At 31.5% G+C, this 57,671-nt stretch carries 47 protein-coding genes, 1 other RNA gene, 1 riboswitch and 1 other annotated feature (2 of these 50 cut by a window edge); of the genes, 31 read left to right on the plus strand and 17 right to left on the minus strand.

From position 1 onward, the window contains the following. A protein-coding gene (locus tag CKL_RS04790; protein ID WP_012101346.1) for an aconitate hydratase crosses the window boundary here: on the plus strand, nt 1–443 show its 3' end. It extends 1,483 nt beyond the left edge of the window; only the last 443 of its 1,926 coding nucleotides appear in the window; its start codon lies beyond the left edge, outside the window; it ends in the stop codon at nt 441–443. Nucleotides 444–727: 284 nt separating this feature from the next. Here the strand turns inward: CKL_RS04790 and CKL_RS04795 are convergent, their stop codons facing one another. After that, entirely contained in the window at nt 728–2,008 is a 1,281-nt protein-coding gene (locus CKL_RS04795; RefSeq protein ID WP_012101347.1) for an O-acetylhomoserine aminocarboxypropyltransferase/cysteine synthase family protein, read from the minus strand. A 156-nt stretch (nt 2,009–2,164) separates the two neighbouring features. Beyond that, nucleotides 2,165–2,275: riboswitch (SAM riboswitch) on the minus strand. A gap of 257 nt (nt 2,276–2,532) precedes the next feature. Here CKL_RS04795 and CKL_RS04800 point away from each other — a divergent pair. From CKL_RS04800 to argH, 7 genes are all read left to right on the plus strand, one after another. After that, the gene (locus CKL_RS04800; protein WP_012101348.1) at nt 2,533–4,938 is read left to right on the plus strand and encodes a homocysteine S-methyltransferase family protein; all 2,406 of its coding nucleotides are present in this window, start codon (nt 2,533–2,535) and stop codon (nt 4,936–4,938) included. Nucleotides 4,939–5,062: 124 nt separating this feature from the next. After that, nucleotides 5,063–5,752: a beta/alpha barrel domain-containing protein gene (locus CKL_RS04805; RefSeq protein WP_012101349.1), complete on the plus strand. Its 690-nt coding sequence runs from the start codon at nt 5,063–5,065 to the stop codon at nt 5,750–5,752. Between the two features lie 175 nt (nt 5,753–5,927). Next, nucleotides 5,928–6,737, plus strand: a complete 810-nt coding sequence (locus tag CKL_RS04810; protein ID WP_012101350.1) for an ABC transporter substrate-binding protein — start codon at nt 5,928–5,930, stop codon at nt 6,735–6,737. A gap of 29 nt (nt 6,738–6,766) precedes the next feature. After that, a complete protein-coding gene (ehuC, locus tag CKL_RS04815) occupies nt 6,767–7,417 on the plus strand; it encodes an ectoine/hydroxyectoine ABC transporter permease subunit EhuC (RefSeq protein ID WP_012101351.1) in 651 nt (216 codons plus the stop codon). A 29-nt stretch (nt 7,418–7,446) separates the two neighbouring features. Further along, nucleotides 7,447–8,226, plus strand: a complete 780-nt coding sequence (locus CKL_RS04820) for an amino acid ABC transporter ATP-binding protein (RefSeq protein WP_012101352.1) — start codon at nt 7,447–7,449, stop codon at nt 8,224–8,226. 141 nt (nt 8,227–8,367) lie between these two features. Beyond that, a complete protein-coding gene (locus CKL_RS04825; protein ID WP_012101353.1) occupies nt 8,368–9,573 on the plus strand; it encodes an argininosuccinate synthase in 1,206 nt (401 codons plus the stop codon). Between the two features lie 3 nt (nt 9,574–9,576). Further along, nucleotides 9,577–10,893, plus strand: coding sequence for an argininosuccinate lyase (gene argH, locus CKL_RS04830; protein ID WP_012101354.1), 1,317 nt, complete (start codon nt 9,577–9,579; stop codon nt 10,891–10,893). A 73-nt stretch (nt 10,894–10,966) separates the two neighbouring features. On the opposite strand, the gene CKL_RS04835 is transcribed toward argH, so the two are convergent. Continuing rightward, nucleotides 10,967–11,194 (minus strand): DUF378 domain-containing protein, encoded by a 228-nt coding sequence (locus CKL_RS04835; protein ID WP_012101355.1) that lies wholly within the window; start codon nt 11,192–11,194, stop codon nt 10,967–10,969. Between the two features lie 99 nt (nt 11,195–11,293). Then, entirely contained in the window at nt 11,294–11,779 is a 486-nt protein-coding gene (locus CKL_RS04840) for an Lrp/AsnC ligand binding domain-containing protein (RefSeq protein ID WP_012101356.1), read from the minus strand. Between the two features lie 329 nt (nt 11,780–12,108). Between CKL_RS04840 and CKL_RS04845 the strand changes: the two genes are divergently transcribed. From CKL_RS04845 to CKL_RS04860, 4 genes are all read left to right on the plus strand, one after another. After that, on the plus strand, nt 12,109–13,083 hold the full coding sequence (locus CKL_RS04845) for an asparagine synthetase A (protein ID WP_012101357.1): 975 nt from the start codon (nt 12,109–12,111) through the stop codon (nt 13,081–13,083). A 128-nt stretch (nt 13,084–13,211) separates the two neighbouring features. Further along, nucleotides 13,212–13,568 carry a hypothetical protein gene (locus CKL_RS04850; RefSeq protein WP_012101358.1) on the plus strand — a complete coding sequence of 119 codons (357 nt, stop codon included), beginning with the start codon at nt 13,212–13,214 and terminating at the stop codon, nt 13,566–13,568. 99 nt (nt 13,569–13,667) lie between these two features. Continuing rightward, nucleotides 13,668–14,186, plus strand: coding sequence for a gamma carbonic anhydrase family protein (locus CKL_RS04855; RefSeq protein WP_012101359.1), 519 nt, complete (start codon nt 13,668–13,670; stop codon nt 14,184–14,186). 93 nt (nt 14,187–14,279) lie between these two features. Further along, a complete protein-coding gene (locus tag CKL_RS04860; protein ID WP_012101360.1) occupies nt 14,280–15,551 on the plus strand; it encodes a M14 family metallopeptidase in 1,272 nt (423 codons plus the stop codon). A 150-nt stretch (nt 15,552–15,701) separates the two neighbouring features. Here the strand turns inward: CKL_RS04860 and CKL_RS04865 are convergent, their stop codons facing one another. Next, nucleotides 15,702–16,124 carry a YaaR family protein gene (locus tag CKL_RS04865; protein ID WP_012101361.1) on the minus strand — a complete coding sequence of 141 codons (423 nt, stop codon included), beginning with the start codon at nt 16,122–16,124 and terminating at the stop codon, nt 15,702–15,704. A 180-nt stretch (nt 16,125–16,304) separates the two neighbouring features. Between CKL_RS04865 and CKL_RS04870 the strand changes: the two genes are divergently transcribed. Continuing rightward, the gene (locus tag CKL_RS04870) at nt 16,305–18,926 is read left to right on the plus strand and encodes a calcium-translocating P-type ATPase, PMCA-type (RefSeq protein ID WP_012101362.1); all 2,622 of its coding nucleotides are present in this window, start codon (nt 16,305–16,307) and stop codon (nt 18,924–18,926) included. Between the two features lie 61 nt (nt 18,927–18,987). Here CKL_RS04870 and CKL_RS04875 read toward each other — a convergent pair whose 3' ends face one another. Continuing rightward, nucleotides 18,988–19,860: a CvfB family protein gene (locus CKL_RS04875; RefSeq protein ID WP_012101363.1), complete on the minus strand. Its 873-nt coding sequence runs from the start codon at nt 19,858–19,860 to the stop codon at nt 18,988–18,990. Between the two features lie 210 nt (nt 19,861–20,070). On the opposite strand from CKL_RS04875, the gene CKL_RS04880 reads away from it, so the two are divergent. The 8 genes from CKL_RS04880 (at nt 20,071) to ssrS (ending at nt 31,519) form a co-directional block, all read left to right on the plus strand. After that, on the plus strand, nt 20,071–21,987 hold the full coding sequence (locus CKL_RS04880; protein ID WP_012101364.1) for an NAD(+) synthase: 1,917 nt from the start codon (nt 20,071–20,073) through the stop codon (nt 21,985–21,987). A 29-nt stretch (nt 21,988–22,016) separates the two neighbouring features. Then, nucleotides 22,017–22,442, plus strand: a complete 426-nt coding sequence (locus CKL_RS04885; protein WP_012101365.1) for an NfeD family protein — start codon at nt 22,017–22,019, stop codon at nt 22,440–22,442. 55 nt (nt 22,443–22,497) lie between these two features. Further along, on the plus strand, nt 22,498–23,433 hold the full coding sequence (locus CKL_RS04890; protein ID WP_012101366.1) for an SPFH domain-containing protein: 936 nt from the start codon (nt 22,498–22,500) through the stop codon (nt 23,431–23,433). Between the two features lie 231 nt (nt 23,434–23,664). Further along, nucleotides 23,665–26,109 carry a mannose-1-phosphate guanyltransferase gene (locus CKL_RS04895; protein ID WP_012101367.1) on the plus strand — a complete coding sequence of 815 codons (2,445 nt, stop codon included), beginning with the start codon at nt 23,665–23,667 and terminating at the stop codon, nt 26,107–26,109. A 117-nt stretch (nt 26,110–26,226) separates the two neighbouring features. Then, on the plus strand, nt 26,227–29,679 hold the full coding sequence (gene addB, locus CKL_RS04900; RefSeq protein WP_012101368.1) for a helicase-exonuclease AddAB subunit AddB: 3,453 nt from the start codon (nt 26,227–26,229) through the stop codon (nt 29,677–29,679). A gap of 56 nt (nt 29,680–29,735) precedes the next feature. Beyond that, nucleotides 29,736–30,473, plus strand: coding sequence for a 5'/3'-nucleotidase SurE (gene surE, locus CKL_RS04905; protein ID WP_012101369.1), 738 nt, complete (start codon nt 29,736–29,738; stop codon nt 30,471–30,473). A gap of 77 nt (nt 30,474–30,550) precedes the next feature. Continuing rightward, complete coding sequence (gene fsa, locus CKL_RS04910) at nt 30,551–31,198, plus strand: fructose-6-phosphate aldolase (RefSeq protein ID WP_012101370.1); 648 nt, start codon at nt 30,551–30,553, stop codon at nt 31,196–31,198. Between the two features lie 135 nt (nt 31,199–31,333). Then, nucleotides 31,334–31,519: non-coding RNA, 6S RNA (ssrS, locus tag CKL_RS19715), on the plus strand. A 98-nt stretch (nt 31,520–31,617) separates the two neighbouring features. On the opposite strand, the gene CKL_RS04915 is transcribed toward ssrS, so the two are convergent. After that, complete coding sequence (locus CKL_RS04915; RefSeq protein WP_012101371.1) at nt 31,618–32,601, minus strand: DUF4367 domain-containing protein; 984 nt, start codon at nt 32,599–32,601, stop codon at nt 31,618–31,620. Next, the gene (locus CKL_RS04920) at nt 32,591–33,112 is read right to left on the minus strand and encodes a sigma-70 family RNA polymerase sigma factor (protein ID WP_012101372.1); all 522 of its coding nucleotides are present in this window, start codon (nt 33,110–33,112) and stop codon (nt 32,591–32,593) included. Before CKL_RS04920 ends, CKL_RS04915 begins: the two co-directional genes overlap by 11 nt. Nucleotides 33,113–33,601: 489 nt before the next feature. Next, nucleotides 33,602–33,872 (plus strand) — a binding site (T-box leader). 100 nt (nt 33,873–33,972) lie between these two features. Between CKL_RS04920 and CKL_RS04925 the strand changes: the two genes are divergently transcribed. From CKL_RS04925 to CKL_RS04940, 4 genes are all read left to right on the plus strand, one after another. Continuing rightward, a complete protein-coding gene (locus CKL_RS04925; protein WP_012101374.1) occupies nt 33,973–34,605 on the plus strand; it encodes a class I SAM-dependent methyltransferase in 633 nt (210 codons plus the stop codon). A 3-nt stretch (nt 34,606–34,608) separates the two neighbouring features. Next, entirely contained in the window at nt 34,609–35,757 is a 1,149-nt protein-coding gene (locus CKL_RS04930; RefSeq protein WP_012101375.1) for a trans-sulfuration enzyme family protein, read from the plus strand. Between the two features lie 41 nt (nt 35,758–35,798). Continuing rightward, the gene (cysK, locus tag CKL_RS04935) at nt 35,799–36,710 is read left to right on the plus strand and encodes a cysteine synthase A (RefSeq protein WP_012101376.1); all 912 of its coding nucleotides are present in this window, start codon (nt 35,799–35,801) and stop codon (nt 36,708–36,710) included. A 67-nt stretch (nt 36,711–36,777) separates the two neighbouring features. Further along, nucleotides 36,778–38,076: a glycoside hydrolase family 18 protein gene (locus CKL_RS04940; RefSeq protein WP_012101377.1), complete on the plus strand. Its 1,299-nt coding sequence runs from the start codon at nt 36,778–36,780 to the stop codon at nt 38,074–38,076. Between the two features lie 218 nt (nt 38,077–38,294). On the opposite strand, the gene CKL_RS04945 is transcribed toward CKL_RS04940, so the two are convergent. After that, entirely contained in the window at nt 38,295–39,107 is an 813-nt protein-coding gene (locus tag CKL_RS04945; RefSeq protein ID WP_012101379.1) for a glycosyltransferase family 8 protein, read from the minus strand. 178 nt (nt 39,108–39,285) lie between these two features. Beyond that, nucleotides 39,286–40,191 (minus strand): LysR family transcriptional regulator, encoded by a 906-nt coding sequence (locus CKL_RS04950; protein ID WP_012101380.1) that lies wholly within the window; start codon nt 40,189–40,191, stop codon nt 39,286–39,288. A gap of 293 nt (nt 40,192–40,484) precedes the next feature. Here CKL_RS04950 and aroD point away from each other — a divergent pair, with 293 nt between their 5' ends. From aroD to CKL_RS04975, 5 genes are all read left to right on the plus strand, one after another. Beyond that, on the plus strand, nt 40,485–41,252 hold the full coding sequence (gene aroD, locus CKL_RS04955; RefSeq protein WP_012101381.1) for a type I 3-dehydroquinate dehydratase: 768 nt from the start codon (nt 40,485–40,487) through the stop codon (nt 41,250–41,252). Nucleotides 41,253–41,418: 166 nt separating this feature from the next. Continuing rightward, nucleotides 41,419–42,291, plus strand: coding sequence for a shikimate dehydrogenase (locus CKL_RS04960; RefSeq protein WP_012101382.1), 873 nt, complete (start codon nt 41,419–41,421; stop codon nt 42,289–42,291). Nucleotides 42,292–42,403: 112 nt separating this feature from the next. Beyond that, nucleotides 42,404–44,404, plus strand: a complete 2,001-nt coding sequence (locus CKL_RS04965) for an oxidoreductase (protein ID WP_012101383.1) — start codon at nt 42,404–42,406, stop codon at nt 44,402–44,404. Between the two features lie 241 nt (nt 44,405–44,645). Continuing rightward, nucleotides 44,646–45,764, plus strand: coding sequence for a D-glucuronyl C5-epimerase family protein (locus CKL_RS04970; protein WP_012101384.1), 1,119 nt, complete (start codon nt 44,646–44,648; stop codon nt 45,762–45,764). A gap of 209 nt (nt 45,765–45,973) precedes the next feature. Beyond that, on the plus strand, nt 45,974–46,744 hold the full coding sequence (locus tag CKL_RS04975; protein WP_012101385.1) for an alpha/beta hydrolase family protein: 771 nt from the start codon (nt 45,974–45,976) through the stop codon (nt 46,742–46,744). A gap of 162 nt (nt 46,745–46,906) precedes the next feature. Here the strand turns inward: CKL_RS04975 and CKL_RS04980 are convergent, their stop codons facing one another. The 5 genes from CKL_RS04980 to CKL_RS05000 all read right to left on the minus strand — a co-directional run bounded on the left by CKL_RS04980 (nt 46,907) and on the right by CKL_RS05000 (nt 53,405). Then, complete coding sequence (locus tag CKL_RS04980; protein WP_012101386.1) at nt 46,907–48,211, minus strand: MFS transporter; 1,305 nt, start codon at nt 48,209–48,211, stop codon at nt 46,907–46,909. Between the two features lie 136 nt (nt 48,212–48,347). Further along, nucleotides 48,348–49,556, minus strand: coding sequence for an MFS transporter (locus CKL_RS04985; protein ID WP_012101387.1), 1,209 nt, complete (start codon nt 49,554–49,556; stop codon nt 48,348–48,350). A 100-nt stretch (nt 49,557–49,656) separates the two neighbouring features. Further along, nucleotides 49,657–50,526, minus strand: a complete 870-nt coding sequence (aroE, locus tag CKL_RS04990) for a shikimate dehydrogenase (RefSeq protein ID WP_012101388.1) — start codon at nt 50,524–50,526, stop codon at nt 49,657–49,659. A 41-nt stretch (nt 50,527–50,567) separates the two neighbouring features. Further along, the gene (locus CKL_RS04995) at nt 50,568–52,490 is read right to left on the minus strand and encodes an oxidoreductase (protein WP_012101389.1); all 1,923 of its coding nucleotides are present in this window, start codon (nt 52,488–52,490) and stop codon (nt 50,568–50,570) included. A gap of 48 nt (nt 52,491–52,538) precedes the next feature. Continuing rightward, nucleotides 52,539–53,405: a sugar phosphate isomerase/epimerase family protein gene (locus CKL_RS05000; RefSeq protein WP_012101390.1), complete on the minus strand. Its 867-nt coding sequence runs from the start codon at nt 53,403–53,405 to the stop codon at nt 52,539–52,541. A 359-nt stretch (nt 53,406–53,764) separates the two neighbouring features. On the opposite strand from CKL_RS05000, the gene CKL_RS05005 reads away from it, so the two are divergent. Further along, nucleotides 53,765–54,643: a LysR family transcriptional regulator gene (locus CKL_RS05005; RefSeq protein ID WP_012101391.1), complete on the plus strand. Its 879-nt coding sequence runs from the start codon at nt 53,765–53,767 to the stop codon at nt 54,641–54,643. Nucleotides 54,644–54,704: 61 nt separating this feature from the next. Here CKL_RS05005 and CKL_RS05010 read toward each other — a convergent pair whose 3' ends face one another. The 3 genes from CKL_RS05010 to CKL_RS05020 all read right to left on the minus strand — a co-directional run. Further along, on the minus strand, nt 54,705–55,829 hold the full coding sequence (locus tag CKL_RS05010; RefSeq protein ID WP_012101392.1) for a DegT/DnrJ/EryC1/StrS family aminotransferase: 1,125 nt from the start codon (nt 55,827–55,829) through the stop codon (nt 54,705–54,707). A 3-nt stretch (nt 55,830–55,832) separates the two neighbouring features. Then, on the minus strand, nt 55,833–57,008 hold the full coding sequence (locus CKL_RS05015; RefSeq protein WP_012101393.1) for a DegT/DnrJ/EryC1/StrS family aminotransferase: 1,176 nt from the start codon (nt 57,006–57,008) through the stop codon (nt 55,833–55,835). A 73-nt stretch (nt 57,009–57,081) separates the two neighbouring features. Further along, nucleotides 57,082–57,671: the 3' portion of a MerR family transcriptional regulator gene (locus tag CKL_RS05020; RefSeq protein WP_012101394.1), read on the minus strand. The gene runs 613 nt beyond the window's last position; 590 of the gene's 1,203 nt are visible here — the last part of the coding sequence; the start codon falls outside the window, past its right edge; the stop codon is at nt 57,082–57,084.

The following is a 57,671-nucleotide window of genomic DNA, read 5'->3' on the forward strand; positions in this document are numbered from 1 at the left end:
ATATACCTTACTTGGCTGAATATTGTCTAACTCCCTGTGATGAGGATTTTCCTAGAAAAGCAAAGGAAAATCAAGGAGGATTTATAGTAGGAGGGAGTAATTATGGTCAGGGTTCAAGTAGGGAACATGCAGCTTTAGCACCACTTTATTTGGGGGTGAAAGCAGTATTTGCTAAATCTTTTGCAAGAATCCACAAAGCCAATCTTATAAATAATGGGATAATTACTTTGGTATTTGAAAATTTAGAGGACTATGACAAAATAAATGTTATGGATGAATTAGAAATTAAGGATGCATTGACACAAATTGATAATAATATTGTTATAGTGTCTAACAAAACTAAAGATGAAGAATATAGGATGATATTTGATGCCACAGATAGGCAGAGAAATATGATAAGGTACGGAGGATTATTGAATTTAGTAAAGAGAATCAATAACTAAAATTTTAACAGCTTGAAATAAATTTGATGAAACATCAAGTCGTTTTTATTCCAGGAAATGTAGAAGTTCAAAAAATAGTTAATATAGAGTCCCTGGATTTTTCCGAAAGCATCCAGGGACTATTTAAATAAATTTAGGAGGTGATGTAATATATAATTACTATTTTTGTTACAAGAATTAGTAATAATTGTGGTGCTTATTTAAAATATAGTTTTTTAAATAAGTGGATATTAATTATTTAATTTGTAGGAGGAGTTTTAAATAATTAATCACAGTGCATGTTATTAAACTTGGGCAAGAGCTTGTTCCAAATCATCTATAAGGTCTTCAACACCTTCAACTCCAATGGAAAGTCTTACAAGATCCGGAGTAACTCCTGCTGATCTTTGCTGCTCTTCATTAAGTTCTGAGTGGGTAGTGCTTGATGGATGAATTACAAGGGATTTAGCATCTGCTACATTTGCAAGTAGTGAAAATAAATTAAGGCTATTTATAAATTTCTTTCCTGCTTCAAGACCACCTTTTATTCCAAAGGTAAATATAGAACCTGCTCCTTTTGGAAAATATTTTTTTGATAATTCTCTATATGGACTACTTTCTAGCTCAGGATAATTTATCCAAGAAACTTTTGGATGATTATTTAAAAATTCTACTATTTTTCGTGTGTTTGATACATGTCTTTCAACTCTTAAGGATAAAGATTCTAGGCCTAATAGAAAATAGAAGGCATTCTGAGGACTAATTGTAGCACCTGTATTTCTCAAAAGTTGAACTCTTGCTTTTGTTGCAAAAGCTACAGCACCTAAGTCAGAATATATAAGTCCACCATAACTTTCATCAGGTGTGGTGAAATCAGGAAATTTGCCACTTGCTGCCCAGTCAAATTTACCACCATCAACTATAACTCCACCAACTGCAGCTCCATGTCCTCCAATAAATTTGGTCGCAGAATGAATAACTACATCTGCACCGTATTCTATTGGTCTTACGAGGTATGGTGTTCCAAATGTATTATCTAAAATAAGAGGTATCTTATTCTCATGAGCAATATTTGCTACAGCCTCTATATCTAAAATATTAATTCTTGGATTGCCTATTGTCTCTCCATAAACTGCTTTAGTTTTAGGAGTAATAGCTTTTCTAATATTTTCAGGGTCATCTGGATCTACAAATATTACATTAATTCCAAGTTTCTTTAAGGTCACCTTAAATAATTCATAAGTTCCGCCGTACAGTGTGCTGACTGATACTATTTCATCTCCAGAATTGGCTACATTAAGTATGGAGTATAAAATTGCCGCCATTCCAGATGATGTAGCAAGGGCCGCAGAGCCTCCTTCAAGGGCTGCTATTCTCTGTTCAAATACATCTTCAGTAGGGTTCATTATTCTAGCATATACGTTTCCTGGTTTCTTCAATTGGAAAAAGTCTGCAGCTTCATCTGCATCTTTAAAAACAAAGGATGTAGTCTGATAGATCGGAACTGCTCTGGCACCAGTAGTTGGATCTGGCACCTGACCTGCATGTACCTGTAATGTTTCAAATGATAATTTTTTTTCACTCATTATATATTCCTCCTTCATATTTTTGCATCAGATATTCTTTATTTATTATTTTTGAAGTTTTTAATATCTTGCACGAAACTTCTTGTTTACAATCTAAAGAAAAGTAAAAATAAAAATCTTCTTGTAAGATAAGTTACAAGAAGATTTTCTTCATGCTTCTCATCTTCCAGGTTTCACACCTGCTGGAATTAGCACCGTTGAACAATAAAAAATCATTCAGGTTGCCGGGCATCATAGGGCCAGTCCCTCTGCCTCTCTGGATAAGAAGTTCCGTATTCGATTGAAAAAATGATAACAGATATATATAATACTTGTCAATAGAAAAATCAAAAAAAATAATTATTTTTTATTTTTGGGGAGTGGAACATTGTAAAAATGTTGACAAGCAATATTAAAATATTTATTATGAAAAAAGAATGAAGACATAATTTAGAGTTATATGGATAAATAATTAATGTTTTATTGCATAAATATAAGGTTATAGTTTAATCAGGTATAGAGTACTTGGGAAAAGAGGAGACATAATGAATTTTAAAAATTTAGTAGATAAATTCAATAATAGATTTATTTTTTTTGATGGAGCTATGGGAACAATGCTTCAAAAAGCAGGACTTAAATTAGGAGAATTACCAGAGGTACTTAATATTACAAATCCTGAAATAATAAGTGGGATACATAGAAAGTACTTAGATGCAGGAGCAGATATCATAACAACTAACACTTTTGGAGCTAATGAATTAAAATATGATTCTTCTGATTACACCATAGAAGATGTGATTTCAGCTGGAGTAAAACTTGCAAAACAAGAAGCAGGAGATAAATTGGTGGCTCTTGATATAGGGCCTATTGGAAAGATTATGGAACCTACAGGAAATTTAAGCTTTGAAAGTGCATATAAATTATTTAAGAATCAAATCGTTATAGGTGAAAAGTCTGGTGCGGATGTGGTTCTAATAGAAACTATGACTGACTTGTATGAGGCAAAAGCAGCTGTCCTTGCAGCAAAGGAAAATAGTAATATCCCTATATTTTGTACAATGACATTTCAGGAAGATGGAAGAACTCTTATGGGTACAGATGCTAAAACTATGGTATTTGTACTTGAAGCTTTAGGGGTTGATGTTCTTGGGGTTAACTGTTCTTTAGGGCCTAAAGAGCTTCAAGGGATTGTGGAAGAAATTTTGAAATATTCTTCTATACCGGTTATGGTGCAGCCTAACGCAGGACTTCCAAGGTATGATGGGGAAAATACAATTTATGATATATCCCCTGAAGATTTTGCAGAGAATGTATTAACCATGGCTCAAAAAGGGATCAGAGTCTTAGGAGGATGCTGTGGTACTACTCCAGAATTTATAAGAATGTGTAGAAAGGATTTAGAAGGGTTAACACCTTTGAATATAGAAGAAAAGCATTATACAGCAGTGTGTTCTGCCACAGATACGGTTATAGTAGGTGAAAAAATAAAGATTATTGGAGAAAGAATTAATCCTACAGGAAGAAGTATTTATAAAAAGGAATTAAAAGAAGGAAGTATCAATTATATACAAAAAGAGGCTATTATGCAAAAGGAAGAAGGAGCAAATATACTTGGAGTAAATGTGGGACTTCCAGAAATTAATGAAGTTGAAATTATGAAAAAGGCAATTAGGGCGGTACAGAAAGTAGTTCAATTGCCTCTTAGTATAGATAGTCCTGATCCACAAGTTTTAGAAACTGGAATAAGAATGTATAATGGAAAACCTGTGATAAACTCTGTAAATGGAAGTAAAAAATCTATGGAAGAAGTATTTCCCATAGTAAAAAAATATGGAGGATGTGTTATAGCACTTACCATAGATGAAAAGGGAATACCTCATACAGCAGAAGGAAGAGTAAAAATTGCAGAAAAAATAATTAAAACTGCAAGTATTTATGGTATTAATAAAAAGAATATAATAATAGATTGTCTAACTTTAACTGTATCTGCCCAACAAAAAGAAGTATTAGAGACAATAAAAGCTATAAAAATGGTAACAGAAAAATTTGGAGTAAAAACTGTTTTGGGAGTAAGTAATATATCCTTTGGGCTTCCAAACAGAAGTATACTAAATAGAACTTTTCTTGCTATGGCACTGCAGGCAGGATTGAATTTACCAATAATGAATCCCGCAGATGAGTCTATGAAAGAGGTTATAGCTGCTTTTCAAGTGCTTACCAACATAGATAAAGAAGGAAAAGAATATGTAATTAAATATGGAAATAAATCTAAAGATGAAAAGCCAAAAGGAGAAGGTAATAGTCCGCTTAAAAATGCGGATAATAATTTAAAAGATCTTAAACAATTGATTATTGATGGAATTGAAGATGAGGCTGAAGCTATGACAACAGAGCTTTTAAAGAATAAAAAGGCCCTTGAAATAGTAAATTCTTATATAATTCCTGCATTAGATGAAGTGGGAAAACAGTATGAATTGCAGGATATATTTTTGCCTCAACTTATACAGTCGGCGGAAACTGTAAAAAAATCTTTTGAAATAATAAAAGATAATATGTTGAGCAGCGGACAGAAAAGTTTAGAAAAGGGTACAATAGTACTAGCTACAGTAAAAGGTGATATACATGATATAGGGAAAAATATAGTTAAAGTGCTGCTTGAAAATTATGGTTTTGAAGTTATAGACCTAGGAAGGGATGTAGATATAGATAATATAGTAAATACCATACGAGATAATAATATAAAACTAGTTGGATTAAGTGCACTTATGACCACTACTGTAGCTAGTATGAAAAAAACTATAGAAGCTATAAGAGAAAATAACCTTAACTGTAAGATCGTAGTAGGGGGAGCGGTATTGAATCAAAATTATGCAGATATGATAGGAGCGGACTATTATGCCAAAGATGCCAGAGAAGCTGTTAAAATAGCAGAAGAGGTATTTTTAATTTAAAATTTATCTAAGGATATGGTTAAAATTATATTAAATTAAATCTTTTTATAGAATATTTTTTCAGATTAATATAAAATAGTTATGAAAGTAAAATCATATAAAAGCCGATTTGGAGAGATAAGAAATGAGTCAAAGAGCTAATCAAAAAAGTGTAAAATATGTACCTGAAATAAGAGGGACACTTAGAGATCATATGATAAATCTGCCTCTTGTAATTAGAGAAGCTAGTGGAATAAATATTTTTGGAAAGAGAATAAAATCCCTTGCATTTACTACAGATATAGCAGTTATAAAAAATATAAATGCAGATGCAATTTTAGCAGTTTATCCTTTTACTCCACAGATAGTTATAAGTGAAGCCTTAGTTGCAGTCTCTGATGTGCCAATATTTTGTGGCGTAGGAGGAGGACTTACTATGGGAAAAAGGGTTGTAAATTTGGCATTAAATGCTGAGTTTACAGGAGCTATGGGAGTAGTGGTGAATAGTCCAACATCTAATGAGGTTATAAGGGCAGTTAGGGACTCTATTGACATTCCTATTGTAGTTACAGTAGTATCTGAGCGGGATGATATTGAGATGAGAATAAAATCAGGAGCTTCCATATTAAATGTATCTGCTGGTAAGAATAGTGCAGAGCTCGTGAAAAAGATAAGAGAAAATTATAAAGAGTTCCCCATAATAGCTACGGGCGGAAAGACCGAAGATAGCATTAGGGAAACAATACAGGCAGGTGCAAATGCTATTTCTTATACTCCACCTTCAACAGCAGAATTATTTAAGGAAAGTATGGAAAGGTATAGAAATGCTTATTAAAAGTTGCACTTATATTAAATAATATTGTTTAATATAAGTGCAGTTTTTATTTAAGTGTAAAATATATTTAAAAAAATGAAGAAGGTATTGCATAATTATAATAATATATGTATAATTATTTATGTACTTAACCTAAGGAGTTAAAGTTTAATTATTTTAGAAAAGGGGAGAAATAATGAGAAATTTTAAAAAGGCAATAGTTTCATTAGTAATGATCATTTTTACAGTTGCCTTATTCACAGGCTGTGGTAATAATAGCGGTAATGAGACACAAAATTCTCTTGAAAAAGTGAAAAAGGCAGGGGTTTTAAAAATAGGATTAGAAGATTCTTTTCCACCAATGGAATTTAGGGATAGTAAAAATGTTCTTCAAGGATTTGATGTGGATATGGCTAATGCCATAGGGGAAAAACTTGGAGTGAAAACTGAATTTGTAGGTACTGAATTTAATGGTATAGTTTTGGCTCTTAAATCGGGTAAATTTGATGTAATAATTTCAGGACTTAGTATTGATGAAGATAGGAAGAAAGAAATAGATTTTTCAGAACCTTATATAGAAAATTCACAGATTATAATTACTAAAGTTGAAAATGATACAATTAAGACTTCAAAAGATCTTGAGGGAAAAATAGTAGGAGTAGGACTTGGTACAACCAGTGAAAAGGTTGCTAAAGAATTAACAGGTTTAAAAGAAGTTAAAAAATATGATAAAACTACAGAGGAACTTCAAGATCTATTAATAGGAAGAATTGATGCAGTTATAGTAGATGAACCTGTTGGAAAGTATTATATATCAGCTGATGATAAAAAAGGAAAGTATACTGTATTAAATGAAAAGCTTACTAGTGAACCAATGGGCATAGGATTTAGAAAAGGTGATAAGGAACTAGAAGAAGCAGTACAAAGGGCAGTAAATGAGTTAAAAGAAGATGGAACAATGTCTAAAATCTCAGCTAAATGGTTTGGGGAAGACATATATAAATAAATATATGCAAAAGGAAGTGTATGAAAGCAGTGGACGTGGGATTTATTAAGGACATATTACCTATCCTATTAAAGGGCAGTGTAATGACCATAGAACTTACAGTTATTACTTTGATACTTGGGACTATTCTTGGAATATTTTTAGCACTTTTAAAATTATCTAAAAATATGGTACTAAGAATTATATCAAGTATTTATACCTGGGTATTTAGAGGTACTCCATTACTACTTCAATTATTTTTCTTTTACTATGGGTTACCTTTTGTGGGTATAGAACTTAAACCTTTTTCGGCGGCTGTATTGGGTCTTGCATTAAATTGTGGTGCCTATATGGCAGAGATAATAAGAGGTGGAATACAATCTATACACAAAGGGCAGTTTGAAGCAGCCAAAGCTTTAGGCTTCAGTTATGGAGAGACCATGAGAAGGATAATATTACCTCAAACCTGGAAAGTTATAATACCTCCAGTGGGAAATGAATTTATAGCTATATTGAAAGATACTTCATTGGTATCTACTATAGCAATGGTTGAACTTATGAGATCAGCTCAGCAGATATATGCAAGCAGTTTTGATCCCATATCTGTATTTTTTACAGCAGCGGTTTTATATCTTATAATGACAACTATGTTTACAACTGTATTTTCAGCATTTGAAAAAAAATTAGCTGTTTATAGTTAATAGTAAAATATAATTGGAGGTATAATTATATGGAAAATATAATTTTGAATAATTATGAAGATTCAGATAAATTAGAATATATGATAGAAGGAATAAACTTAACTAAAAGTTTTAATAATTTAACAGTTTTTAAGGATTTGAATATAAAGGTAAAAAAAGGAGAAGTTCTGGTAGTGATAGGGGCATCAGGATCAGGTAAAAGTACTCTTTTAAGATGCTTGAATCACCTAGAGGATTTAGACAGTGGAACCATAATTATAGAAGGGGAAGAATTAAATCCAAAGGATAAAAAAATACTTAGAAAAATAACTACCAAGATGGGCATGGTATTTCAAAGCTTTAATCTGTTTCCTCATATGACTGCTATTGAAAATGTTATGGAAGCACCTTTGATAGTTAAAAAGGAAAAGAAAGCAGTGGTACTTGAAAGAGCCAAAAAACTTTTAAATAAAGTTGGACTTGGAGATAAAATGGATTATTATCCATCTAAACTTTCAGGAGGACAGCAGCAAAGAGTTGCTATAGCAAGGGCTCTTGCTATGAATCCAGATATAATGTTGTTTGACGAGCCTACATCAGCACTTGATCCGGAACTTGTTGGAGAAGTTTTGAATGTAATGAAGGACTTGGCAAAGGATGGAATGACCATGGTGGTTGTGAGTCATGAAATGGGCTTTGCAAAAGAAGTTGCAGATAGAGTTATATTTATGGATGGTGGGAAAATAGTTGAGCAGGGTACTCCTGAAGAAATATTTTCCAATCCTAAAGAAACCAGAACAAAAGCTTTCTTGGATAAGGTTATTAAATAGTTATTTGAATAACCACTAAGAGGTTCATAAATTATAGTTTTTAGAGAAAATAGTATTAATTAAAGAAAGAGTAGTTATTGAGTTTAACTAGCTATTGGTATAGTATATAAAAAATTTTGATATAATTTGGAGGTCTGATTTATGAAAGATAAAGTTGTATTGGCATATTCAGGAGGACTTGATACCTCAATTATTATTCCTTGGCTTAAGGAAAATTATGATTTGGATGTTATTGCTGCTTGTATAGATGTGGGACAAGATGATGACATGGAGGCAGTAAGAAATAAGGCAATAAAAACCGGGGCAGTTAAAGTATATATTGAAGATGTAAAGGAAGAGTTTGTAAGGGATTATTTATTTAGTGCGGTAAAAGCTCATATATTGTATGAAGATGCATATTTACTTGGAACTTCTCTTGCAAGGCCCCTTATGGCAAAAAGATTAGTAGAAATAGCCCATGCAGAAGGAGCTAAATATATAGCTCATGGATGTACTGGGAAAGGCAATGATCAGGTACGTTTTGAAGTAGGAGTAGCAAGTTTTGATCCTAAATTGGGTATAATAGCACCATGGAGAATATGGGATATAAAATCCAGAGAAGATGCCATAGATTATGCAAACTCTAAAGGAGTAGAAGTACCTGTAACTAAAGAAAAAATATATTCAAATGATAAAAATATATGGCATGTAAGCCATGAAGGAGGGGACTTGGAGGATCCTAAAAATGAACATAAAAGCAGCATGTACTTTATGACAACTCCTCCGGAAAAAGCAAAAGATGAGGTTTCTTATGTAGAACTGTATTTTGAACAGGGTATTCCTAAAAAATTGGATGGAAAAGAATTGCCTCCTGTAGAAATGATGCAAACTCTTAATAAATTAGGTGGAGAAAATGGAATTGGAATAGTAGATATGGTAGAAAATAGATTGGTTGGCATGAAATCAAGAGGGGTCTATGAAACACCAGGGGGAACAATATTATATGCTGCCCATGCTGCTCTTGAAAGATTGACCATAGATAAGAATACAGCACATTATAAGCAAATGATATCTCAAAAATATGGAGAACTTGTATATGATGGGTTATGGTTCAGCCCTTTAAAAGAAGCACTAGACGCTTTTGTAGAAGTTACTCAAAAGAATGTAACGGGAAGTGTAAAATTAAAGCTTTATAAGGGAAATGTTATGGTGGCTGGAGTGGATGCTCCATATGCACTATATGATGAGGACATTTCATCTTTTGGTGCAAGTGAATTATATGATCATAAAGATGCTGAAGGATTTATTAAAATATTTAGTCTTCCATATAAAATTAAAGCTATGATAGAAAAGGAGAAGGGAAATTAAATTATGAAGCTTTGGGGCGGGAGATTTAAAAAATCTGAAAGTAAACTTATGGAGGATTTTAATAGTTCTCTAAGTTTTGATAGACAACTTTACAAGGAAGACATAGAAGGAAGTATGGTTCATGTTAAAATGCTTGCTAAATGTAATATCTTATCTAGTGAAGAAAGTAAAGCTATATTAAGTGGACTAGAATCTATATTAAAAGATATAGAGGAAGGTAAACTTGAGGTAGAAGGAGATTATGAGGATATACATAGCTTTGTGGAAATTAATTTAATAGAAAGAATAGGACAGGTAGCAAAAAAATTACATACTGCCAGAAGTAGAAACGACCAAGTAGCATTGGACTTTAGATTATATGCTAAGAGAAAAGCCCTAGAGGTAGTTGAAAATATAGAGTATCTTCAGGATGTAATAGAAAATCTTGGCGATAAAAATAATGTAATAATGCCGGGATATACTCACCTTCAAAGGGCACAGGTAGTAACTTTTAAACATCATATAATGGCATATTATCACATGTTTAAAAGAGATAGGGAAAGAATATTAAATGCCATTTGTATCATGGATGAGAGTCCTCTGGGATGTTGTGCATTAGCAGGAACTACTTATAACATAGATAGAAATTTTACTGCTCAAGAATTGGGATTTAAAAAACCTGTAGATAATTTTTTAGATGGTGTAAGTGACAGGGATTATGTTATAGAGTTGATATCAGATTTTTCTATAATAATGATGCATTTAAGTCGTTTAAGTGAAGAACTTATATTATGGAGCAGTAAAGAATTTGATTTTATACGAATAGATGATGAATTTTCCACAGGAAGCAGCATAATGCCTCAAAAGAAGAATCCTGATGCTGCAGAACTTATAAGAGGCAAAACTGGGAGAGTATACGGGTCACTCGTGTCACTGCTAACTACTATGAAAGGCATTCCTCTTGCCTATAATAAAGATATGCAGGAAGATAAAGAACAGCTTTTTAACTCCTTAGATACTGTATTAAGTTGTTTGAAGATTATGAGTGGTATGCTCTCCACATTAAAAGTCAATGAAAAAAACACTTTTAATGCAGTTAAAAAGGGATTTTTAAATGCCACAGAAGCAGCAGATTATTTAGTTAATAAAGGTATGGCATTTAGGGATGCACATAAGGTGATTGGTGAAATTGTGCTGTATTGTGAAGATAAGAATAGAGCCATAGAAGATATTTCTTTAGATGAGCTAAAAAAATTCAGTTCTCTTTTTGAAGAGGATGTATATGATTTTATAGATTATGAGAATACGATAAATAGAGGAATAAAAAGAAATTTGAAATAATAGCACCTTAAAAAAGTGGAAAACTTGATTGAAAAGTTTTCCACTTTTTTAGAGCAAATAATTTCTTTAACAACTACTTAACTTCACCTGCATCTCTTGTATCTCTGGAAGTTCTTTCTTTTCCGAAAAATGAAAGAGCATATAATCCTCCAAGACCTACAAGAGCATATAGTACCCTGGTGAAAGTAGACATTGTTCCAAATAGTGCTGCTATAAGATCAAATCTAAAAAATCCAATTAGTCCCCAATTTAGAGCACCTATTACAACTAATACTAGTGCAATAATATCTAGTGTTCTCATATTTACATCTCCTTTTTATTTTATATAAAATATTGTGCCCGTATTTATTATTTCCATATTCTTAAAATTTATAAGTTAAAATAAAAAGAAGATAAAAAACTAGTGTTCGCTATTTAAGATATCTATATTTAAACTTCTATCTACAGGCTGGAAAAGAGATATAATGGTATCTGTTCTCTGTACTCCTTCTACAGATTGTATTTTATTCATAAGTAAATTTTGCAGGTCAGTTATATTTTTACAAATAACCTTTATAAATATTGAATATTCTCCAGTAGTATAATGAATCTCTACAATTTCTTTTATGTTCTCCAATTGTTCCAGGGTCTCTTTGAAAGATTTAGCCTTGTCAAGATATATGCCGATAAAACCACATACATCATATCCTATTTTAGAGTTGTCAATTATAAGTTTGGTACCTTTAATTATGTGCATATCCTGCATTTTTTTCATTCTAACATGTATGGTTCCGCCGCTTACATGACATTTTCTAGCTATTTCTAGAAAAGGAGTTCTTGAGTCCTTTAAAAGAATGTCAAGAATTTGAAGGTCTAAATCATCTAACCCGTTAATTTTTAAGCTCAATTTATATTTCCTCCTTTTTAAAATCTATTAAAATCAATTTAATTTTTTAATAAAATTTACATTAATATAATTTACTATAGTTTAAATGTATAACAATCCTATAATAACATTATATCAGAAACTTTATCAAATTAATAATTTTAAACGTTATCATTGGCAAATAATTTCTAATTGTTTAATGGTAACTAGCTATATTTGATAAATAAGTAAATTATTATAATATTAATTAGTAATATTGTAATTTATACAAAAAAGTATTATTATATTGTTAAAGAAATTAAAAGCAAAAAATAAATAGTTTATCCGAATATTGAAGGGAGCTTTTATATATGAAAACGTATGTATTAAAAGATGAGAATGAAAGAGAATTAAAACTTTTAGATGAAACAATTGAAAAAATCAAAAGGGAAAAATTACCTAGTATACTTAAAATACAACAAGCAATATTAAGGTCAGTAGATGATTATATGTATAAAAATGGAGTAGTAAGGCTTCTGCCTAACATGATATCTCCCATAACAGATCCTCTCTGTCATAGTGTAGAAGATTGTGATTTTACTTATGGAGGTCAAAAATTCAATGTTACAAAATCTATGATATTCCATAAACAACTGGCTTTATCAAATCCGTACTTACAGAAGATATACATTGTATCCCCTAATGTAAGGCTTGAACTTCCAGAAAGAGGAGACGTAAGGCATTTATTTGAATTTACCCAAGTGGACTTTGAGTTTAAAGATGCAACTATGGATACCGTATTTGGATTCATGGAAGGATTAATAGAACAAGCATTTTGCTATATAAAAGAAGAGTGTAAAGAAGAATTTAAAAAATTGGGAGTAGGAACTTCTCATTTAGATGTATCAGGTCCTTTTGAAAGGCATACTACTCAAGAGTTAAAGGCTAAGTATGGAGAAGACTTTGAAGCTCTTGCTTCAAAGGAAGCAACTAGACCTTTCTGGCTGATAAATCACAAGAGAGAGTTTTATGATGCTGAAGACCTAGAAAACAAGGGAACATATAAAAATTACGATTTAATATGGCCTATGGGTTATGTAGAAGGATTAAGCGGAGGAGAAAGAGAATATAACTATGATAGAATTATAACAAGAATGAGAGAAGCAGGTATGGATGAACAGTCTATGAAAGATTATATTGAACTGGCTAAAAGAGGAGAAATTCCCAAAACAGCTGGGGCCGGATTTGGAGTTGAAAGAATGACTAGATTTGTTTGCCAGCAGGATGATATTGATGAAGTTACTGTATTTAGTAGAAAGCCAGGAAAAGGTAAATATATATTTTAAACAAAAAGCTGTCTTCAAATAAAGATTTGGGACAGCCTTTTTAATGTATAAAAAGCTGCTGTTATTTATTTTTTTACGTTTAAAGTATATAATAATATAAGAATATATAAATTAAAGGAGGAAATAAAATGCCTTCATGGTTAAATATAGCTTTACAAGTACTGGTTATGACGGTACTTGTGATAATTTTTTATAAATTATTAAAATCCCATGTACTACATAAATTTTATCCTAACAAATGGCTGATTCTTATACTGGCTATAGGAGCATTTTTTTTGCCGCCTGTGATCTCAGCTTATTTTAAGTATAATCTAAATGGTACCATATGGCAGTATATTTCTTCTGCAGTGTTTTTAATCTTGTTTTTATGGTTTGTAGATTTGAAAAATGGGGGTATATATAAAAATGGAGGAAAATCTTCCAAGGGTAAAGATATAAAGATAAGGCCCAAAGCTAAACCCAATAGAGCAAATAGGGGAAAATAATAAGTTTATGATACTTTTATACCAGGAGCAAATTAGCTATAATTTAAGCAGGTGTGATTTACTTTAATAAAATACTAATTTTCAAGGGAGTGAGGGTTTATGATAAGAAAATTCAAATACTATATGCCAGAATTGGATGAAAGTTGTTTTATAGCAGACAATGCAGAGGTTATAGGGAAAGTTAAACTTTGTGAAGATGTAAGTATATGGTTTGGTGCTGTGCTTAGAGGAGATTTAAATCATATATATGTGGGGAAAGGAAGTAACGTACAGGACAATTGTACTATACATACAAGTGTAGATAAAAATCCCACGGAGATAGGGGAGTATGTTACCATAGGTCATAATGCCATAGTACATGGAGGAAAGATTGGAAATTATTCTTTAATAGGCATGGGTTCCATAATTTTAGATAATGCAGAAATTGGAGAAGAGACTATTATAGGAGCAGGGAGCCTTGTGACTCAAAATAAAAAAATACCTTCAGGAGTACTGTGTATGGGTTCTCCAGCAAAAGTCATAAGGAAACTTACTATAGAGGAAAAAAAATTTCTGAGACATTCTGCAGAGGAGTATATTAGACAATCTAAAAGTTATAAACAATATATAATAGTATAAATTGAATGCAGAGGATTTTAAATATAATTTAGTCACCTATTTTATTACAAAAGTATAGATATATATTAACATAAATAATTTAGGAGATTAAATATGCCCATTTTCAAATTAGGATCTAGAGGCACTGAAGTTATGCATATACAGGCAACTCTAAAAAAAATAGGATATAATCCCGGAGTAATAGATGGAATATATGGTACAGATACTAAAAAAGCAGTGGAAATTTTTCAGAGAAATCATGGCTTAATTGTAGATGGAATAATAGGACCTAATACTTATAGAATTTTAAGAAGTTTTATGTTAGGATATGATATGTATACCATTAGAACAGGGGATACTCTGTACAGCATAGCTAAAAAATATGGAACTGACGTGTATGACATAATAGTAGCAAATCCCGGAATAGAACCTTTTCAATTGATTCCGGGTGTACAAGTCAAGGTACCTTATAATATAGATGTGGTAGATACAAATATAGATTACACCTACAATATATTGGAAACGGATCTTATGGGATTAGAAGCTAGGTACCCCTTTATAACCGTTGGCAGTATAGGAGAAAGTGTACTTGGAAAACAGCTTTATTATGTGAAACTTGGTGTAGGCTCAAATGAAATATCATATAATGGAGTTCATCATTCACTGGAATGGATAACGGCTCCACTTCTAATGAAATTTATAGAGAATTTTTCTAGAGCTTACAGCCGGGGAGAAAATATAAGAGGATATAATATAGGGGATATATGGAGAAATAGTAGCATATATATAGTTCCCATGGTAAATCCTGATGGGGTAGAACTTGTTTTGAATGGATTAAGTAGGAATAATCCTTTTTACTATGATTTGAAAAGATGGAATAATGGCAGTGAAGATTTCTCTAAAGATTGGCAGGCCAATAATAGAGGGGTGGATATTAATCATAATTATGATGCAGGGTGGGAGCTTTCAAAAGAAGCGGAAGCTTTCTATGGGGTATATGGACCTGGACCTACCAGATACTCAGGACCTTATCCTGTATCGGAACCTGAGACAAAGGCTATGGTAAGATTCACAAATGGTCATAATTTTAGACTGGTATTAGCATATCATAGTCAAGGAGAAGTTATTTACTGGCAGTATGGTGAAGTAACTCCTTCAGAGTCAAGAAGAATAGGAGAGTTGTTTGCTAAGGCCAGTGGTTATTCTTTAGAAGAAACTACGGGAATAGCATCCTATGCGGGATATAAAGACTGGTTTATACAAGATCATAGGAGACCTGGATTCACTATAGAAGTAGGAAAAGGGAAAAACCCTCTTCCTATAAGTCAATTTGATAAAATATATGAGGATAATGAGGAAATACTTTTACTGGCATCTGTAATATGATGTATTCCACCTCTTCAGGTGGAATACATAGGGATTTAAATACAATTATCAAGTGGTTCAGAGGTTTTAGGTGGAGGTTGCTATAAAGAAATGAGTATCTCCCACTTTAAAGAAGATAGGAGTATTAACTACTGCCACCTTGGGAAATTTTTATTTATATATATCCACTAAAAGGCCACTTATATCATCAATAGTAGCGGCTATATTTAAATTTTCCTTCTGTTCGTTCATTAATAGTTCAGTAAGTTCTTCCAGTTTTCTGTCTATGGTATCTACGGTTATAAAATATTGTGTTTGCCAAAAGCTTATGTCTTTTTTTACATTATACATATACTTTAATACTGACTCCAGATATTCTTGTATCATCTTTTTGTAACTTCTAACGTCTGCATAACATTTTGTTATGGATAGTCTATTCCCCTTTTTCTTAATATTATCAAACATGTTTTTTAGTTCTTGTTCTGACTTTTTTTCCATCTGAGAATTAAAGCTCTGAGAAAAATCCTTTTTTATTTTTATGCTTTTATTCTTAGAAGAAGGGGCAGAAGATCTACCGATTCTAGAAACTTCCATAATTTACCTCCGTGCTTTTATTAGAATATACTTATAAATTATTATATATAATATTTTCATAAAAATATAGTGAATTATATTAAAAATTATATCAAAAATAAAGTTAATCTGTAATAATTATTTGAAATAGGTATAAGAATATATTAAGTTCAAAAAATACAATAAAGGGTAGGTGATTTTATGTGGTTCAAAAAAAGTATCCAGGAGGTAATACAGGAATTAGATACAGATTCCATAAATGGTATTACCAGTAAAGAAGCAAAAATTAGAATAGAAAAATATGGACAAAATAAATTAGCAGAAAAAAAGAAAAAGTCAATTTTAATACTTTTATTTGAACAGATAAACGATGTTCTTATATATATACTTTTGGCTGCGGCAGTAGTTTCTGCATTACTTAATGAAATAAGTGATGCAATTATAATAGGTATTGTAATTATACTAAATGCAGTTATAGGTTTGATTCAGGAGTCAAAAGCAGAAAAGGCACTGGAATCTTTAAAAAAGCTTTCTGTACCTAAGGCACTGGTGAAAAGAGATGGAAGAATTATAGAAATTTCTTCAGAAGATGTAGTGCTTGGGGATATAGTAATTTTAGATGCAGGTAAATATGTTCCCTGTGATTTAAGGTTAATAGAGAGTGCAAATTTGAAAATAGAAGAATCAGCATTAACAGGAGAATCTGTACCTTCGGAGAAATATGCAGAGGATACTTTAAAAGAAGATGATGTAGCTCTTGGAGATCAGAGAAATATGGCTTTTATGTCTACATTGGTTACTTATGGCAGGGGAGTGGGAGTGGTTGTAGCTGTAGGTATGGACACAGAAATAGGCAAAATAGCCAAGATGCTTCATGACGATAGTAAAAATTTGACTCCTCTTCAGGAAAAATTGGCACAGCTGGGAAAAATGCTAGGTTTTGTAGTACTTATAATTTGTATTCTTATGTTTGCAGTAGCTGTGATTCAAAAGAGAGACTTATTCGAAATGTTTTTAACTGCTATAAGTCTTGCTGTAGCTGCTATTCCGGAAGGACTTCCAGCTATGGTTACCATAGTACTTGCAGTTGGGGTACAGAGAATGATAAAGAAGAATGCTATAGTGAGAAAGCTTCCTGCTATAGAGACATTGGGGTCTGTAAATATAATATGTTCTGACAAGACTGGAACTCTAACTCAAAATAAAATGACAGTTACAAAGTTTTATGCGGATGATACCTTAGATAATATCCTAAAGTTAGATGCAAATAATTTTATACATAAGAGACTTATAGAAAATATGGTACTTTGTAATGATGCTACTTATTCAGAGGATTCACAAACAGGAGATCCAACAGAAATTGCACTTTTAGAACTTGGCTTTAAGTTTAATATATTTAAAGATAGTGAAAGTAAAGAGCATATCAGAGTAAATGAAATACCTTTTGATTCTGATAGGAAGCTCATGACCACTTTAAATGAATATGGGGATAAGTATCATGTGATTACAAAAGGGGCAGTAGATAATCTAATAAAAATCTGCAGTTATATATATTTGGGAGGTCATGTAGTAGATTTTACAGAAGAATTGAAATCTAAAGTAATAAAAGCTTCCGATTCGATGTCAAAAGATGCTCTTAGAGTACTTGCAACTGCAGTTAAGATAGAGGATTCATCAGATATTAAAATTGATTCCATGGAAAGTGAATTGATCTTTGTAGGACTTGTGGGAATGATAGATCCACCTAGAGAAAATGTAAAAAAATCCATAGAAGAATGTAAAAACTCTGGTATAAGAACTGTTATGATTACAGGCGACCATAAAAACACTGCCTATGCCATAGCAAAAGAACTGGGTATAGCAGAGGATAGTTCACAGGTAATACTGGGAGCAGAATTTGATAGGATGTTAGAAGATGAAGTTGTAGACAAAATTGATAATCTAAGAGTTTTTGCAAGGGTGTCTCCAGAGCACAAGGTAAGAATAGTTAAGTCTTTAAAGGAAAAAGGGAATATAGTATCTATGACTGGAGATGGCGTAAATGACGCACCATCTTTAAAGGCTGCAGATATAGGAGTAGCTATGGGTATTACAGGAACTGATGTGGCAAAGGGTGCCTCTGATATGATACTTACAGATGATAACTTTTCAACTATTGTGGAAGCTGTAAAGGAAGGAAGAAATATATACAATAATATAAGAAAATCTATAACATTTCTTCTTTCCTGTAATATAGGAGAGATAATAGCTTTATTTATAGGAATAATCTTAGGGTGGCCTGCAGTCTTAAGACCTATTCATCTTCTCTGGGTAAATCTTATAACAGATAGTCTGCCAGCTTTGGCATTGGGAGTAGATCCAGATGATCCTGATATAATGAAAGAAAAACCTAGAGATCAAAAAGAGGGATTATTTTCAGGAAGAAATGGTGCTTTCCTGGTAGGAAACGGTATTTTAATAGGTATAATTACCTTGTTTGCCTTTTATATAGGAATTAAGATATATCCAAATTCTGTTACACATGCACAGACTATGTCTTTTGTGGTACTTAGTATATCTCAATTGATTTATACTTTAAGCATAAGGCATAATAAAAAATCCATATTTGAAATTGGGGTTTTCACCAATAAATATTTAATAGGGGCTATAATTTTAGGTATAATACTTCAGAATATAGTTATTACAGTACCTTTCTTAGCTTCAGTATTTAAAGTATTTACTCTTACACCAAATGACTGGATGTTTGTCATTCTCCTGTCACTTATACCTCTTATTATAAATGAAATTGCAAAAATAATTTATAATAAAATAGAAAGAAAGTAATAATTTATTTCTAAGCTTTAAGAATATTTAATTTTTAAAGCTTAGAAATTTAAAAAATCTTTTAAAGCTTTTTCAGTTTTGTGCCTTTCTCATCCTGTGTTATTAAGTTTCTTTTCATAAGTCCGCCTAAGGCATTTTTAAAGTAATTTTTACTTTCATGAAAAACACGTTTTATATCTTCAGGAGAGCTCTTGTCATTATAAGGCATAAAACCGTTATGATTTTTCAGATAATTTAAAATAGATTCTTCCAAAGATATTCTTTCATATTTGGGTGTTTTTCTTGGAGTAAGACTCAGTTTGCCGTCTTCATATATGTTCTTTATCCTAAGATTTAGTTCATCACCTGGATAAAGGGCTATATAATATTCGTTTTTTAGTATTACGCCTCTATAAAGATTATCTACAGCTATCATGGCACTGCCGTTAGTTTGAAATCCATAGACTATGCCAGTTACTTCAGAACCCATGGTATATTTTTGTTCTATTTGTTCTGGTTTAGTATCAGTTATTGTAAGGAGATATTTGTCTATATCTGTAGTGGCTGCTATTCTATTGGTTTTATCCAAATATATGTAAAAAAGATAATACTTTTCAGGAAGCAGTGGGTATTTTTGCTCTGAAAGGGGTACAAGAACATCTCTTTCCAGTCCTATGTCTATGAAACTTCCAAAACTTGTATTTGATACTACTTTTAAATAAGCAAGGCTTTCTACGGTAGCTTTAGGAGCCTTTAAAGTGGCTATTATCCTGTCTTTTGAATCTTTGTATATAAAAGCATTTACCTCATCTCCCACAGAGAGAAGCTCTTCTTCATCGTTACTTTTTGGAAGAAGTATATCGTCTCTAGTATTACCTGTTTTTCCGTCTAAATAATAACCAAAGGATGCTTTTCTCACTATTTTTAGAGTGTTGAATTTTCCTATAAGAACCAACTGTATTTCACTTCCTTTATATTTTGTGAATTTTATTCACAGCCTATTATATACTATTGTTATTATTATTGTCAGCAAAAATTATAATATATTTTTAAATATATATAAAGCGTGAGAATTCATATATCTTAAGAACAAATATTTTGTGTCTATACTTATAATGCATATAAGTATATAATAAGATTAGACTATTACCAAGGAGGAAGAAATATGTCATCAATGGATTTTATAAGGATAGCAGCAGCATGCCCTTTAACAAATGTAGCAGATATAGAATTTAATTTAAATAATATAAAAATATGTATAGATAAGGCTTTGACCGAAAAATCAAAGCTTGTGGTATTTCCGGAGCTTTCTATGACATCCTATACCTGTGCAGATCTTTTTGAACAGCAATTACTCCTGGAAAAATCCACAGAAGCTTTAAAAAATCTTTGTGATTATTCAAAGGATAAAGATATACTTATAGCAGTAGGAGCACCCCTTGTATTTAATTATTGTCTATACAATTGTGCATATGTAATATTCAATGGTGAACTTTTAGGCATTGTGCCTAAAAGTTATATTCCAAATTATGAAGAGTTCTATGAAAAAAGATGGTTTACAGAGGGGCTGCATATTATAGATGAAAGGGTGGATTTATATTTTCAAAAGGGTATACCTTTTGGAGTGAATTTAATATTTACCTGTGGGAAATTTAAATTTGCTTTTGAAATATGTGAAGACTTATGGGCTGTAATACCACCAAGCAGCTATTTAACTCTTATGGGTGCTAATATCATAGGAAATCTTTCTGCATCCAATGAAATTGTAAGCAAGTCTTTTTATAGAAGAAATCTGGTATCTTCTCAAAGTGCAAGATGTATGTGTTCCTATATGTATGTTTCATCTGGAGTATTTGAGTCTTCTACAGATCTGGTATTTAGTGGAGACCTGTGTATTTGTGAAAACGGTACATTATTAAAAGCCAATGAAAGATTTAACAGGGACAATGAAGTTATTACTTCAATTGTAGATTTGGGCAGATTGAATAATCAAAGGTTGAAAAATGTGAGCTTTAGAGATAATGTAAAGAAATGTTCACAGAGGCCTGTAAATATAGAATTTCAATTCGAAAATTTAGATTGTGGAGAATTTGATAGAAATATTGACAAACATCCTTTTGTACCCTCAAATGAATATGAGAGAGAAGCAAGATGCAGGGAAATATTTAATATACAGACTTCAGCTCTTGCAAAAAGAGTGAGTCATACTAATTTAAAAAAGGCAGTTATAGGTATATCCGGAGGGCTTGATTCTACATTAGCACTTCTAGTTACAGTAAAAACTTTTGACGTTCTTAAAATTTCAAGGAAAAATATAATAACCATAACTATGCCTGGATTTGGAACTACAGACAGGACTTATAATAATGCAGTAAGTTTATGTAAAAATTTAGGTACAGAATTTAGAGAAATAAATATAGTGGATGCTTGTCTTCAACATTTTAAGGATATATCTCATAACAGAGATATACATGATGTAACCTATGAAAATGTTCAGGCAAGGGAAAGAACTCAAATTATAATGGATATAGCCAATAAAGAAGGGGGCCTTGCAATTGGTACAGGGGATCTGTCGGAACTTGCCCTTGGATGGTGTACTTATAATGGAGATCATATGTCCATGTATGGAGTAAATTGTTCTGTTCCTAAAACTCTTGTGAGATATTTAGTTAGGTATGTTGCAGATAGGGAGGTTTCAAAAAATATAGGTGATATTTTAATAGATGTATTAAATACTCCTGTAAGTCCAGAATTACTTCCTAAAGGAAAAGACGGTGAAATATCTCAAAAAACTGAAGATATAGTAGGACCTTATGAACTTCATGATTTCTTTTTATATTATTTTGTAAGACATAATTATTCCCACAAAAAGATATTATTTTTAGCAAAACATGCATTTAAAGATGACTATGATATTAGCACTATTGAGAAATGGCTCAATATGTTTATAAGGAGATTCTTTACCCAGCAGTTTAAGCGTTCTGCAATTCCAGATGGTCCTAAGGTGGGTACTGTAAGTTTATCTCCAAGAGGTGACTGGAGAATGCCTTCAGATGCTAGTTTTAATTTATGGCTTAAATAAAAACAATTTTAGTAATGAAAGGAGGATATATGTATAATAGTATTATTTTATGGGCTATAATTGGAATAGCGGCTCTATCAGTAGATATAATAACAAGCAGTTTTTTATTTGTGTGGTTCACTGTGGGAGCCATTGGAGCAATTATAGCTGAAATATTGAATTACCCTTTTATAACTCAATTTATGGTATTTTTAGTAATTAGTGTAGTGCTTATAGCTATTTGTTATCCAATAGTAAAGAAAAATATTAAAAAGTATGTAAAACCCACTCCTCTCAGAGAAGAAACCTATGTGGGAAAAGAAGTTATTGTAGATGAAGAGATGGTTAAAAATAAAGCTTTAAGGATTGATGGAGTTTACTGGAATATAAAAAATCAGGGAGATACTTTAAAGAAGGGTGACACGGTGAAAGTGACTGCATTGGAGGGAAATAGATTAATCATAAAGAAAATATAGGTTGTGTATGTTAAGGCAATGATAAATTAATTATAGTTTAAGGAGGATAAGTATTATGGGTACAATTGTAATTTTAATTATTTTCATAATTATTCTGGCAGCGGTGATATCTTCTATTAAGATTGTAAATACTGGGTATGTTACAATTATAGAGAGACTAGGGCAATTTCACAGGACACTTGAACCAGGATGGCATTTCATAATTCCTTTTGTTGATTTTGTGAGAAGAAAAGTTTCAACTAAACAGCAGATACTTGATATTGAACCCCAAAGTGTTATAACTAAGGACAATGTAAAAATATCTATAGATAATGTTATTTTTTACAGAGTATTAAATCCAAAGGATGCTATATACAATATAGAAGATTATAGGGCAGGTATAGTTTTTTCAACTATTACTAATATGAGAAATATTGTAGGAAATATGACTTTAGATGAGGTGCTTTCAGGAAGAGATCAAATAAACGGAGAACTTTTAAGGGTGGTAGATGATATAACAGATGCTTATGGAATAAAAATATTATCTGTAGAGATCAAAAATATTATGCCTCCTGCTGAAATACAACAGGCCATGGAAAAACAGATGAGAGCTGAAAGAGATAAAAGGGCTGTAATACTTCAGGCAGAAGGACAAAAACAAAGTGACATAGCCAGAGCAGAAGGAGAAAAACAAGCTAAAATACTTCAAGCTGAGGCTGAAAAAGAAGCAAATATTAGAAGAGCAGAAGGACTTAGGCAATCTCAAATGTTAGAGGCAGAAGGTAAAGCAATGGCAATAAAATCTGTTGCAGAAGCAGAAGCAGAAGCTATTAATTTAGTAAATAGATCCATAATAGAGTCTGGTACAGATGAAAAGGTAATAGCTTTAAAACAAGTAGATGCATTGAAAGAAATGGCTAAAAATCCAGCAAATAAGCTTATACTTCCAAATGAAGCCATATCTTCTCTTGGAAATATGGCAGCAATAGCTGATATGCTTGCAGGTAAATAAAGCTAAATAATGTTTAAAGTGAAAATGGAGTGTGACAGGGATAACAAGATTAGCCTGTGGCACTCTATTTTTTATGCTATTTTATGTGGAATAGACAAGTAATTGTAATAATATAGAATATACTAATATATAATAGAATATCAAATGATTGTAAAGAAGATGATATTTAAAACTGAAACTAAAGAGGAAAATAGGATTTAATATTAAAAATAGATAAAGGGCGTGATATTTGTGAAAGCTATAATAATGGCAGGAGGAGAAGGAACTAGGTTAAGGCCCTTAACCTGTAACATACCTAAACCTATGATGCCCATTATGGGTAAACCTATAATGGAATATGCATTAGAATTACTTAAAAATGTGGGCATAGAAGATATTGGGGCTACCTTGCAATATTTACCGGATGAAATAATAAATTATTTTGGGGATGGCAGAGATTTTGGGGTTAATATAAGTTATTTCATAGAAGAAACACCTTTAGGCACTGCTGGAAGTGTTAAAAATGCAGAGGCATTTTTAAATGATACTTTTATTGTCATAAGCGGAGATGCCCTTACGGACATAGACTTATCCAGGGCCATTGCTTTTCACAAGAGAAAAGGTGCTGTGGCTACTTTAGTACTGAAGGAAGAATCAGTGCCCTTAGAATTTGGGGTGGTGGTTACAGATGACAAAGGAAAAGTAACCGGTTTTTTAGAGAAACCAGGATGGGGTGAAGTATTTAGTGACAAAATAAATACGGGAATATATATTTTAGAACCAGAAATATTTAAATATTATGAAAAAAATAAAAAATTTGATTTCAGTGGTAACCTTTTTCCGCTTCTTTTAAAAGAGAAGGTACCTGTTTTTGGGTATGTGGCAGAAGGTTACTGGTGTGATATAGGGAATATCGACCAGTATATGAAATGCCATTTTGATATATTGAAGGGACTTGCAAATATAAACATAAATGCAGAAAAATATGGTGAAGATATATGGATGGGAGAAGAATGTGAAATAAGTCCCCAGGCTAATATTTTAAAACCCGTATATATAGGAAGAGGCAGTAAAATATATAAAAATGCCCAGATTGGTCCTTATACTGTGTTGGGGGAAAATAACATTATTTCTCATGAAGCTACCATAAAAAGAAGTATACTTTTTAATAACTGTTATATAGGAGACAAGGCACAAATAAGAGGTGCTGTGCTTTGTAAAAAAGTTCAAATTGAATCTCAATGTTCTGTATTTGAAGAAGCTGCCCTTGGAAATGATACTATTATAAAAGACAAGGCTATAATAAAGCCTGGAGTTAAGATATGGCCAAATAAAATAATAGAAAGCGGTACTTTGGTAAATTCCAATATCATATGGAAAGAAAAAGCTTTAAAGTCTATTTTCGGGAAAAATGGTATTGGCGGAGAGATAAATGTAGATATAACTCCAGAATTTGTTTCAAAGCTTGGCTCTGCCTATGGTTCTATTCTAAAGGCAGATTCCAGAGTTGCCATAGCCTGCAGCGATAATGGGGCGGCACAGATGTTTAAATATTCTCTGGCTACAGGGCTTTTGTCCATGGGGATGGAGGTTATGGACTTAAAAAAAATGCCAATGGCCTTTATAAGACAGTCAATTCTTTTTTTTGGAGCTCAGGCAGGAATTTATGTATGTGTAAGTAGAAATGCCCCGGAAAAGGTTACTATAATATTTATGGATAAAAATGGACTTAATATAGATAGAGCAATGGAAAGAAAGATAGAAAGTAGTTTTATAAGAGAGGACTTTAGAAGAGTTAGATCAGATAAATTTAAACATATGGAGCATATATACAATTGTTTGGAATATTATGAAAGACAGCTTATAAATGGACTTTCTCTTGAAAATATAAAAATTCAAAAGTACAGAGCAGTTTTAAGTATAGAAGATCCTATGATATTTGAAGTAATTAGTGAAATTTTAAAGGAGCTTAAAGTTGAGGTAAAACTTTATGACAAATTTGGAGATACGGAAGGACTAGCTCAAAAAGTTGTAGAAGATAGTGCAAGTTTGGGAATTGAAATAGATGAAGAATGTAAAAGACCAGTTATTATAGATGAGAAAGGAAGTATAATAAAGGACAATCTATATGATGCCCTAAATGCATTGGTTATGCTTAAAACCCATGACATAAGAACTTTAGTAGTTCCGGTTACAGCCTCTTCTACCATGGAAAAACTGGCTAAAATATGCGGGTGTAAATTTATAAGAACCAAAACTGCCCACAAATTTATACTAGAAACTTATTTAAAAAATTCTCCTTATTTAAGTGAGAGGGATATGGTAAGTGCATATCTTATGACACTGGATGCAGTGAGTGTATGTGCCATGGTTATTAATTTTATGGCAAACTGTAATAGAACCCTTTCACAGATAACTTCTACTATTCCTCAATACTATACTTTCAAAAAAGAAATAAAGTGTCCATGGAATATGAAAGGGAAACTTATGAGAAACCTAATAGAAGAAAATATTTCAAAATCTATAGATTTAATTGAAGGGGTAAAACTTAATTTTGAAGATGGATGGGCCTTGGTACTGCCGGATGCAGATGAACCTTTATGTAAGATATATACAGAGTGCAGTGATTATAAAAAGCTCAATAAACTTACAGAGGACATTTTAACCAAAATTACTACCATAACTAAAGAATACTAAAATATCTTCTACTTGTTATTTATTTTTATATACTTTAAAATTATATATAACAGATTAAAAATAGTAAATAATATTAAAAGTAGGATTAATTTTTAGTAATATAGGTGTGATTGTATTATGAGTATAAGGTTTATATATGGAAGAGCAGGAAGCGGTAAAAGTCATTATTGTCTTGAAGATATTAAAAGAAGAATACAAGAAGTTAATGACAGAAATCTGATACTTTTAGTTCCAGAACAATTTTCTTTTCAGGCAGAAAAAAATTTAATAAAGTCAATAGGAGAAAAGGGAACTTTAAAAGCTCAAGTACTTAGTTTTAGAAGGATGGCGGAAAAAGTATTTGATGAAGTAGGAGGGGGAATTAAAAAATATATAAATGATGCGGGGAAAAATATACTTTTGTATAAAATAATAGAAGAAAACAAGAATAAATTAAAAGTTTACAAAACTTCTGCAAAAAAACAGGGTTTTGTAAACCTGGTTTCAGATATAATAGGAGAATTTAAGAAGTACAATATATCCCCGGAGTTTTTAAAGGAAAATTTAGATAGTATAGAAAATAAAAGTTTAAAAAATAAATTAGAAGATATAGGAATGTTATTTCTGGAATTTCAAAATAGGCTTAGCAAAAATTATATAGATTTAGAGGATACACTGCACATATTATGTGAAAAATTGGATAAATCCATTATTTTCAAGAATTCAGAGGTATGGATAGATGAATTTTCTACTTTTACTCCTCAGGAATACAGTATAATAGAAAAAATTATGTGTAGTGCATATAGAGTAAATATAACCTTGTGTATGGATGCATTGGGGGAATATTCAGAAAGAGAAAGCATAGACTTGTTTTTACCTATTAAAATTACAGAGCGAAATATTTTACAAATAGCAGAAAAAAATAATATAATCTACCAAAAACCAGTAAATTTAAGGTGCAGTCCCTGTTATAGATTTAAAAATAGTACTGCACTTCAACACCTTCAACATTCTTTGTTTTCATATCCTTATAAGAATTATGAGAAATCTACAGAGGACATAAATATATTTAAAGCTCTAAATAAATACACTGAAATAGATTATATTGCAAGAGATATAGTAAAAGCCTGTAGAGATAAAAATCTTAGATTTAAAGATATGGCAGTGGTTACAGGAGATTTAGATGAATATGAAAATTTAATAAAAGCAGTATTTAATCAATACGACATACCTTATTTTATAGATAAAAAAAGAGAAATTATCCATAATCAAATTGTAATTTTAATAATTTCTGCTGTTGAAATATTGGCTAAAAATTGGTCTTATGAGTCTGTATTCAGATATCTAAAAACAGGACTTTTGGATTTAGAATTTGATGATATAGATATTTTGGAGAATTATGTGCTGGCTAATGGAATAAGAGGAAGGCAATGGTTAGATACAAAACCCTGGAGTTTTAAAATAAATTACGGAAATTTTAAAGAAGATGACTCTGAGGAAGAACAAGAATATCTAAATAAAATAAATTGCATAAGGGATAAGGTGAGAGAACCAATATTAAAGCTTTCTAATGATATAAAGGGAAAGAAGAAAGGAAGACATATCTGTGAGGAACTTTATAATTTTTTATGTGAGTTAAAAATACCAGAAAAAGTAGAAGAACTTATAATAGAGTTTAGAAATACTGATAGATTAGATAAAGCAAATGAATACAGTCAGATTTGGGATATAGTAGTAGATGTACTAGATCAAATAGTAGATGTACTAGGGGAACAATCTTTTGGAATGGAAATATTCAATGAGGCACTTGAAATAGGATTTTCACAATATGAAATAGGGGTAATACCTCCTGCCTTAGATCAGGTTTTAGTAAGTAATATAACCAGAATAAAAAGTTATAATATAAGTGCACTCTACATAGCTGGAGTTAATGACGGAATCTTTCCTGTAACCATATCGCCGGAAGGGATTTTTACAGATCAGGACAGGGATGAACTTAAACAAAATGGATTGGAAATAGCACCTAATACGAGAAGTAGGGCTTTTGAAGAACAATTTTTAATATATGCTACATTAACTATAGTGGATAAATATCTAACATTGACTTATTCTATGAGTGATGAAGAAGGAAAAGCTAAAAGACCTTCTGTTGTTATATCTATGATAAAGAAGATATTTCCCAAATTACAGGAAAAAAGTAATTTGTTAGATGCATCAGGATATGAAGGGGGAATAGAAGCTGTAAACAGTCCCAAAGTCACTTTTAATATGTTAATTTCAAATATAAGAAGAAATTTAGGTCATAGGGAAAATATAAATTCACTTTGGATAGATGTTTATAGGTGGTACAGAGAACATGAAATCTGGAATAAAAGACTAGATACGGTATTAGGTGCATTTTATTACAATAATGAAATCAAAATTTCAGATTTAGTTAAGATTAGAAGGCTCTATGGAAAACATCTAAATATGAGTGTTTCAAGATTAGAGAAATTTGCACAATGCCCCTTTGGCTATTTTGTACAATACGGACTTAAAGTTAAAGACAGGAAAATGTACAGTTTAAGTGCTCCAGATTTGGGAAGCTTTATGCATGGTATACTTGAAAGATTTTCTATAGGTTTAAAACAAAAAAGTTTAACTTGGGAAAATGTAGATGAAAGATGTTGTGAAGAAAATATAAATGATTTAGTAGACAATGTTTTGTATGACAATCCTAATTCTATACTGAACAGTTCTAAAAAGTATAAGCATGTTACAGATAAATTAAAGAAAACTCTCACAAGGTCTGTGTGGCTCATAGCACAACATATGAAAAAAGGGAGATTTATACCTAGAGCCTATGAACTTGTCTTTGGGGAAATAGGTGATTTTCCTCCTATCTCAATAGAGTTAGATTCAGGAGAAAAGGTTAGTCTTACAGGAAAAGTAGATAGGGTGGATACAGCAAAAGAAGATATAATAACTTATATTAGAATAGTGGATTATAAATCAGGTACCCGGGAATTTAAACTTTCTGATGTATACTATGGTTTTCAATTACAACTTTTAATATATTTAGATGCCATACTTACAGAGTTTGATAAAATGACTAAAGGGAAATCTATTCCTGCAGGATTATTGTATTTTAAGTTGGAAGATCCTATAGTAAGGACTAAAGAAAATATACCTGACCATGAAATAGAAGATAGAATAACTAAGAGTTTAAAAATGAATGGATTGCTTTTAAATGATGTAAATGTAATAAGGCAGATGGATACCAGCATGGAAAAAAGTTCAGATATTATATCTGTTTCCATAAAGAAAGATGGAAATCTTTCTAAGTCTAAATCATCATTGGCCACAAGAAAGCAGTTTGAAATTCTAAGGAAGTACGTAAGAAGTACTATAGCGGATTTATGTAAAAAAATATTGACTGGAAATATAGAGGTTACCCCTTATAAAAATAAAACTAAAAATGGCTGTAGTTATTGTGAATATTCGGCTATATGTCAATTTGATACCTCTATAAAAGGAAATAAATATAGAATAATTGAAGATAAAAGTGATGAAGAAATATGGAAGCATATAGAAAATAAAGTTCAAGAATAGTGTGTTCGTAATTTTTGATTTAAATATACATTATAATTAGCATTGGAGGATAAAAAATGAGATTGTTACTGACTAACGATGATGGAATAATGGCAGAAGGAATACAGGTACTGGCTAAACACTTTGAAAAGGATAATGAAGTTATAATTGCGGCACCGGATGTACAAAGAAGTGGCAGCGGCCACTGTATAACTACTGTACCAGGTGAATTGATTATACAGGAAGTAAAACTTGAAGGAATAAATTCAAAAGCTTACAGTATTACTGGCACTCCTGCAGATTGTGCCAGATTAGGAGTGCGAAAATTAGGAAATAATCAAATAGATATGGTTATATCTGGAATAAATAATGGATTTAATCTAGGTATAGATTCCTTATATTCTGGAACTGTATCTGCAGCTATAGAAGCTGCTATATGCGAGACTCCTTCCATAGCTGTATCCCTTGATACTAAAGGAGGTAATTATGATTATAATATAGCGGCAGAATATGCCCTGGAAGTTTTCTCTATATATAAGGATAAGTATAAAAACAAAGATGAAAATGTAGTTTTAAGTTTAAATGTACCTTGCCTACCTAGAGAAAAAATAAAAGGTCTAAAGGTATGCAGAGTGGGGTTTAAATACCATTTGCAGGAAATATATGATAAAGGTGAAAAGACAGAAGAATTAAGCTATAATTACACGGATATATATTATGTAAAAAGAGGATATGCAGCACTTAGTCCCTTGCATTATGATTTAACTAATTATAAAATATTAGGGGATATTAATAATCTTTTTACTGAAAAATAATATGTATATGTTTAAACTGTACATTGTATTTTTTATATAAACTCTAATTATACAAAACAAGAGGAGGAAAATTTTTAATGAAACTATTTATAGATACTGCTAATGTGGATGAAATAAGAAAAGCAAATGATATGGGCATAATATGTGGAGTTACAACTAATCCTTCCTTAATTGCTAAGGAAGGTAGAAATTTTAAAGAAGTAGTAAAAGAAATAACTGATATAGTAGATGGTCCTATAAGTGCAGAAGTAATAAGTTTAGAATGGAAAGAAATGGTAAAAGAGGCCAGGGAACTTGTGAAAATACATAAAAATATTGTAATAAAGATTCCAATGACACAAGAGGGCTTAAAAGCAGTAAAAGTTCTTTCACAGGAAGAAATAAAGACAAATGTAACTCTAATTTTTTCTGCAGCACAGGCGCTTTTGGCTGCAAAAGCTGGAGCTTCATATGTAAGCCCTTTTCTTGGAAGATTAGATGATGTAGGTATGGATGGAATTAAATTAATAGAGGAAATAGTAACTATATTTAAAGTTCAGAATATAGTTACTGAAATTATAGCTGCTAGTATAAGAGGACCTATACATGTAGTTAAATGTGCTGCTTTGGGTTCTCATATTGCTACAGTTCCATATAAGGTTTTAGTGCAGATGTGTAAGCACCCTTTGACTGATATTGGTATAGAAAGATTTCTTAAAGATTGGGAAAGTGTTCCTGACAAATAGTATATTATATAATTACTAAATTTGTTACTAATTATATAATAAAATTTTAAGAATACATAGTTGACATAATAAATTGGTTGTTATATAATGACTATGAAATAAAAGTTAATTAAGTGCAATTTGTAGATAGCTGATTACATTCTGAAATATACGCAAGCTTTTGTTTTGAACTACATTATTTAAACGGAAGTTCAATATTTAGATGGGTACATGTATCCTCTACTAGTTCTTAAATATGAGGAAGATGAATACATCTGTGAGGACATCCACCTGTAGTTATATAGGTGTCAAAATAAAGTTTAGCGGTATTTTGGATAAGTGTAATCGTTAAGGTTATGATTTTTAAAGAGAGATTTTAATCTCTCTTTTTACGTATTGTATAATAAAGTGGTGTCATTAATGGGGATTTTATATTTATATTAGTTAATTGATTTAGCTATAGATAATATAGAGTCTTTAGATATATTACCACATATAGTATATTCAATATTGTCTTTAGTCCACCATATCTGTACTATAGGAGAATCTGAAACAGTTGGATCATTATATATATATATATATCCTTGGATTTTATCATTAATAGATACTTTTTCACCAGAAATATTAAAACTATTATAAGAAAGTTCTTTACTTTGGATTAACTTAAAATATTTATTTTCGGGGTTGCTATAATCGATAGTTATAGTTTTTCCTGTTTCTGTATCTTCTGGAATATGTATATTTGTCAGTGCAAAATTTTCTGGTATATAGGAAGGCATAGAAATATTTCCGCCAAAATAGTCTTGTGCATTAGCAAGGCTTAACATATCTGGAGATGTGGTTTTAGTTTCCTCCGGACTTTCTGTTGGGTTTGCCGCGGTGGTTTTATCTTCAGATTCTAGATTTTTATTTTCCACTGGATAATCAGTAGTATCATTTGATTCAGGTAGTGAAGTTGTAGTATTATCGTTGTTATTTATATTAGATTTTGAATCTTTTGAATCTGAAGTAGAATTAGATTTTGAATCTAAATCTTTTTTAGTATTTTGAGAAATTTCACTGTTAATTGAGGGATTATCTTCAGCCGGTATTGATTTTTTTGATTTATCCTCTGTAGTTTTTAATGCGGGTTCTGTGGATTTTCCTATAATTTTATCTAAGGCTTTAATAGACACCCTTGCAATAGGATTATTATATATATATTTTTTAGTTATATTACTATGGAAATTAGTATAATGATGATAATCTATTAGAGCAAATATAATTATTGCAGTAGATATACCTATAGCATATATAGGTTTTAATCTTAATTTCTTTTTATATTTGCACTTTTTTAGAGTATCATCTTTTAGCTTTTCAGTTACATGGATGTCTTTTAAAACTAAATTAGTTATTTCCCTTAAATTTCTCATGTTATCCTTCATATTCAATACTACCACCTATATTATATTTTAATATTCCTCTTGCTCTGTAAAGTCTGCTTCTTACAGTACCTTCAGGTATCTTTAAAATTTTACTTATTTCGGAGGTGGACAATTCCTGATAATAATACAAGAGTATAACTTCCTTGTATTTTTTCGGTAAATCCATAACCTTCTTTAAAATATCTTCGTATTCTATATTTTTAATTACAGTATCTTCTGTATCATTTAAATCATCTGTAGAATTAAATATTCCGTATTCAGTATCATCGAATCTCAGAACTTTTTTTATCCAACAACTTCTAAGCATATCTCTACAAGTGTTTATGGTTATAGTAAGTATCCAAGTCTTTTCACTGCTTTTTCCATTGAATTTATCAAAGTTATTGTAAACTTTTATAAATACATCCTGAAAGACATCCTCTGCCAAATGTATATCCTTAAGATAAATGTAGGCAGTCCTTAGTATGTCATTTCCATAACAATTCATTAGCCTTTCCAGCTCCTTGTCCAAATTATCCTCCTTCCTCTATATTAGACGGAATATACTTATTTTATGCTCCTGGTTCATAACTATATTTTCATAGCATCAATTAGAAAATATAAATTATTCCGTAATTCTGCATATATAGATTATAATTTTTGTCTTATGTAAAAATTATTGTTTTTTAGTCATGTAATCATTTTTAATATGGATTCTTGAAAATTCCATATTAAAGTATTCATTATAATTAATTTTAAATTAGGATTTTTAAACTGTAAAGTATTTAAATTTTCTTATAATTAATACTTTCTGGAATATAATTAAAATTGAAAGATATAATTAATATAATGTTTATTTATTATTTTATATTTATACAAAATTTTTTATTAACAAATTATATGTTTTTGTATATAATAAGACTAAATAAATTTATATTTTAAAAGGTAAAATATTTTTCTTGATTATATTAAATTTATGTAGTATTATGAAACTGTAAATTTAATACATAGTAAATTAATAATAATTGCGATGATGAGAAGAGTAAATTACACAAAACTACAAGAGAGAATTCCCCTTGGGTGTAAGGGAGTTTTGGTGGGAGGTAATTGAAGTGCATCTTTGAGCACTGAGTTGAATCTTAGTAGATTTCAGCGTGTACGTACGTTAAAACGTTGAGGTATGATTGTACCAATAAAGAGTTTTCACATGTAAACTTGTATTTATATAGTTTTTATAAAGTTTATATGGGATAAACAGAGTGGAACCGCGGAAGTAACCTTCTGCCTCTGTATAGAGGCAGAAGGTTTTTGTTTTTCAAAATTCCGGAATTTGAAGAACATTTTTTATTTAGAATTAAAAATTAATTATATATTTTAGGAGGATAAATAATTATGAATTCAGTAGCTTATTTTGATTCTATTGCAGATAGGTGGAATGTAATTAGGGAAGATTATTTTGAGGATAGATTGAAGTATATTGTACTTTCTAAGTTTAATATAAATGATAAAATATGTGCAGATCTAGGCTGTGGAACAGGATTTATTTCTTTAGCTCTATCTCAAGAAGCAAAACTGGTGTTTTCTATAGATAATTCTAGAAATATGTTAAAGGAATTGCATGATACATCTTCAGATAGAGGAATAAAAAATATATATCCTATAAAGGGTTCAGCAGTGGATATTCCTTTATTTGATGAGTCTATAGATGCTGTTTATATGAATATGGCACTTCATCATGTTGTGGATGCTGAAAAAGTAGTAAAAGAAGCCTATAGAATTTTAAAAAATAAAGGAACATTTATCATATCAGATGTGGAAGAACATGATGGAGAATGGGCAAAAATTGAAATGCATGATGAATGGCTGGGATTTTCTCATGAACAAATAAACCATTGGATGGATGAAGCGGGATTTAAAAAAATAGGCATTGAGACTACAGAGTTAAAAGGTAAGGCCTATTCAAGTGAAGGTGAATATATGGAAACAGGAATATTTATAGCAAGCGGGGTTAAGGAAGGAGAATAACTAATGAAAATTGAGTCATTGTTGATACATGGTGGAATAGATGGAGATAAAATTACGGGAGCAGTTAGTGTGCCTATATATCAAACTTCTACTTACAAGCAGGAGGCACTTGGTAAAAATAGCGGTTATGAATACTCTAGGACAGGAAATCCCACAAGAGAAGCTGTGGAAAAATTAATTGCAGATTTAGAAGAAGGATGCAGAGGGTTTGCCTTTGCATCAGGACTTGCGGCTATATCAGCAGTGCTTATGCTCTTTAAAAGTGGAGATAAGGTAATACTTTCTAGTAATGTATATGGAGGAACCTTTAGAGTTGTAGATAAGATATTTAAAAATTTTAATTTAGAGTATGAATTAGTAGATACCAGTGACCTGGAAAAAGTTAGAGAGAGTCTTAATCGAAATCAAAATGTTAAAGCAATATTCATTGAAACTCCTACTAATCCTCTTATGACTATAACGGATATAGCAAAGATAAGTGAAATTGCCAGAGAAAATAAAGTGATGACAATTGTAGATAATACCTTTATGACTCCATATCTGCAAAAACCTATAAAATTGGGAGCTGATATAGTACTCCATAGTGCTACTAAATATTTGGGGGGACACAGTGATTTGATTGCTGGTCTCCTTGTAGTAAACAATGAAGAATTAGGAGAGAAAATTCATTTTATTCAAAATTCTACAGGAGGTATATTAAATCCATTTGACAGTTGGCTTCTAATAAGGGGAATAAAAACATTGTCTGTTAGGATGGACAGACACGATGAAAATGCTAATTATACAGCTGAATTTTTAAAGGGAAATAATTTAATAGATAAAATTTATTACCCAGGATTTTTAAACCATCCTGATCATGAAATTCAAAAATCTCAGGCCAGAGGATATGGAGCAATTATCTCTTTTGTATTAAAAGATGAATTAGATATAAATAAATTTTTTAAAGGATTAAAACTTATAACTCTAGGAGAAAGTCTGGGAGGAGTAGAATCCCTGGTATGCCATCCAGCTACTATGACCCATGCAGCTATACCTTATGAGATAAGACAGGAGATTGGAATAGAAGATGGGTTAATTAGATTGTCTGTAGGTCTTGAAAATAAAGAAGATCTCATAGAAGATTTAAAAAATGCATTGGAGTTTGCAAGATGATATAATCTGAAAAGCAAAAAATAATATGGAGGAGTACCAATATGGTTTATTATAATGATATAAAAGAAATGGTAGGAAATACTCCTATACTAAAATTAAATAATCTTAATGTAAAAAGAGAGATTGGTATATTTGCTAAATTGGAGAGTTTTAATCCTGGAGGAAGTGTAAAAGATAGAATTGGATTATATATGATAGACAGTGCAGAAAAAAAAGGGCTTTTAAATAAAGGATACACTATAGTGGAGGCTACAGCAGGGAATACAGGATTAGGTATTGCACTTGGAGCATTAAATAGAGGATATAAGGTTATATTTGTAGTTCCGGAAAAATTTTCACAGGAGAAGCAAATATTGATGAAAGCTTTAGGTGCAGAAATAATAAACACTCCAAAAGAAGAAGGCATGTTAGGTGCTATAGAAAAGTCTCAAGAGCTTCTTCGTGATATACCGAATTCAATTTCGTTAAAACAGTTTGAAAATGAAGATAATCCTAAAGCACATTATCTAACTACAGGTCCTGAAATATACATGGACATGGAGGGAAATATAGATTATCTTGTAGCTGGTGCAGGCAGTGGTGGAACCTTTACAGGTGTTGCACAGTATTTGAAAGAAAAAAATAAAAATATAAAATCAATTTTAGTTGATCCAGAAGGTTCTACTATGGGAGGAGGAACTGAAGGATGCTATGGTATTGAGGGTATAGGTAATAACTTTATCCCTGAAACTATGGATATGGGTTTAGTAGATAAAATCATAAAAGTGAATGATGAAGAAGCCTTTCATATGGTAAGGAAACTGGCTGAAAAAGAAGGATTAATAGTTGGCTCTTCTTCAGGTGCAGCTCTGGTAGGAGCCTTAAAATTAGCACAGTCCATAGATAAAGGAAATATAGTTGTAGTATTTCCAGATAGAGGCGATAGGTATTTTAGTAAAAATATTTATCATTAAGCTAGAACAGAAATAGAAGTAATGAATATAATGATTAATGATAATAAATAAAAAGGAGCGCCTATATTTGAATATACACGTAGTTCGTCCTGGTGATTCTATATGGTCCATAGCTAGAAGATTTGGAGTTACTCCAGATAGCATTATAGATGCCAATGGTATTGAGCCTCAGTTAAGTTTAGTAGTGGGAGAATCACTTGTAATTCCAACCAAAGAAAGAGCATACAGAGTAAGACCAGGAGATTCACTATGGTCTATATCTGAAAGATTTGGTGTCTCTGTAAATAGCATAGCCCAATTAAATAATATTTCAGACCCTTCAGCCATTTATCCTGGAATGGTACTTAGAATACCAGATAAGTCAAAAAATTATGGTGTTATTGAAACTAATGGCTTCATACAGCCTTCTAATGTTGATAGAGAAACCAGAATTGTAAATGATGCAGCTCCATATTTGACTTATATAACTCCTTTTAGCCACCATGTTACAGCAGAAGGGGGATTGACTCCACTTAGAGATGAAACTATTATTAGTCTGGCCAGAAATAACAGAGTAGCACCATTGCTTTCTGTGACCAATTTGTCAGGAGCAAATTTTGATACAGAATTAATAGGGAATATATTAAATAATGAAAATCTTCAAAACACTTTAATAAATAATATAATAAATACCATGGATAAGAAGTCCTATTATGGAGTTATAGTTGATTTTGAAAGGATTCCACCTTCTGATAGAGAAGAATACAATAACTTTCTTAGAAAATTAGTATCAAGAGCCCACCCATTAGGGTATGTGGTAGGGACCGCATTAGCACCGAAAACATATGATGTAACAGTTGGCGCCTGGCATGGAGCTCATGATTATAGAGCTCATGGCGAGATAGTTGATTTTGTTATAATAATGACTTATGAGTGGGGATGGTCGGGAGGACCACCTATGGCAGTTGCACCAATTAATGAAGTACGTAAAGTAATAAATTATGCAGTAAGTGTAATTCCACCTAAAAAGATAATGATGGGGGTTCCTTTATATGGATATGATTGGACACTTCCTTATACTCCAGGGGGTGAATTTGCAGAAAGTATTGGAAACCAAGAAGCAGTAAATAGGGCTAGGAGATATGGGGCACAAATTAAATATGATACTAAAGCTGAGTCTCCTTATTATAATTATATAGATGAAGAAGGCAGAGAGCATGTAGTATGGTTTGAAGATGCCAGGAGCATGGAAGCAAAATATAAACTTGTAAATGAATATGGATTAAGGGGGGTAAGCTTTTGGCAGTTGGGCAAGGCTTTTCCACAGAATTGGAGAATTCTAGACAACATGTTTCAGATTACAAAGGTTATACCACCTGTAAGTTGAAGGTACATTAAAAAAATATATACAGATTTAAAAGGGAAATTGATATAAAATTTATTGTTTATCAATTTCCCTTTTTAAATTATATTGATATGAAGATATTTACAATAAATAAGCGCTGATGGAACAATAGAAAAGAATACCAAAAATTAAAATACATCTATTGGACTAAGTGCATTTTAAAATGTAACTGCTAAAGTTAAAATTAATTTATATCAATTTTAAGATTCACATAATGCCAGCTTCTCATAATGTTTATATAAGGAGTGAAAATCCCCGGTATAATTTTTGTGCCAGGGTTTTTTCTTTCCACAAAAGTGGATTATAGAAGTATTATTGATGATATAATCCATATTAATATCTCCCTTGCTTAGAAGTCTATTATATTTGTAATATCTTGGATCATAATTAAATAGTATTTCGTCAATTTTTTTTATATGTTTAGAATATAGTGCGTTGATTATATCTTGATCTGGTAGTATAAGTTTGTTTTTATTTTTATCCACGAATTCATAGATTTGGTCTTCTTTTATTATATTTTTTTGAAGATTAATATTCATTAAAAGAACTCCAGAGTTGTAATATGTTTCAATTTCGTAGGGTTTCAACCTTAATTTATTAATTTCCTTAACGGGTAATGTACTGTGGTGTGCTGCAGCATAAAGATATTCAGAAATATCAATATCATATAATTTTCTTATTTGATTTATAACAATAATGTCCGGATCAAGATATAATATCTTATTTATAGTTGAAGGCAGAAATTTAAATGCCAGCAGCCTATAATATATTTCTTTAGTATAGTGTTTTGTTAAAGGGGCATGTTTAAAATATTCATCTTCTATAGTTATAATGAAAAGTTTATGATCTTCTTTTTTTATAAATTGAGCTATATCATAGAATTCGGTTTCTTTTATATTTGAATGCATTATATAAATACAAAATTTTTCTTTTGGATTATTTAAAAATAGAGATTTAAGCATAACTTTTAGTGGTTTTAAATAATTTGAATCTAATGTAACAAGAATGTTCATCTATATTTTCTCCATATTAATAATTTTATTTTTAGGCCATCATTTTACAAGCACTCTTATGTTCTTCGAAATAGAGAATAAATCCAGGTAAGCTCCACCTGAAAAAATAACTTTATAAACTTACTATAGCATAAATCCTGATATACTAGAGTCGGAATTTTAAAATTAGATATATAAACTATGTAAAAAAATCAGAATTTTCTCCATAACTTTTATTCTTTACATAGGAGATAAAGTTGTGAACTGCAGGGGCAAAATATTTATTTTTTTTGTAAGCCAAATGAATTTGTCTGGAATATTTAATATTTTTAATATGTAGTTTTTTTACTTTAGCATATTTAAGAGCAGGTGCTTCAGCTATAATGGATACTCCAAAATTTGCGGCCACTAAGGCAGAAAGAGCATATTCATCAGAAGCTTCACATATGATCTTTGGATGTAAATCCATATTTTTTAATAACTTTGAAGTAAGTTTGCCCAATCCAGAAGCTTTATCATAGCCTACTAAAGGATAGGGTTCAATATCTTTTAAATCAACACTGTCCAATTCTGCTAAAGGGTGATCTAGCGGAACAATTACAAATAGTTTTTGATCAAAAATGGGAATAAAAATTATATCTGGTTCATCTTCTACATAGGATGCAAATATTAAATCATATTCGTCGTTTTTTAAACCCTCCAGCAATTCATCAGTAATACCCTGTTTAAAAGTAAAGGTGACATTTCTATTTTCTTCCAAGTTTAAAAAGCTGCGTACTGTTTTTGGAATATAATACTGGGATAATGGAAAAATATATGCTATATCAACATGGCCCTGATCACTACTGGCTAGTTGCTTCATATCTTTTTTAGCATTATCTAAATCATGTAATATTTTTTCTACATGATTTAAAAATATTAAACCATATTTTGTTAGTACAACATTTCTACCGTTTTTTTCGAATAGACAAAGTTCAAGTTCTTCTTCTAAATTTGCTATGGACTTACTCAGACTGGGCTGGGATATATTTAATTTTGCAGCTGCTTGTCTAAAATGTTGTAAATGGGCAATTTCTTTAAAATAATACAATTGATTTAAATTCATTGGATCATCTGCCTCCCCTGTAATAAAGATAACATAAATGATAGCAAAAAGCTATTAATAAACATAAAAATATATATTAGAATTATCAAAGGTATTAGATTATAATATAAGCATAGTATGTTAAAAAAGTAACTAAGTTGTTTATTGGTATGATACTATTTATAATACTTTAAGTATTATAAATAGTATGGTATTTAGCTTATTTTAATATTAGTGATATAGATGTAAAAGTCACTTGAAATTAATGGGCCATATTGAAATAAATATTTAAATTCTAGAAAGGGAAATTAAAAATGGGAAGTATAGTTAAAATAAGAGACGTAAAATTAGGTGAAGGAATTCCTAAGATTGCAGTTCCACTTGTAGGATCTAATGAAGAGGAAATAATGGAAGAAATAGCTGGTGTAAAAACAACTAAACTTGATATTGTAGAATGGAGAATTGATTATTATAAGTATGTAGAAGAGGTTGAAAAAGTAAAGAAGCTTTTACAAAAAATGAGAAAAAATCTAAATAATATTCCTATATTAGTGACCTTTAGAACTGCTAAGGAAGGCGGAAAAAGGGAAATCAGTCTGGAATATTATATAGAGCTTAATAAAGCAATTGCAGCTACTGGAAATACTGATATGATTGATATTGAATTATTTGCAGCAGAAGATGAAGCAGTGAAAAAAATTGTAGAAGAACTTCATGAATATAATATAAAGGTAATTATGTCAAATCATGATTTTCACAAAACTCCTCATAAAGATGAGTTAATATCAAGAATGTGCAGGATGCAGCAGTTAGGTGCAGATATAGCTAAGATAGCAGTAATGCCCTGTAGTACAAAAGATGTACTTGAACTTTTAAGTGCTACTTGCGAAATGAAATGTAAACATAATGATACTCCAATTATTACTATGTCTATGGGAACTCTTGGTGTTATTACCCGTTTGGCAGGTGAAACTTTTGGATCAGCATTGACTTTTGGTTCTGCTAAAGCTGCATCTGCTCCAGGACAATTAGAAGTAAATGAGTTATATAAGGTGCTTAAGCTTATTAGTGCATATAGATAAATGTATAAAAACCCATCCAAATGTTTTAGCATAGTAAGTGACCAAACAAACCAATTAAAACAAGGGGATAGGGTTCATATATTGTAACACTATTATATAATATTAAGCCAGCAATTGGCAAGCATAAATAAAATATAAAAATTAAATTAAAAGGAGAAGATTTATTATGACTCAAAAAATTACAGGACATACAGAACTTATAGGATTAATTGCATATCCAATCAGGCATTCAAGTTCACCTGAGATGCATAATGAGGCATTTCAAAAATTAGGTTTGGATTATGCTTATCTTGCTTTTGAGGTTGGTAATGAGGATTTAGAAGATACTATAAAGGGATTTAGGGCAATGAAAATACGTGGCTCTAATGTATCAATGCCTAATAAAACTGTGGTGCATAAGTACCTTGATAAGTTATCAGAGGCTGCAGAACTTTGTGGCGCAGTTAATACAATTGTAAACGATAATAATGTGCTAACTGGACATATTACAGATGGAATTGGATATATGAAATCATTAGAAGATGCAGGAATTGATATAATAGGTAAGAAAATCACGGTTGCAGGAGCAGGTGGTGCAGCTACAGCAATTGAAATACAGGCTGCTTTGGATGGTGTGGCTGAAATATCAATATTCAATCGGAAAGATAAATTTTTCGAAAGAGGGGAAAAAACAGTAAAAGATATTAATGAAAGAACTAAATGTAAGGCAACTTTATATGATTTGGCAGATTTGGATAAACTAAAGAAAGAAATTGCAGATAGCTATTTATTTGCAAATGCAACTGGAGTTGGAATGAAACCTTTAGAGGGACAAACATATATTCCTGATATAAACTTTTTTAGACCTGATTTAATTGTGACAGATACTGTTTATGAACCAAGAGAAACAGAATTATTGAAAATGGCTAAGAAAGCTGGATGTAGAACTATGAACGGTTTGGGTATGATGTTATTCCAGGGAGCTGCTGCTTTTAAATTATGGATGGGAAAGGATATGCCTATTGAACACATGAAAAAAGTATTAAATATTGAATATTAATTTTTGAAATATTTAGCAATGGTCATGCAATATATATAGAAAAAATCTATATATATTGCACTTACAATTGATTGTATAAATATATGAATCACTTGATACTGGAGGAATAAAGATGAAAAAATATAAAAATATTTTTAGTTCGTTAAAAGTAAAAAATATGGTATTAAAAAATAGAATAGTTATGCCCCCTATGGGTACCAATTATGCAGGACAAAATGGAGAAATAAGGGAAGAGCATATTAAATATTATGAACAAAGGGCTAAAGGGGAAACAGGATTGATAATTGTGGAAAATGCTGCAGTAGATTTTCCATTAGGGTCAAATGGAACAACACAGCTTAGAATAGATCATGACAGCTTTATACCTGCTTTATATAACCTAACTGAAAGGTTACACAAATATGGTGCAAATGTAGCAATGCAGATTAATCACTCAGGAGCTTCTGCTGTACCAGACAGAATAGGGTGTCAGCCTGTATCTTCTTCCAATATTCCATCTAAAACCGGAGGTTCAATTCCAAGGCCTTTGGAAAGGAAAGAAATATTAGATATAGTTGAAGAATATGCCAAGGCAGCAAAAAGAGTTCAGATAGCTGGTTTTGATGCAGTAGAAATACATGCAGGACATTCCTATTTAATTAGTCAATTTTTATCACCAATTTATAATAAACGTAGAGATGAATTTGGTGGAAATATTGAAAATAGAGCTAGATTTGGGAGAATGATAATTGATAGTGTAAGAAGAGAAGTAGGAGCTATGTTTCCTATAATACTAAGAGTTAGTGCAGATGAGCTTATACAAGGGGGGAATACTCTGCAAGATACATTAAGAATATTAGAATATTTGGATGATGAAGTGGATATTTTTGATGTATCTGCAGCTTTAAATGACTCATTACAATATCAGATAGATAAGATGGATCTTGAAGATGGATGGCGTTCATATATGTCTCAAGCTGTAAAGGAGAAGTTCCATAAACCAACTATTACAACAGGAAATATAAGAAATCCGGAAGTGGCTGAGGAAATATTAACTCAAGAAAAGGCCGACTTAATAGGAATGGGAAGAGGATTAATTGCTGAACCTAAATGGGCATTGAAAGTTAAAAATGGACAAGAAGATATGCTTAGAAAATGTATATCCTGTAATATTGGATGTGCAGGCCATAGAATAGGATTAAACAGACCAATTAGATGTACTGTTAATCCTGATACTATATATGAGGATGAATATAAAAATAGAAAAGTAAAAAGACAAACTAATGTAGTAGTCATCGGAGGGGGAACTAGCGGCCTAGAAGCAGCTTGTACAGCAGCAGAATTGGGATGTAATACTTTTCTGTTTGAAAAAAAACCTTATTTAGGTGGACTAGCAAAAGAGATTTCAAAGTTTCCAGATAAATATAGAGTTTCTTATTTTCCTGAGTATTTAATTAAAAGAGCTAAGAAGTTAAACAATTTAACCATATTTACTGATACTGAAGGTAATGTTAAATTAATAGATATTGTAAAGCCGGATATTATAGTAAATGCCACAGGTTCAAAACCCTTACTTCCACCTATAAAGGGCTTATTAGAGAATATTGATAAAGAAGGAGGAAAATTATATTCTATATTTGGATTGTTGAACAGAATACATGAATTTGAAAATGTAAATTTTGATGGTAAAAAGGTAGTAGTTATTGGTGGAGGAGCAGTGGGGTTAGATGTTGTAGAATTCTTTTCTGAAAGAAAAGCAAAGACCTCCATGGTTGAAATGCTGCCTATGATTGGAAAAGACTTGGATGTAATTACTAAGATTTCTGTGAAAGAGATTATAAAAAAGTACAATGTTAACGTAAATACAAATACAGCTCTTACAGAAGTAGCATCAGACCATTTTAAAGTAAAAAAAGATGACAATGAAATAGTTATGAATTTTGATTATGGCTTTGTATGTCTTGGGATGAGAGCTGAAAATCAGGGATTAGAAAAGTTAAAAGAGCATTTCCAAGATAAAAATGTGGAAATAATTAATATAGGAGATAGTTTTAGGGCAAGAAAGATAATAGATGGAGTTAAAGAGGGAAGAGATATTATTCTTGCATTAGAAAAGATAAACGCTATATTATAGTATGGGTGAAATAAAAAAACTCTAATTTTCAATTAAGTTAGAGTTTTTTTATTTTTTTAGAATATATTCTTTCATAGTAGAAGATAATATTAAAATATTATGTAAAGTCACTGCGGAGAGAGGAGAAATTTATAATCTATGAAGATTATAGGGAAAAATATTTTTATTAAGATTACATCTATGGTTATAATTTTAATTTTTATGATATTTCAAGGAACTAGGGCAGTAGGCGCTTCTGAAGGTGGGTGAGGTATTTTTAAAAGAAAAGGTAAATATGTTAAAAAGAAGTAAGAAAGCTCACAATAATAAAAAATATTCTATGGCAATAAGAGGATATAATCAAATCATAGAAGATAAATCTTTGCCTGTTCATATTATAAATGAAGCAAGGGTATGTAGATTATTAGCTGAGCAAAAAGCACCTGTTTCAAAACAGTATTCATTTTCACCTGATTTCATGGAAGTATGTGAAAATGGGAAAAAATATTATAAGGATAATAAATGCAGTTATTTTTTATATAAGGATTATGATACCTTTAAAAAATATTTCAATGTTCAGCAGGATTGGGTTTATGTTGAATCGGATCATTTTAAATTTGACTCTAAAGGCATACCCATGGTAAAGTACAATGATGAATTTTACTATAATACGGTAACTGTCTGTCAATATGGTCTATGGCTATATGATAGATATATTGATAATAAAGAAGATAAAGGGAAATTTTTAAATGCAGCAGATTTTCTAATAGATAATATAAAAAAGGATGGTTCTTTTCGGTATGAATTTAAATACCATCACTATGAACCTTTAGATGTGGGATGGACTTCTAGTATGTCACAAGGTCAGGCATTGAGCTTATTTGCCAGGGCCTATAATTTAACTAAAGATGTAAAATATTTAAACTCTGGAGGGAGAGTTTTAAAATATTTGCTTACGCCTATTTCTAAAGGCGGAGTAATGGATAATCTAGAAACATTGGATGACAGACTTAAAGACAAAGTGTTTTTCCAGCAGTATGTAAATTCAACTTCTACCTATACTTTAAATGGATTTATATTTACTTTAATTGGTCTATATGACTGGAGCAATGTAAATTGTCCAGGGAATATATATTACAGCAATATAGCGAGAGAGTACTGGGATAAAGGGCTGAATAGCCTGAAACTCATTATACCTTATTATGATATAGGGGAATTTACAGCTTATGATCTTCATCATGTTGTAAAGAAATCAAAACCGAGCAGTTCGGATTTTTATCATTCGGTGCATATAGAACAGATGAATGTACTTTATAATATTACAAAAGACCATTATTTTAAGAATATAAGAGATATGTGGATTTCCTATGTAAGAGAATAGAAAATTATTAAGGGTAATATAAAAGAAATATGTCTTCTTAAATATACAGTATTAGGAGGCATATTTTTATTATATTTTTCCGTGAAATCTTAATAAAAATCAAATTTTTGTATATAAAGTATTGTAAAATAAAACATTTTATATATAAAATAAGTATAGATATTATTTAAATATAATGTTTAAAATAGCATTATGGAAGAGGGGTTTATATGGTTGAGAATTTTGAAATAAAAGATGAACAAAATAGAAGTATAAGGGGAATTATAAATAGACCTGGTATATCAGACAAAATTCCATGCATAATTTTCTGTCATGGATTTATGGGAAATAAATTGGGGCATAATTTTATGTTTGTGAAAATGGCCAGAACCTTGGAAAAACTTAATATAGCTTCTATTAGATTTGATTTTATGGGAAGTGGAGAAAGTGATGGGGATTTTAAGGATGTTACCATATCCTCAGAAGTGGAAGATTGTAAGAAAGTACTACAATTTGTAAGTTCTCTTGATTATATTGATAAAGGTAATATAAATATATTAGGGTTCAGTATGGGTGCCACAATTGCCGTAGTAATTGCTTCTACTTATACTAATATAATCAAAAATTCTATACTTATGAGTGCTGGATTTAATATGTATGACATATTTATTTCAGAAGCTACAGGGGATAGATTATATGAATTTTTAGAAAAGGGATATATAAATTTTGAAAATAATATACTTAGTGAAAAAGCCATAGAGGATGCATTTAATTATAGGGTTTTTGATTATTTAAAAGATATGCAGGGAAATACACTTATAGTTCATGGTACAGAAGATAAGTCTGTACATCCTTTATATGCAAAAAAAATTCAGCAATTATTGGGAGGTAGAGCTAAATTAAAATTTATTAAGGGATCAGATCACTGTTATTCCAACCCAGAATACTATGAAGAATTGGTTAAACAAATAGTAAAATTTGTAAAGGCATATATACTCTAAAAAATTCAATGGATATATTACATAAAGTATCAAAAAATAGTAGAAAAGTTTAGTATTTAGGACAAAAATAATACACACTAAAAACTCCATAAATATCTGGGGAATTTTTAGTGTGTAAATATTAGTTGTCATTTTACATTAACTTAAGTATAGTAGAATAAATTAGTTAGGAATTATAATACGTTTAGGTTTTCCTATGATAAATATATAGGATAATGCTCCTATAAGGGCCATACAAGAGACAAAAACTAATGCAGATGAATAAGAACCAGTTCTTGAAATTAAATAACCAACTATAGCAGGGGATAAGGCACCACCCATATTAGCTACAAAGTTATAAGTACCTCCGCATAAACCCACAAGATCCTTAGGAGCTATTTCAGATAACAATGCCCAGGAAATAGCTGATGCCATACCTTGCCCGAAAAATGATATGGACATGAATGTAATAACAACGTTAACATTTGTGGTATAATTAGCTACCATGATTACAGAAGATAGTAATAGCCCCACAATAACAGGAAGTTTACGTGAAAGTCCAAGTCCTAATTCTCTTGATATCATCCAGTCTGACCATTTACCGGCTACGAGAACTCCGGCAATTGCTGCAAGGTAAGGCAGAGCTCCATAGATTCCAACTTTTAATATAGCCATATTTTTTTCATTTACAAGATAGGAAGGAAACCAGGTCATAAAAAAGAACAATATGGCAGTTATAGCAAAGCCTCCTATGTACATTCCCCATAATTGGCGGCTGGTGAATAAATACTTTATTTCTTTTTTAGTAATTTTCTTTTGTTCCGATACTGTATCAGAAAGACCTCCACCTTCTTTGATAAGCTCAAGTTCTTCTTTGTTAATGCCTTTTGAGTGAGCAGGATCATTATAATGGGTGAACCAAATAAAAGCAAATAAAAGTCCGAGTATACCTGTAACAATGAATATGACTCTCCAACCAAAAGTTACTAAAAGCCAGGTGAGGATGGGGGTACAAAGGGCAAGACCTACATATTCAGAGGCAGTATAGGCACCGATGGCTGAACCTCTTTCTTTAGAAGGGAACCATGTAGTCACAATACGACCATTTGCAGGAAAAGCCGGAGCTTCGAAAAATCCAAGTCCAAGTCGACAGAATATCATACTGGTAAAATTAAAAGTGAAAGCAACAATTCCAGTAAAAGCAGACCATCCGCAAAGGGCAACTCCGTATACTAGCCTAGGACCTAATCTGTCTAGAAACCACCCACTTGGAATCTGCATAACGGTATATGACCAGCTTAGAGCAGAAAATATAAGTCCCATTTTAGCCGGATCAAGCATAAATTCTTTTGATATAAATGGAGCAGCTACAGAAAGATTGGCTCTATCTAAATAATTTATAAAAGTTATTGCACATACTAAGAAAAGTATAAACCACCTTTTTCCGGTAGGTTTACTTTCTAAGTCATTTATAATGTTTTTTCTCATTATTTTATCCCTCCCATTTAGAATTAAACCTATACATTAGTTTTAATAATAGGTGATGATAATTCTATTAAATATAGTATATGAGGTCTTTATAACTAAGAAGTTTACTTATATTCTAAATTGTTTAATTATAGTATTATAATGCTTCTTTAATGGAGTGTCTATTCACATATAATGCAAGTAGAATACCAATTACTGTAATTACTATATTGAATAAAATTACATATTTAGGTCCATATACGCCTCCAGCATTTGTGATAACTCCAGCGATATTTAAAATAACATAGTTTGCTATACTAGATGAAATCATAACAATAGATGTAATCTTACCTTTATTTGTCGGGAACATTGAGTTTGCTGTAGATACAGCTAATTGAAGTACACCGCCTGCTGCAGAGTATCCAAGTACAAAGCCTCCTATTAAACAGATGGTAGGTGTTTGTACAAAGTATAAAATTATAAGCATGATTGTAGCAATTGTAGGGTAAATAGCCAGAATCCTCACTGGTTTAATAAATTTTTTCACTAAAAATGCAGTTACTAATATAGCGGTCATGGTTCCCAGTGAATAGAATGACTGAATTTTACTAGGATCAACCATTCCGTAAAGCTTTCCTAATTCTTGATTACAATTCAACCATAATTGGAAAGTGGATGTAGATGTAAAACCTATACAAATTATTGCTATACTAACCGGTGTAAATTTCATTTTTTCTTTTATAGGTTTAACGGCATTTCCCTTTGAATCATCAGCACGATTCATAGGAGGGAATGGCATAAATGCAATTAAAATAGCATCTATGATGATAAATACAGCTACTACAAGGAAAATAGTTTTATAAGACATCTGACTTACTGCAACAAAACCAATTATAAATGGAAGTACAAACTGACCTATAGATATAGAGAATTTTGTAAACATATTAGCTACGTCACCTGAATTTACGAATATTTCTAAACAGGATGGAGTAACACAGGTATCCAAGAAAGAGTTAGCAGCACCTCCAATTAGTGCAAAAGCATAAGCAACATATAGATTTGGCGAAAATACAATGCCTATAAAATAAGCAGCGTAACAAGCCATTCCAATTAGTCCGGAAATTCTTCTACCAAATCTGTCGGAAATAGGTCCTGAAAAAGGAAGCGTAATTAGACGACCTAGACCTAAAGCAGCAATAACAGCAAGAACTACACTTACATCAAAGGTACCATCAGCTAGTGTTTTTGCACCCCAGGTACCTGCAAAATTTTGTTTATATTGTCCAAGGATGGATACTCCAATACCATGTACAAAATAAGTAAAATATAATGCTAGTGCGGTAGGATAGTATTTTTTGTTATTCATTTTTTTCTCCTTTCAGTGATATCTTTTAAAGTATAAATTTATTTAATAATGGGAAATGGAAGTAAAAATCCATCTCCCTCATTGTTAAAATGTAAATTTCTTATTTAAAATATAATTCTTTAATTTCATCTACAGGCATTTCTAAACCAGTATATAATTTAAAAGCTTCTGCTCCCTGCCAAAGAAGCATTCCCAAGCCGCCTACTATTTTACAGCCAGCAGCCTCTGCACCCTTTAAAAATTTTGTTTTCTTTGGATGGTATACTGTATCTGCTACAACCAGTTCTTTTCTAAAAATGCTTGTATCTTTTATATTACTTTCATCTTCATTAGGGTGCATTCCAACAAGTGTCGCATTAATTAAAATATCACTTGATGCAACTTCTTCATTAAGTTTCTCTGTATCATTTAAGTCATATAAATTTACAGTACAGTCAGGAACTTCTTTTTTTATAGTTTCAACATTTTTCTGGGCTCTTTCATAAAAGTTGTCTTTTATATTGAAAATAGAAATCTCTTTGCTGCCATCTAAAGCGCATTGTACCTGGATAGCTGTGGCAGCGCCTCCAGAACCCATAATAGTTATTTTTTTACCTTTTACTTCTACACCTTCTTCTTTCAAGCTGCGTACAAATCCAACTCCATCTGTGATATGGCCTGTTAGTTTTCCATTGTCATTGACGATGGTATTAACTGCTCCGATAATACGTGCAGCAGGGGATAACTCGTCCATATATTTAACTACTTCACTTTTACATGGCATGGTTACATTTGAACCCTTCATTTTAAAAGTTTTTATGGCAGTAATAGCGTCGGGTACTTTTTCAAGGGGAACTTGAAAAGCTAAATACACATAATCCAGATTTAATTTTTCAAAGCCGTAATTATACATAACCGGTGATTTAGAATGATCTACCGGATCACCTATTAAGCCTAATAAACCTGTTTTTCCTGAAATATCATTTTTCATGTCATAACCTCCTGATTTCATTTTATTTAGTATGGTGTTAACTATAATTTTATTGCTATCTCAAAGGCTTCGGTAGTGGCATCTAATGCTCTACGTGCTTTTACTGCATCACCTATTACATAGGTTTCCTTTATAGTTTTTTTCACTTCTTCACTTAGAGGATCATAGGATCTGGATCCCATGGCAAGTACTACTGAATCAAAACCATCTATTTTATCTGTTTTATCTTCTGACAAACTGTATTCAACACCGCCTTGAAAGAATTTAGTAACCTTTGCTCCAGTGATAGTCTTGATATTATATTTTTGGAAATCTTCCATTAAGAACTTTCTATGTTCCGGGATTACATCTGCTCCAACTTTATCACGGAATTCAATAACAGTGACATCATGGTTCTGTTCCCCAAGAAAAGCTGCAGTTTCACATCCAACCATTCCGCCGCCAACTACAAGAACCTTCTCCCCACAGCATTCTTTGCCATCAAGGAGATTCACTGCGTGAATCAGTCCTGAATCATTTATACCTGGAATAGGAAGTACAAGAGGAGTTGCACCTGTTGCAATAATTACTGCATCCGGTGATTCTTCTTTTATTAGCTCTTTGGTGACTTTTGTATTCATTTTTATCTTTACTCCATATTGTCTGCATTTTGTGATATAACTGCGGACCATGTTTGTAAGATCTCCTTTTCCAGGAGGGTAAGCTGCAAGTCTCATCTGTCCTCCAAGGATATTACTGCCTTCAAACAATGTCACTTCATGGCCTCTAAGAGCAGATATCCAGGCCGTGTACATGCCGGCCACTCCTCCGCCTACAACCGTTACCTTCTTACTGGCTTTGGCAGGTTTAAGTTCGGACTCCCTACCTACACATGGATTAACAAGACAGGTGATTGGTTTTCCCTGATACATGTTTGGAACACATCCTTGTAAACAGCCGATACATGGAAGCATTTCATCCAGACGGCCTGCGGAAGCTTTATTAGGTGTATGAGGATCTGTAAGGCTTTGACGTCCAAAAGCCACCAGGTCACATCGTCCTTCACGAACTAGAAGTTCTGCAAAATGGGGCTCTGTGAAACGTCCTACAGTAATAACCGGAATATCTACAGCACGTTTAATTTCTGTAGCAAGCTCTGCACTGAATCCTCCATGCAGCACTGTAGGCGCCCACATATATTCGTCACGAAGGTGGACGGCACGAGAAACATGGAGAGCATCTACACCAATGTCTTCCAGATAGGCAGCAATTGTTGCGCTGTCATGTACATCAAGTCCTCCCGGCATTTCATCAGAACTATTGATACGACAAATAATTGCTATGGAATGTCCTACTTTTTTACGTATGTTTTCAATGATGAGACGAGGAAGACGCATTCTATTTTCAAAGCATCCACCAAACTCATCTACACGTTTATTTGTTCTTGGTGAAAGAAAGCTGTTAATTAAATATCCATGGGCACAATGCACTTCAACTGCATCAGCTCCGGCTTTCTTTGCACGAAGAGCTGCATCACCGTATAACCCTATTAATTCATAGAGTTCTTCAGTAGTTATTGCCATAGGGATGTCACGTCCTACTGCTGAAGGAATTGAAGATGCAGATTTTATAGGATAGCCTGCAGCCTTTGCATTACCTTCAGGTCCGGCATGTTGAAGCTGTATGGATACTTTAGCACCATTTTCATGGCAGGCATCAATAACACCTTTAAAACTTTCTATGGTACTGTCATCATATAAACATGGTTTACGGAAACCACCTTTTGCCTTCTTGTCTACAACTGTGGCTTCAAAGGTAATTAATCCAAATCCTCCTTTGGCACGTTCGCTGTAATAAGCTAAGGATCTGTCACTCATAGAACCATTTGTATTGGCAAAATTATTACCCATAGGTGAAACTACGAAACGATTTGGTACTATTATTGGACCAATTTTTATTGGTTCAAACATAGATTTAAATTTCATAAAAAGAATCATCCTTTCCCAAAATTAATTTATGGAATTTTTATTTCATTATTTTAAATGTTCAGATACTTCAGGCCATGCTTCATCTAAAACTTTTTTTGCTGATTTAAAGGCACCTTGGGCAGCATATTCAATTCCCTTTTCCACAATAGGATCTGATATTGTCTCAACACCTATGGCTCTAGGGCATACCCCGTGTTCTTTTAACATGCGTACAAATCCTACAGTATCCCCATAACCTTCTCCTGGGAACAGACGGTCATGCATTGATTCATCCCTCAATATCTTTTTAGGATATGGTCTGTCATGAACATCACAGATTTGTATTGAAACTATTTTATCTGCAGGAACAGATTTAATCATGTCAAAAGTCTGGTTTGCTCTGGCCCAGTGCCATGTATCACAAATAAGCATGGCATTTTTTCTGCTGCATGCTTTAACTGCACGCCATGCAGAAGCTAAATCAGGAACTCCGCTGTACGGCATGAATTCAAGACCTATCATAATGTCTCCTGCTCGATCACAAAGTTCTCCAAGGGCAGTTGCAATTTGTTCATCGGAAAGTTTTTCCATTAGCCCGCAGTTAATGTGTTTTACATTAAAAAGGTGTGCCATATGGTATATTGTTTGTTCTTTTTCCTGCTGCTGTTTAGTTCTATCTTCTTTAGTACCCCACTGAGTTATATACTCAACTTCGGTGACTTTTATTTTATATTCATCAAGTATTGCCAGCATGTCTTCATCAGTTAAGCCTTCTTTTTTAGCATCTACGTAATTTTCAGCACGTAAACCTATACCATCAAATCCAACCTTTGCTGCGGCTTTAACTCTATCTCTAAATAACACCTCAGTTCCCAGTGTATATGAACTTATTGTAATTGGTGGATATGAATTTGTATTAATCTTTTTTTCCATAATATATTATTCTCCTTTTCGTTAAGATAATTATGATAGCTTGTAATTTTAATCATTTTAGATAAAAATTACCTAAAGACATCAGAATAAGATGCTTATGTGCTATTAATTGTCAATCTTTTTAAGTTCTCAAAATCGTGTTTTTAACTTAAATTATATATTTTGCATGATAATTTAAAGAAATATATGTAAGTTAAATTTTATTACTAATCGATTTCATCAGAACTATGAGTTTATTATATGATATAAATTTAACAAAAACAAATTGATAATATTCTAATAATCTATAGATTTTATATATAGTTCCTGTTATAATTGGTACTAGTAATATAGATGTATTATGAAAGTGGTGTACTAAATTGAATTTATATCATTTGCGTTATTTTGTAACCCTGGCACATTTGGAACATTATACTAAAGCTGCAGAGGAATTAATGATTACGCAACCCAGTTTAAGTCATGCTATAGCTCTACTAGGAAAAGAACTTGGAGTTTCCTTATTTGAAAAAGACGGCAGGAATGTAGTGCTTACAAAATATGGAAAAATATTCTTGACCGATGTAGAGAAGGCATTGGAAATTTTAGACTCCAGTGTGAAAACGTTAAAAATGATTGGAAATGGGGAAGGTATTGTTGAACTTGCTTTTCTTCGTACTTTAGGGACGGACTTTGTGCCGAAGATTACCAGGGATTTTTTACAAGAAAACAAGGAAAAGTCTATTGAATTTCACTTTCACACAGGTGTGACAGGGGATATTATAGAAGGACTTAAATCTAGAAAATACGATATTGCTTTTTGTTCTAAGATAGAAGAAGAGCAAAGTATAGAGTTTATACCAGTTGCAACGCAAGAACTTGTATTGATTGTTCCAAGTAATCATCCTTTAGCTGATAGAGATGCCATAGATTTGATAGATACGATTTCATATCCTTATATATTTTTTACTAAAAAAAGTGGTCTTAGGCCAATAATTGATAATTTATTTGCTCAAATTGGTAAATTGCCTGAAATTGCTTATGAAGTTGAAGAGGATCAGGTAGTTGCAGGACTGGTTTCTAAAAATTTTGGTATAGCAGTAAGCCCTAATATGCCTATGCTTAATTCCATGGATTTAAAAGTTATTCAAATACTAAGTCCCAGTTGGGAGAGGAAGTTTTATCTAGCAGTAGTGAAAGATAAATATTCCACACCGGTAGTTCAAAAATTTAAAAATTTTGTTATAGAATATACAAAGTGAAAATACTTAATTTAAAAACTAGCCATGAAAATATAAACTATGGCTAGTTTTCAGATTAATTCTACTTTTTATAAAAGCTTTTTATAGCATTACATACAAAGTCTACTTCCTCTTCTGATATTTCAGGATATATAGGTAGTGCCAGTATTTCTTCACATATTTTTTCCGATACAGGAAAATCTCCCTTCTTATGTCCAAGATAGCTGAAACACTTTTGGAGGTGAAGGGGGATAGGATAATATATGCTGCAGCCAATTTCTTTCTCTTTTAAATACGCACAGAGCTCATCTCTTTTTTCTGTGAGTATATTAAATACATAATATACTGGATGTTGATCATTTTTAATTTTAGGAATTTTTATGTAAGGAATACTTTTTAGCCTTTCTTTATACCAGTTGGAGACTATATTACGTTTTATTATGGAATTGTCAATGTATTTCAATTTGACAAGCAATAATGCAGCTTGAATTGTATCAAGTCTTGAATTATAGCCTATATAATCATAGTGGTATTTTTTCGAGGCTCCATGAACTCTGAACATTTTCACTTTTTCAGCTAGATCAGAATTATTTGTAATTATCATACCTCCGTCTCCATAACCACCTAATGTCTTAGTGGGAAAGAAAGAAAATACCCCTAAATCTCCTAGGGTACCTGAATGTTTGTAGGTAGTACTGTTATTTCCTTTCCATTTCATACCGAAGGCTTCGGCAGCATCTTCAAGTACACTAAGATTATTTTTTGAAGCTAAATCCATTATTTTATCCATATCTGACATTTGACAAAATAAATGTATAGGTAGTATACCTTTAGTATTTGAATTTATTTTTTCTTCAATCTTATCTGTATCAATATTAAAGGTATCCTCATCTATATCTACAAAAACAGGTTTTGCATTATGTTTAACTAAGCAGGAGGTAGATGCAAGAAATGTAAAAGGTGAAGTTATTACCTCTTTACCATTTTTAAAGCCTAGTATATCAGAGGATATGACTAAAGCATCTGTACCCGAAGCTACAGAAATAGCATGTTTTGCACCAGTATATTCTTCTATGGCTCTTTCAAGATTTGAAACTTCTTCCCCCAATATAAAGTTTCCTTTTTCTAAAACATTTTGTATAGCCTTGTTAAACTCCTCTTTTTTTTCATTATATTCTCTTTTAGGAGTATAAAAATCAACTTTCATTATTTATTTCACCTTCTCTACTACTTTTATAAGCTCTTTTACCACATATTCAGCATCTTCTGGAAGGAGAGTTGAATAAAGTGGTAGTGTTATTTCATTGGCATATTGTTCATAGGCATTTGGGTAATCTTTTATGGAATATCCAAGGGATTTATATAAGGTAAACATAGGCAGTGGTATAAAGTGAACATTAACTGCTATGCCTTTTTCTGCAAGTGTTTTTATAATTTCATCTCTTTGTTCTTCTTTTAATTCTTTAATCCTAAGTGGATACAGGTGATAGGAGGTTTCCATGTTCTGATTTTCTTTAAAAGGAAGTATGGCCCATTCTTTTTGTGATAATATGCTTGAATATATTTCAAATATTTTTTTGCGCCTTTGAAGCATATTATTATATCTTCTAAGTTGAACTAATCCAAGAGCAGCATTTATGTCTGCCATATTACATTTATATCCTGCTGTAACTATGTCATATTTCCAGGCACCTGCTTTCATTTTGGATAAGGCATCCTTTGATTGGCCATTAAGGGAATTCAATTTTAAATCCTTTAATAAGTTTTCTTTTCCAAATAAGTTATTATTGTTAAAGGTTATAGCTCCCCCTTCTGCTGTAGTCAAATTTTTTACTGCATGAAAAGAAAATACATGGGCATCTAACTGGCTGCCTACCCTCTTTCCTTTGTATGAAGCTCCAAGGGCATGGGCAGAGTCTGATACGAGCAGTATATCTTCACGATTTTTAAGTTTTAGAACTTGTCTTAGAGCATCATAGTCTACAGGCACTCCTGCAAAGTCTACAGAAAAAATGGCTTTTGTATTTGGAGTAATTGCATCATATATCTTATCTATATCTATAGAAAAGTTATTCTTTTTTACATCCACCATAATTGGTTTTATACTTCTTTGAATAGATACGGCTGCAGTAGATGTATAGGTATAAGGAGTGGTTATTACATCATCTCCATCTTTAATATCAAATACTTTTAGTAGAAGTTCCATACCACAGGTGGCACTTGAAACTGCTGCTGAATAATTTGCACTGCAGTAGTCAGCTAATTTCTTTTCAAATTCAGCAGTTTTAGGTCCAGAGGTTATCCATCCTGATTTTAAAACTTCAGATAAAGCATCAATTTCGTCCTGGGTAATATCAGGAGGAGAAAAGGGAATTTTTTTATTCATAAATATCAAATCCTTTCTTTGGGCAGTCAACAAGAGTAGTGAACATACAGGTAATCAAATGCATTAAATCAATTTATTCTTTTGTTCCCTGAAAGAAACCTGTGTCTTTTGTTATATAAATATATCCATTTTTATTTATTTCAGACTTTAAGAAACCTTTAAGATGATGGATTTTATTTTGATCAAATGCATTTTTAGCATTTCCTGGCATGGAGAATATGTAGTCCATAAGAGGTTCAATAATTGTCAACTTTAAATTATCATTATATCGTGTTAGTGTTACATTTTTAAACCATGTGGAGATTTTATCCAATCCGTTTTCAAGCTGAAAGTTTTCTGTAAGGTTCCAACTATTTGTAGTTATATTTTGTAAATTAGCTCTTTTAACAATTTCTCTCATTTCTTTCATATGATTTTTTCCAACTGTAGAAGCATAAAAATATCCTTTAGGTTTTAAAGTTCTATAAATTTCTGAAAGAGCTTTATCTACATTAGTAACATGGTAGAGCATATGGTTTGCGATTACTACATCAAAACTGTTATCTTTATAAGGAATATGCTGAACATCTACAATGTTAAACTTAAATCTTTTTAAATTTAACGTGAGATTTTTTTTAGTGTCCTCTAGCATTCCAGGAGAAAAATCAGTGAGAGTTATATCCC

The sequence above is a fragment of the Clostridium kluyveri DSM 555 genome (genome assembly GCF_000016505.1).
Taxonomy (GTDB): domain Bacteria; phylum Bacillota; class Clostridia; order Clostridiales; family Clostridiaceae; genus Clostridium_B; species Clostridium_B kluyveri.

Coding starts and splice junctions, on each gene's coding strand:
- CKL_RS04980 (WP_012101386.1), bottom strand. CDS start 48,211: ATGAGAAAAAACATTATAAATGACTTAGAAAGTAAACCTACCGGAAAA.
- CKL_RS04950 (WP_012101380.1), bottom strand. CDS start 40,191: ATGAATTTAAATCAATTGTATTATTTTAAAGAAATTGCCCATTTACAA.
- CKL_RS04845 (WP_012101357.1), top strand. CDS start 12,109: ATGAAAACGTATGTATTAAAAGATGAGAATGAAAGAGAATTAAAACTT.
- CKL_RS04925 (WP_012101374.1), top strand. CDS start 33,973: ATGAATTCAGTAGCTTATTTTGATTCTATTGCAGATAGGTGGAATGTA.
- CKL_RS04865 (WP_012101361.1), bottom strand. CDS start 16,124: ATGGAAGTTTCTAGAATCGGTAGATCTTCTGCCCCTTCTTCTAAGAAT.
- aroE (WP_012101388.1), bottom strand. CDS start 50,526: ATGAAAAATGATATTTCAGGAAAAACAGGTTTATTAGGCTTAATAGGT.
- CKL_RS04870 (WP_012101362.1), top strand. CDS start 16,305: ATGTGGTTCAAAAAAAGTATCCAGGAGGTAATACAGGAATTAGATACA.
- CKL_RS04805 (WP_012101349.1), top strand. CDS start 5,063: ATGAGTCAAAGAGCTAATCAAAAAAGTGTAAAATATGTACCTGAAATA.
- CKL_RS04855 (WP_012101359.1), top strand. CDS start 13,668: ATGATAAGAAAATTCAAATACTATATGCCAGAATTGGATGAAAGTTGT.
- aroD (WP_012101381.1), top strand. CDS start 40,485: ATGGGAAGTATAGTTAAAATAAGAGACGTAAAATTAGGTGAAGGAATT.
- CKL_RS04860 (WP_012101360.1), top strand. CDS start 14,280: ATGCCCATTTTCAAATTAGGATCTAGAGGCACTGAAGTTATGCATATA.
- addB (WP_012101368.1), top strand. CDS start 26,227: ATGAGTATAAGGTTTATATATGGAAGAGCAGGAAGCGGTAAAAGTCAT.
- CKL_RS04960 (WP_012101382.1), top strand. CDS start 41,419: ATGACTCAAAAAATTACAGGACATACAGAACTTATAGGATTAATTGCA.
- CKL_RS04795 (WP_012101347.1), bottom strand. CDS start 2,008: ATGAGTGAAAAAAAATTATCATTTGAAACATTACAGGTACATGCAGGT.
- CKL_RS04995 (WP_012101389.1), bottom strand. CDS start 52,490: ATGAAATTTAAATCTATGTTTGAACCAATAAAAATTGGTCCAATAATA.
- cysK (WP_012101376.1), top strand. CDS start 35,799: ATGGTTTATTATAATGATATAAAAGAAATGGTAGGAAATACTCCTATA.
- surE (WP_012101369.1), top strand. CDS start 29,736: ATGAGATTGTTACTGACTAACGATGATGGAATAATGGCAGAAGGAATA.
- CKL_RS04820 (WP_012101352.1), top strand. CDS start 7,447: ATGGAAAATATAATTTTGAATAATTATGAAGATTCAGATAAATTAGAA.
- CKL_RS04945 (WP_012101379.1), bottom strand. CDS start 39,107: ATGAACATTCTTGTTACATTAGATTCAAATTATTTAAAACCACTAAAA.
- CKL_RS04985 (WP_012101387.1), bottom strand. CDS start 49,556: ATGAATAACAAAAAATACTATCCTACCGCACTAGCATTATATTTTACT.
- CKL_RS05000 (WP_012101390.1), bottom strand. CDS start 53,405: ATGGAAAAAAAGATTAATACAAATTCATATCCACCAATTACAATAAGT.
- CKL_RS04890 (WP_012101366.1), top strand. CDS start 22,498: ATGGGTACAATTGTAATTTTAATTATTTTCATAATTATTCTGGCAGCG.
- CKL_RS04915 (WP_012101371.1), bottom strand. CDS start 32,601: ATGAAGGATAACATGAGAAATTTAAGGGAAATAACTAATTTAGTTTTA.
- argH (WP_012101354.1), top strand. CDS start 9,577: ATGAAGCTTTGGGGCGGGAGATTTAAAAAATCTGAAAGTAAACTTATG.
- CKL_RS04825 (WP_012101353.1), top strand. CDS start 8,368: ATGAAAGATAAAGTTGTATTGGCATATTCAGGAGGACTTGATACCTCA.
- CKL_RS05010 (WP_012101392.1), bottom strand. CDS start 55,829: ATGAAAGTTGATTTTTATACTCCTAAAAGAGAATATAATGAAAAAAAA.
- CKL_RS04885 (WP_012101365.1), top strand. CDS start 22,017: ATGTATAATAGTATTATTTTATGGGCTATAATTGGAATAGCGGCTCTA.
- CKL_RS04850 (WP_012101358.1), top strand. CDS start 13,212: ATGCCTTCATGGTTAAATATAGCTTTACAAGTACTGGTTATGACGGTA.
- CKL_RS04965 (WP_012101383.1), top strand. CDS start 42,404: ATGAAAAAATATAAAAATATTTTTAGTTCGTTAAAAGTAAAAAATATG.
- CKL_RS05015 (WP_012101393.1), bottom strand. CDS start 57,008: ATGAATAAAAAAATTCCCTTTTCTCCTCCTGATATTACCCAGGACGAA.
- CKL_RS04835 (WP_012101355.1), bottom strand. CDS start 11,194: ATGAGAACACTAGATATTATTGCACTAGTATTAGTTGTAATAGGTGCT.
- CKL_RS04975 (WP_012101385.1), top strand. CDS start 45,974: ATGGTTGAGAATTTTGAAATAAAAGATGAACAAAATAGAAGTATAAGG.
- fsa (WP_012101370.1), top strand. CDS start 30,551: ATGAAACTATTTATAGATACTGCTAATGTGGATGAAATAAGAAAAGCA.
- CKL_RS04800 (WP_012101348.1), top strand. CDS start 2,533: ATGAATTTTAAAAATTTAGTAGATAAATTCAATAATAGATTTATTTTT.
- CKL_RS04810 (WP_012101350.1), top strand. CDS start 5,928: ATGAGAAATTTTAAAAAGGCAATAGTTTCATTAGTAATGATCATTTTT.
- CKL_RS04880 (WP_012101364.1), top strand. CDS start 20,071: ATGTCATCAATGGATTTTATAAGGATAGCAGCAGCATGCCCTTTAACA.
- CKL_RS04930 (WP_012101375.1), top strand. CDS start 34,609: ATGAAAATTGAGTCATTGTTGATACATGGTGGAATAGATGGAGATAAA.